Raw genomic sequence first — 54,375 nt, 5'->3', positions numbered from 1 at the left:
GGTTGAACTGTAACCGCCACGCGTGCAGGAACATGCGCTTGAGCCCGCGTTTTTGCAAGGCCTTGTTGAGCTCGAAGTCGCCGTACTTGTCGTCGCCGGCGATCGGGTGTCCCTGGGAAGCGAGGTGGACGCGGATCTGGTGGGTGCGGCCGGTCTTGATGGTGACCTCCAGCAGCGTGAAAGCAGGGACCTGGATGCCAGCCTGCGCCGGTATGACATGCCTGACCTTGACCAGGGTGATCGAGCGCATCCCGTCCGGGTCGTCCTTGGCGACCACCTTCACCCGCCGCTCGCCGTCGGCCTGCAGGTATTTGTGCAGCGGGACGTCGACAACCTTCTTGTTGGCGGGCCAAGCGCCCACCACCAGCGCCAGGTAGGTCTTGCCGGTTTCGCGCTCGCGGAACTGGTCCTGCAGCTTTAGCAAGGCCGAGCGCTTCTTCGCCACCAGCAAGATCCCGGAGGTCTCACGGTCGAGCCGGTGCACCAGCTCGAGCAGCTTGGCGGCGGGCCGGGCCTGGCGCAGCTGTTCGATCACACCGAAGCTCACGCCGCTGCCGCCGTGCACCGCCACCCCGGCTGGTTTGTCGATGGCGAGCAGGTGCTCGTCCTCCAGGAGGACAGGAAATTCCCGCGCCGGGGCCGGCTTTTCCAGTTTCTCCGCGACTTTCTCCGAAATCCGCACCGGGGGCAGGCGCACCATGTCGCCGGCCGCGACCCGGGTGTCGGCCGCCGCCCGGCCCTTGTTCACCCTCACCTCGCCGCTGCGGATGATGCGGTACACGTGGGTCTTGGGCACGCCTTTGAGCTGGCGGATCAGGAAGTTGTCGAGCCGCTGGCCGGCGGATTCTTCGTCCACCTCGACTAATTTGACCTGCGCGCTTGCAGGGGGCTCTGGGCCCCCTATAATGTGTTTCACTAGCGTAACGCTGTAAGTGGTTGATTTGCCTTGGAGTTTAGTCCACGCACTGCCACCGGCCACGCTGGAAGGTCGATGCCACCATCGTCCCCCGCGCGCAGATCGCCAGCCAGATGCTGGCGGTGGCCCGCCAAGGCGATGGTCAAGCCGGCACTTTGAAACACTTACGGAATACCAGTCCGCCAGCCAACGCTTGGCGGACGGACTAAAGCGAGAAACCCCGTGTTGATGGCGATCCTCATGGCCTGCTGGCGGTGGCTCACAGCCCCCGCCGAAGGCTTGGCGTCGCCGCCAGTCCGCGCCCCGCGGGCTCTACACGCCACAGTTCTTGTGGCACTACGGGGCAGCCGTTACGGCACCCCGTTCCTCGCCCCCCTCCACGCGCCCTTGCCCCGCCTGCCGAGTTAACACCCGGCAGCCGCGTCGCATACCCGGCAATTCCATCCGTTTCGAAGCGTCCGTCAGGCATCGTTGACCCGTCATGGGTCTGTGATGTTTTATTTGACAAAAAGAAGGTGACGCTATGAAGCGGATGCTGATCAATGCCACGCAGGCGGAAGAACGCCGGCTGGCAATCGTCGATGGACAAAAACTCCTCGACTATGAAATCGAAATCGAAGGGCGCGAACAGCGCAAAGGAAATATCTACAAGGCCGTGGTGACGCGGGTCGAGCCCTCGCTCGAAGCCTGCTTCGTGGACTACGGCGAAGACCGCCACGGCTTCCTGCCGTTCAAGGAAATCTCCAAGAGCTACTTCGCCCAGGGCGTTTCGGTTTCCCAGGCTCGCATCAGCGACGCCATCCGGGAAGGCCAGGAACTGCTGGTCCAGGTCGAGAAAGAGGAGCGCGGCAACAAGGGCGCCGCCCTCACCACCTTCGTCTCGCTGGCCGGCCGCTATGTCGTGCTGATGCCCAACAACCCGCGCGGCGGCGGCGTGAGCCGCCGGATCGAGGGCGACGACCGGGCCGAGCTGAAGGAGAACATGGACCAGTTGGAATATCCCAACGGCATGTCCATCATCGCCCGCACCGCCGGCATCGGCCGCAGCGCCCCCGAACTGCAGTGGGACCTGAACTACCTGCTCAAGCTCTGGAACGCCATCGACGGCGCTTCCAAGGGCGGCAAGGGCGCCTTCCTGATTTACCAGGAATCGTCGCTCGTCATTCGCGCCATCCGTGATTACTTCAATCACGACATCGGCGACATCCTGATCGACACCGACGACATCTACGAGCAGGCCCAGCAGTTCATGGCCCACGTGATGCCCGAGCATGCGGCCCGCGTGAAACGCTACCGTGACGACGCTCCGCTGTTCAGCCGCTTCCAGATCGAGCACCAGATCGAATCGGCCTACGCCCGCGAAGTGAAGCTGCCCTCGGGCGGTGTGGTCGTGATCGACCACACCGAAGCGCTGGTCTCGATCGACGTCAACTCGGCCCGCGCCATCAAGGGCGGCGACATCGAGGAAACCGCGACCCGCACCAACCTGGAAGCCGCGGACGAAGTGGCGCGCCAGATGCGCCTGCGCGACCTGGGCGGCCTGATCGTCATCGACTTCATCGACATGGAAGAGTCGAAGAATCGCCGCGAGGTCGAAAACCGCCTGCGCGACGCCCTGCGGCAAGACCGCGCCCGCGTGCAGTTCGGCACCATCAGCAAGTTCGGCCTGATGGAAATGAGCCGCCAGCGCCTGCGCCCGGCCCTGTCCGAAGGCGCTTCGATCCCCTGCCCGCGCTGCGGTGGCCACGGCCACATCCGCGACACGGAAAGCTCGGCGCTGCAGATCCTGCGGATCATCCAGGAGGAGTCGATGAAGGACGGCACGGCCGCCGTGCACGTGCAAGTGCCGGTGGAAGTGGCTTCGTTCCTGTTGAACGAGAAGCGCACCGAGATCGCCAAGATCGAACTCAAGCAGCGCCTGAACGTGATCATGGTGCCCAACAAGACGCTGGAAACGCCGAATTACCGGCTCGAGCGCCTGAAGCACGACGACCCGCGCCTGGACAACCTGCAGGCCAGCTACCACATGGCCGAGGAAATCGAAGACCCGACCACCGTCACCCGCCGCACGCACGAGCGCGCCAACAAGCAGGAGCCCGTGATCAAGGGCGTGCTGCCGGACGCGCCGGCACCGATCGTGGCGCCCAAGCCCGAACCCGTCAAGGCCGAGCCGGTTGCGAAAGCACCCGCAGCCAAGGCGCCGGCACCGGCGCCGACGCCCGCAGCCGCGGAGACTGGATTCACGGCGTGGATCAAGGGCCTGTTCGGCCTCGCACCGGCCGCCGTGCCGGCACCTGCGCCCGTCGTGGCCCAGCCCAAGAAAGAAGAGCGGCGTGAAGGCCGTGGTGAAGGCCGTGGCGAAGGACGCGAAGGTCGCGGTGATGGCCGCCGTGGCGGCCGTGGCGAAGGACGAGGCCGCGACGGCGAACGCCAGGGTGGACGCCGCGGCGATGGCCGTGGTGGCGAGCCGCGCCGCGAACGCGCACTGGCGGAAGGCATTGAAGGCCAGCCGCCGCGTACTCCCGAAGGCGGCCGCCAGGGTGAGGGTGACCAGCGTCGCGGCGAGCGCGGCGAAGGCCGAGGCGACCGCGGACCGCGCGAGGGCCGTGAGGGCCGCGGTGACGGCCGCGAACGCGGGCAACGCGAGCGCAGGGAACCGGACGGCCGCGCCGGCGTCGACGGCGCAATCCCCACGGTGCAAGCCGGTGCCGAAGGCGCCACGGCCGAGCAGCGCCAGGAACGCCCGCCTCGCGGCGAGCGCAGTGAACGCGGCGAAGGCCAGCGCGAGCGTGGTGAACGCGGTGGTCGCGGACGCGGCGAGCGTCGCGGCGAACGCGGCCCGCGCGAGCAGGCTCCGGCCAACCAGGCGGACGAAGTTGCCGCACTGGCAGGCGCTGCCACTTCGGTGGGCACTGTCGCCGACATGCGCGACCATCAAGCGCCGGCGGCGGATGCGGTGCTCGAGTCCCATACCCACCAGGACGCAGGCCGCAGCGAGCCGGAAGGCGAAGAGCGCCGTGAACGCCGTTCGCGCGATCGTTATGGCCGCGACCGGCGCGAGCGCCAGCCGCGCGACGAAACCGCTCCAGCCGCCAACGAGGCTACCGACGCCGTCGGCGGCGAGGTGAAGGAGGTTGCGGCCGAAGAGCGGACCGAACGGCTGCGCTATCCCACCGGCTTCGTGACGGAGGAAGTGCAAGCCGCGCCGCAAGCGTACGCGCCGCAGCCTCAGCCGCAGACGCCGCCGCAAGCGGCGCCCCAGGCCCCGCGCGCGACCGTTGCGCAGGCTCCCAGCCCCGCCCCGGCCGCCAAGGGCCTGCCGAAGGTCCAGGCCTTCGAACTGCCCGTGTCGGAGCTGGCGCAGGTCGCCGAAGGCTCGGGCCTGCAGTGGGTGAATTCCGATGCACAAAAGATTGCTGCCGTGCAGGCGCAGATCGCTGCGGAACCCCGGCCGCCGCGCGTGCCGCGCGAACGCCCGGCTCCTATCGTGATCGACGAAGGCCCGCTGGTGCTGGTGGAAACCAAGCGCGACTTGCAGGGCATGAAGCTGCCGTTCGAGCAGGGCACTTTGCCGCTGCAATAACCCGGCGATAAGCCTTAAGCGCGCGGTCCGGTGCTAGTCGCTGGCCGCGCGTTTCCACGCCTGGGCCGCAGTTACGTGGTCGCCACGTTCTTCGGCCAGCAGCGCCAGCGAGCGCCAGGCATTGCGATGCAGTCGCACGTCCCGCAGGCCCATGGCCGCCTGGCTCATGTGCTGCTGCGCCTTGCCCCACAGCTGGCGCTTCATGCAGGCCATGCCGGCGAGGTATTGCAACGTGGCATCGCGCGGATTCGCCTTTTGCGCTGACTCGATGCGGGCCAGCCAGGCGCCATCGAGGCTGTCCAGCCCGGCTTCCAGGGCGCGCACCAGCTTGACCTTCAACGCATCGCCCAGCTCGCCCTGCTGCTCCCATACCGGCAGCAACCAGTCGCGCGCCAGGTGCGCGTCGCCGCCCAGCGTGGTGAGGCGCTGCGCCGCGTGGATGGCCAGCTCCGGCATCCGGCGCTCGGCCGGCTCCAGCGAATCCCAGGCGCGCTGCAACTGGGCCACGTCGTGTGCCCCGTTGAGCAGGTCGACCGCCAGGCCGCGCACGATGCTTTCTGCGGCGCTGCTTGAGAACGCCCGGTGCTTGGACAGCAAGCGCGCGGTCTCCAGCGCTTCGGCAGTCTGGTGTGTCAGCCGGGCCGCCTTGAGTTTCATGCGCAAAGCCAGCGTGCGGCGGGCCGCGCCTTGCGGCAAGCCCTTGAGCCAGGCCATCGCGGCGTCGGGCTCACGGTCGTCCAGCGACCAGCGGGCCGCCCGCATCAAGGCCCCTTCATGTGTTTCCTGGGCGTCGCGCGACGAAGTCTGCTCGAGCGCCTGCTTGAGATGCTCTTCCCGCGCGGCTTTGTCCTGAAGGGCCTGCGCACTTTCGGCGGCCAGCAGGTGCGCCAGGGTGCGCACTTGCGCCGCGTTGGCCGGGCGCTGGCCGCCGTTGCTCAGCGACCTTTCCTGGCCCAGCGCCATCTCGGCGGACTTGCGGGCGCGGATGAAGCGCCCGGCCAGCAGATGCGATAGGCCATCGAGCAGGGAGCCGTGCATGGCGCGCTCTTTTTGCTGGGAGCGCCAGCGCAAGGCCTGGCGCGGCATGTCGAACAGCGCTGCCAGCGCGCCCAGTGCGGCATGCAGGAACGCGAAAGCCGCGAACAGCAGCAACAAGACCAGGTTGAGTGACAGGTCGACACGGTACGGCGGCCAGAACAGCGTCACCGTTCCCTGGTTGTTGCCTGCGAACAGGGCGATGGCGACGGCGACGCCGAAGAGGGCCAGGAGCCAGAGAGCGACGCGCAACGGCTTACCTTCCAGCGGCCGCGGTGGCCAGCACCGCAAGCGTTTCGTCGATACGCGGCAGTTCGACCGCGCGCAACTGGTCGTGCACCTGCTGCAACTGGGCGGCCACGGCCTGGGTCTTGCGCGCCGACGGGTCGAAATACTTGCGCAAAGCCGTCGTTGCCGTGGTCACGTCGGCCCGCGCCGAATCCGTCTGCCGCGACAGCAGCGCGAGGCGCGCATTGAGCAGCGTGAGCTTGAGGTTCTCGCGAATGAAGAAGGCCTGGTCCGGCGCCAGCAGCACCGCCTCGGGCTGGTCGATGCGGCTGACGCGCACCAGCCCTCGAGCCTCCTCGCGGACCTCCGCCAGGGCGCGCTCCCACCAGCGAAGCGGCGCTGCCGGCTCCTGCTTGCGCGCGCCGGCCGCGACACGGGCGTTGGGTACCGCATTGGCCAGCGGGAGCTCGTCGACCTGGCGTGCCAACTCGTCCAGCCTGAGCAGCAGGCTGGGCACGTCGGTGGTGCCGGAGGACTTGATGCGGTCGATGTCGCGGGCGACCGCGGCACGTACGCGCGAAAGCCGGGGCTGGCCCGAGCGCTCCAGGCGCTGGTCGGCGCTGCGCAGCGCAGCCAGCAGCGGCTCGACGCTGCCGGTAGCCTGGGCCTGCTGCTGCGCCAGGCGCAAGGCTGCTTCGATATCGACCAGCATGTTCTCGTCACGGGAGCGCGACATGCTTTGCACCAGCTCTTCGATCTGCGAGCGCTGCAGCGCCACCTCGCTGAGCCGGGTATCGGCCAGCGCCTGGCGCGCGGCGGTTTCCCTCGCCAGCTCCTGAGCCTGCCGGGCCATGGACCGGGCTTCGATCGCATTGGTGCCGGCGTCGGCGCTTTGCCGCGCCAGCTGCTCCTGGATGTTCGAGAGCTTTTGCCAGAGCATGGCGCTGGCCGCCAACGACAGTGCGGTGACGGCCAGGAAAACATACATGAGGCCACGCGGCACCGCCGGGCCCTCAGGGGCTAGCACGGGCGCTTGCACCGCCGGCTGCGCAAGCCCCAGCACGGGGACTTGGCTTGGGGCGTCGGTTGGACTCGAGGGCTCGGAACTCATCGAAACGATTCTAGGGCCGTCGCCACGGCGTCCAGGGAAGGTCGTGACTCGCAAACAACACCGAACCCCGCCAGACGCGCCGCCTGCGCGATACGCGGGTGCGTCGCCAACGCCCGGGCCTGGACCCAATCTTGCGCCGGCAGCAGGCTCCGCAGGTTGGCTATCCCCTGCGAACTGCTGAACAGCCACACACCCTGGGTTGCGCCAAGCAAGGCAAAGGCGCGCTGCGCCTGGCTGAACACAGGTGGCGCGCGAAGATAGGCGGCGATGGCCTGCACCTCGACGCCTGCCGCGCCCAACTGCTCAGCCAGCCAGTCGCGCCCCCCACCCTTTCCGTCCGCCTCCTCGCCGCGAACGATCAGTATGCGATCGCCCGCGCCCAGTTGGCCCGCCACCCGTTGCCACAAGCTTTCGGAATCGAATTGCGCGGCTTGCGGCGAAGGCGTATCGACCAGGGCAACATCGACACCGGCCTCCACCAGCGCGTGAGCGGTCCCGGTTCCGGGTGCCCAGGCACGCGTATGGCTGGGCCAGGACATGCCCGCGGGCCGATGCGCAAAAAAATGGCGCACCGCGTTGCCGCTGACGAACATGACGGCGCGATAGCGATCGAGTTGGCCCCAGGCCTGTTGCAGCGCCCGCGATGCAGGCGCTGCAACGATGGCGATCAAGGGAAGCGCAATGGCATCGAAGCCGCGCTGGCGCAGCTGCTCGACCCATAGTGAGGCCTCGGCTTGCGGGCGGGTCACCAGCACCTGCATGGCGCCGGCGTCTCAGTGGGCGCCGGCGGCGCGCAGCCGCGCCGCGACTTCCGTGCCCAAGTCGCCGGCCTGCGCCAGGTTGGCCGCGACGGCAGCGGCTTCCGCCCGCACCAAAGCGGCCGGGCGATCCGGATCGCCCCATGCGGCGCGCAGCTGAAGGTGCTCACCCGAGAGCGTCGCAAACGCCGCCAGCGGCATGGAACAACTGCCGCCCATGGCGCGGCTCACTGCGCGTTCGGCAGCGACCGCCAACCAGGTCGCCTGGTGCGCCAGCGGTGCCAGCAACTCCAGCAGGTCGGCGCGGCCCGTCCGGACCTCGATGCCCAACGCCCCCTGGCCCGCAGCCGGCAGCATCTGCTCCGGCTCGAAGACCTGGCGAATGCGCTGGCCCAAGCCCAGCCGTTTGAGGCCCGCCGCCGCCAGCACGATGGCGTCGTATTGACCGTCGTCCAGCTTGCGCAGGCGCGTGTCCAGGTTGCCGCGAAGCGGCTCGATCTTCAGGTCGGGACGCAGCGAGCGCAACAGCACCACACGGCGCAGGCTGGAGGTGCCCACGACGGCGCCCTGCGGCAATTCGTCCACGCTTGCGAATCTGCTGGAAACCAGGGCGTCGCGGGGATCTTCGCGCTCCATCACGCAGGCCAGCGCAAAGCCCTCCGGCAGTTCCATGGGCACATCCTTGAGCGAATGCACAGCAAGGTCGGCACGGCCTTCTTCCAGCGCGACTTCCAGTTCCTTCACGAACAGGCCCTTGCCGCCGACCTTGCTCAAGGACCGGTCCAGGATCTGGTCGCCGCGCGTGGTCATGCCCAGCAGCGACACCTCATGGCCGCGCTGCTCGAGCAGCGCCTTCACATGTTCGGCTTGCCACAGCGCGAGACGGCTTTCGCGGGTTGCGATGACTAGCTTGCTCAATCTCGTAACCTGTTTGTAATGCTTGGGGAGTAGTCGATGCTAGCATGCATGCTGCCGAAAAATTAAGCAGCCCCCGAGGAGAAACCATGTCGACCGCCCCGGAATCGCCCTCACGGCGAGCCAAGGACAACGAACGCCCCCTGGTGGAGGACATCCGCCTGCTGGGACGCATCCTGGGCGACGTGATCCGCGAGCAGGAGGGCGACGATGCCTTCGAGCTGGTCGAGCGCATTCGCAAGCTCTCGGTGTCTTTCCGCCGCGATGCCGACCACGAGGCAGACAAGGCGCTGAAAAGCCTGCTGAAATCGCTTTCCGGCGAGCAGACGGTGAGCGTGATCCGCGCCTTCACCTACTTCAGCCACCTGGCCAATCTGGCCGAGGACCGGCACCACATCCGCCGCCGCGCCATCCATGAGCGGGCCGGCGACACGCAGGAAGGCAGCATCGAAGTGGCGCTGGCCCGGCTGCGCTGGGCCGGCATCGCCGCCAAGACGGTGTCGCAGACCTTGGCGCAAAGCTATTTGTCCCCGGTACTGACCGCCCACCCGACCGAGGTGCAGCGCAAGAGCATCCTCGACGCCGAGCGCGACATCGCCAACCTGCTGGCGGGCCGCGACGAGGTCAAGGCCCGCGCCCTGCCCAAGGACGCGTTGGCGCCGCGCGAGCTGGCGGCGAACGAGGCCCAGATCCGTGCCCGCGTATTGCAGCTGTGGCAGACACGCCTGCTGCGCTTCACCAAGCTCACCGTCGCCGACGAGATCGAGAACGCCCTCTCCTACTACGAGGCCACCTTCCTGCGCGAGATTCCCAAGATCTACGCCGACCTGGAGCGCGAGCTGGGCCAGCACCCCGTAGCAAGCTTCCTGCGCATGGGCCAGTGGATAGGCGGCGATCGCGACGGCAATCCCAACGTCAGCGCGCAAACGCTGGAGTACGCGTTGCGCCGGCAGTGCGAGGTGGCGCTGCGGCATTACCTGACCGAAGTGCACTACCTGGGCGGTGAGCTCTCACTGTCGGCGATGCTGGTAGGTGTCACGCCGCAAATGCGGGCGCTCGCGGACAGCTCGCCGGATGCCAACGAGCATCGGCTGGACGAGCCCTATCGCCGCGCGCTGGCGGGCATGTATTCGCGCCTGGCCGCCACGCTGAAGGAATTCACCGGCGGCGACGCCGCGCGCCACGCCATCCCGCCGCAAAACCCCTACCTGCTGGCCGAGGAGTTCCTCGCCGACCTGCACACGATCGAAGACTCGCTGCTGGCCCACCACGGCTCGGCGCTGGTGCAGCAGCGGCTGCATCCGCTGATTCGCGCGGTTCAAGTATTCGGCTTTCATCTTGCGACGGTGGACCTGCGGCAAAGCTCGGACCAGCACGAGGCGGTGATCGCCGAGCTGCTGGCTGTGGCGCGGATCGAACCCCACTACGGCAAGTTGCAGGAAGCCGCACGGCGCGCATTGCTGGTGAAGCTGCTGGCGGACGCGCGGCCGCTGCGCGTGATCGGCGGGCACTACTCGGAGCACACGCGCGCGGAGATCGCGATCTTCGAAACGGCCAAGCGGATGCGCGAGCGATTCGGCGCGCAGGCGATCCGCCACTACATCATCAGCCACACGGAAACCGCCAGCGACCTGCTGGAGGTGCTGCTGCTGCAAAAGGAAGTGGGCTTGCTGCAAGGCACGCTCGACGACAAGGCGACGGCCGACCTGATCGTCGTGCCCCTTTTCGAAACCATCGACGACCTGCGCAACGCGGCGCCGATCATGCGCGAGTTCTATGCGCTACCCGGCATCGCGAAACTGGTGCAGCGCTCGGGCGCCGAGCAGGACATCATGCTGGGCTACAGCGACAGCAACAAGGACGGCGGCATCTTCACCAGCAACTGGGAGCTGTACCGCGCCGAGATCGCGCTGGTGGAGCTGTTCGACGAACTGGCCAACTCTCATAACATCCAGTTGCGCATGTTCCATGGCCGCGGCGGCACCGTGGGCCGCGGCGGCGGCCCCAGCTACCAGGCCATCCTGGCCCAGCCGCCCGGCACCGTGCGCGGGCAGATTCGGCTCACCGAGCAGGGCGAAGTGATCGGCTCGAAATACGCCAACCCCGAGATCGGCCGGCGCAACCTGGAAACACTGGTTGCCGCCACGCTGGAGGCGACGTTGCTGCAACCGACCAAGACGGCGCCCAAGGCGTTCTCGGTGGCCGCCGAAGCGCTCTCGCAGGCGAGCATGGCCGCCTACCGCGCCCTGGTCTACGAGACCCCGGGATTCACCGAGTACTTCTTCGGCTCGACGCCGATCCGCGAAATCGCCGAGCTGAACATCGGCTCTCGGCCCGCATCGCGCAAGGCTTCGCAGCGCATCGAGGACTTGCGCGCCATCCCCTGGAGCTTCAGCTGGGGCCAGTGCCGCCTGACCTTGCCGGGCTGGTACGGCTTCGGCACGGCAGTGCACGAATTCCTGACCGCCAATCCCCATCAGGACCGGCGCGAAGCCCTGGCCCTGCTGCAGAAGATGTACAAGCAATGGCCGTTCTTCCGGGCCCTGCTGTCGAACATGGACATGGTGCTGGCCAAGAGCGATCTGGCGCTGGCGTCACGCTATGCCGAACTGGTGACCGATGTGCGGCTGCGCAAGCGCATCTTCGCCACGATCGAAGCGGAGTGGCATCGGACGGTGGAGGCGCTGCAACTCGTCACGGGCGAGAAGCAACGCCTGGCGACCAACCCGGCCCTGCAACGCTCCATCCGCCATCGCTTTCCGTACATCGATCCGCTGCACCACCTGCAGGTCGAGTTGGTGCGCCGCTACCGCGAGGGCAAGCTCGACGACCGGGCCCGGCGCGGCATCCACATCTCGATCAACGGGATCGCGGCGGGGTTGCGCAACACCGGTTAGGTGCCGAGCAGTTCCCCCACCGGCTTCAGGTCGTCGACGCGGTCGCAGATGGCCTTGACCACCATCAGGATGGGAATGCCCAGCAACAAGCCCCAGACGCCCCAGAGCCAGCCCCACCCGAGGACGCCGATGAAGACCGCCACGGGGTTCATGCGGCTGGCCCTGCTGGTCAGCAGGGGCACCAGCAGGTTTCCTTCCACGGTGTTGATCAAAAGCGACATCCCGGCCACCGCCAGCGCCATGTTGATCTCGCCGAACTGCAGGAATGCGACCAGCGCGGCCGCGCCCGTGACCACGATGGAACCGATGTAAGGCACGAGATTCAGGATGCCCGCCGCGATGCCCCAAACCACGGCGTGGTTCAGCCCCATGGCCCAGAACGCGAGGCCCGTGGTTATTCCCACGACGACGCTTGCCAGCAGCTGCACCAGCAGATAACGCTGGATCTGGGTGGTGATCTCATCCAGCGCCTGCACGGTGATCTTCTTGTTCGACAGGCTGGGGCCGGTGATCTTCACCAGCTTGCGCCTGAAGGTATCACCCGACAACAGCAGGAAATAGGTAAGGAAAGTCACCACCACGATCTGCCCGATCAGGCTGGCCAGGCCGATGGTTCCGTTCCAGAGGTGATCGCGGATGTCGAAGCGCGGCTTCTCGATCATCACCCGCTGAACGCCCCGGGTGGCCGGGGCGACGGCGCTGGCTTCGTTGGCCGCCTGCTCGAGCTGGTCGGCCGCTTTTTGGACCGTGCTCAGGGTGTCGGTGCGGTCGCCGCGTACCCGCACCGAGTCGCGAAGTTTCTTGGCTGCCGCAGGCAGGGACTCCAGCAACTGGTTGGCATCGTCGCTGAAGGCGTAAACCGAGCCGGCAGCGCCGCCGAGCATTCCGAGGATCAGCACCGCCGCGCTAATGGCGCGCGGGATACGCCAGCGCTCAAGCGTGTCGACAATGGGCGACAGGGCATAGCTGAACATCAAGCCGAGCATCAGCGGAATGAAGAAGGGGCTGGCCCACTTCAGGGCGGCCAGCACGGCCAGCACGGCGAGCAACACAAGCGTCGCGCTGCGCACGTTCACCGGCACGTGCAGCAGCGCGTGCGAAGGATCCTCGGGGTCGGCGGCCATTGGGGCGGCGACGGGAGGACCGTAGTTGTCTGGTTCGTCCATGGATGCCTCTTTGTGATACTGCCTAGGCTGCCACTGCCTCGCGCACCGCACTGAGCTGGCGCCGCGATACCGCGAGCACTTCGTCGATGCCGTTCAAGCGCACGGCCCATCCCTCGCCCTCTTCGGGATCGAAGTGTTTTTCGAGCGCGCGAATGGCGCGCCGCGCCACCAGGGCGTTACGGTGAACCCGCAGGAACTGCGCGGCGTAGCGCTCTTCGAGCTCGCTCAGCGACGCGTCCAGAATATAGCTCCTGGAGGCCGTGCGCACAGTGATGTACTTGAGTTCGGCCTTGAAATACAACACTTCCGCCAGCGGCACACGCTCGGTACGGCCGCGGTCCTGGATCAATAGAACTTCCGGCGTCGCGTCCAGCACGCCGCCCTGGGCCTGCACGAGCCGCTCCACCTTCTGCAGGGCGACCTGCAAACGCTCCAGGCGCACCGGCTTGGTCAGGTAGTCCGCTGCCTCCAGCTCGAACGCCGCCACCGCGTGTTCCGTGTGGGCGGTGACGAATACCACGGCCGGCGGCCGCGCCAGCGAGCGCAGGGCCTGGGCCAGGGCCAGGCCGTCCGCGCCCGGCATGTGGATGTCCAGCAGCACGGCGTCGAATTGCAGGCGCCGCAGGAGATCCATGGCCTGCACCGCGTTGGCGGCCTCGCCACCGACCGTGGCCGATGGCGCATCGCACTCCCCCAGCAGCGTGCGAAGGCGCGAGCGCGCCAGGGTTTCGTCGTCCACCACCAGCACTTGCAAACTCATGGGATCGATTGCCTCCTCAAACCGGCACCTCCAACCGTACCTGGTAGATGCCGTCCTTGAGCACCGTCTGGAACTGGCCTTGCACGTCGTGCAGCAGCCGCAGCCGGTCACGCACGTTGTCCTGCGCGACGCCATGGCCAGGCCGGCCCTGGCCGCCAGGCACGGTATTGGTCACCTTGATCACGACCGTGCTGCTGCGACGCTGGGTGCTGATTTTCACCTGCGCCCCCGCGGCGCTGGGTTCCACCCCGTGCTTGACCGCATTTTCCACCAGCGGCTGCAGGACCAGCGGCGGCACTTTGGCGCCGCCCGCCGCGGGGTCCAGCGCCCACTCCACGCGCAAGCGCTCGCCGAAGCGGACCTGCTCTATGTCCAGGTAGCGCCGTGCCAGCGCCACTTCCTCGGCGAGCGTCACCGATTCGCCGGGCTCGACCAAGGCGTGGCGGAACAGGTCGCTCAGGTCTTCCAGGATCGCCTCGGCCCGGGCCGGATCTTCGCGCACCAGGGCGATCGCGCTGTTGAGGGTGTTGAAAAGGAAATGCGGCCGGATGCGGGCCTGCAACTCCGACAACCGGGCCGCGGTGTCCGCCGGCATGCGGCCCTTGGCACGCAGCACGAGCGCGGCCACCTGGGCTGCCGACAGCAGCGCGCCCGCGAAGGCCGAGGCAACCCAGGGCACCGGACCGGCGAATTGAATCAGCGCAAGCAAGGCGCAGCCGTAGACGCCCGCCACGGCGCCCAGCAACACGCCGAACACCTGCTGCACCGCTGGGGCCAGCCGCGCCAGCAGCTTCTTCAGGCTGCAAGCCACGATCAGCCAGGCCAGCGTAGCCGGCAAGGCGGCGGCGCTCAGGACCGAGACGCGCAGCAGCCAGCCCTGGATGCTCGTCGCGCCGAACATAGCCCCGACCGACATCACGGTTTCCACGAACAGGACGGCCCGCAGGATCACCCCCACATGGCAGGCGTCGAACAGCAGCGCCCGCCGCGGCGGCGGCGGTTGGGCCGGGGCGTCCGGGAACGCCGATAATATTTGGGAATCTTTCATCAGAAACTGGCTTTCCGCCCGATTATTGGTGATCCTTGCCGTAACCACCCCGGGGCGAACCAGTATGCAAGCCCTCCTTCACCTGCCATGAACCAACTCGATAAGAAATCCCAGGCCTGGTCGGCCCTGTTCTCGGAGCCGATGAGCGAGTTGGTCAAACGCTATACCGCGAGCGTGTTTTTCGACAAGCGCCTGTGGCAGGCCGACATCGAGGGCTCACTGGCCCACGCCGGCATGCTGGCCCGCCAGGGCATCATCAGCGCCGCCGACCTGTCCGCCATCGAAAAAGGCATGGCCCAGATCGCGCAGGAAATCACCGCGGGCCAGTTCGAGTGGAAGCTCGATCTGGAGGACGTGCACCTGAATATCGAGGCCCGCCTGACGCAACTGGCCGGCGATGCGGGCAAGCGCCTGCACACCGGCCGCAGCCGCAACGACCAGGTCGCGACCGACATCCGCCTGTGGCTGCGAGCCGAGATCGACCTGATCTCCGCGCTGCTGGTCGACCTGCAAAAGGCGCTGCTGGATATCGCCGAAAAGAATGTCGAGGTCATCCTGCCCGGTTTCACGCACCTGCAAGTGGCGCAGCCCGTGAGTTTCGGCCACCACATGCTGGCCTACGTGGAGATGTTCAGCCGCGACACCGAGCGCATGGCCGACGTGCGCAAACGCGTCAACCGGCTGCCGCTGGGCGCCGCCGCCCTGGCCGGCACCAGCTATCCGCTGGATCGCGAACTGGTGGCGCGCACCCTCGGAATGGATGGGGTTTGCGAGAACTCGCTGGACGCGGTGAGCGACCGCGATTTCGCCATCGAGTTCACGGCTGCGGCATCGCTTGCCATGGTGCACATCAGCCGCTTCTCCGAGGAGCTGATCCTCTGGATGAGCCAGAATTTCAGTTTCATCGAGATCGCCGACCGCTTCACCACCGGCTCATCCATCATGCCGCAGAAGAAGAACCCGGATGTGCCCGAGCTCGCCCGTGGCAAGACCGGCCGGGTGGTGGGTCACCTGATGGGCCTGATCACCCTGATGAAGGGCCAGCCCCTGGCCTACAACAAGGACAACCAGGAAGACAAGGAACCGCTGTTCGACACCGTCGATACCCTGAAGGACACGCTGCGCATCTTCGCCGAGATGGTGGGCGGCATCACCGTGAAGCCCGAGGCCATGGAGAAGGCGGCGCTCAAGGGCTATGCCACCGCGACCGACCTGGCCGACTACCTTGTGAAGAAGGGCCTGCCCTTCCGCGACGCCCATGAAACCGTGGCCCATGCGGTCAAGGCCGCCATCTCGCACCAGGTGGACTTGTCGGAACTGCCGCTCACGGTGCTCAAGCAGTTCAACCCGGCCATCGAGAAAGACGTGTACGACGTGCTGTCGCTACGCGGCTCCTTGAACGCCCGCAACACCCTGGGCGGCACGGCGCCGGCGCAAGTGCGCGCGCAGATCGCGCGGCACCGCGCGCGGTTGGGCTGAGCCTCTGCAATTCCCCGTCGGGGGCATGGGATAGCGCACGGCCATTGGAAGGCGCAAGGGACAGGCGCATAGTCCGTGCATGGGCTTTGCAAGCACTGCAATCCATTGGTGGCGTCATGCCGGCCTATGGCTGGCGCGCACGCTTGCCGCGGCACTGGCACTGGCAACGCTGACCGCGGCGGCTGCCGCTGCGCCCGTCGCGGTGCTCAAACTGCAAGGCCCGATCGGTCCCGCCAGCGCCGACTACCTGGAGCGTGGCATACACAAGGCGGGTGAAGCCGGCGCGCCGCTGGTGGTGATCAACCTGGACACGCCCGGCGGGCTGGACACTTCGATGCGGCAGGTCATCCAGGCCATCCTTGCGTCACCCATCCCGGTGGCCGTGTACGTCAGCCCCGAGGGCGCGCGAGCCGCCAGTGCCGGCACCTACATCCTGTACGCCGCGCATATCGCGGCGATGGCTCCCGCCACGACCTTGGGCGCTGCCACGCCGGTGGCGATCGGTTTCCCCGGCATCGAGCGCAAGCCGCCCGCCAAGGAAGACGAGACGCCCAAGGGGGGCGCCAAGCCGGCCCCAGCGTCCAGCGCCCCAGCCGAGGGCCCCCAAGATGCGATGACCGCCAAGCAGGTCCACGATGCAGCTGCCTTCATCCGCGGCCTGGCGCAGCTGCGCGGCCGCAACGCCGAGTGGGCCGAGCGGGCGGTTCGCGAGGCGGTCAGCCTGACGGCCGACGAGGCGCTGAAGGCCAAGGTGATCGACGTGGTCGCGAAGGACCTGCCCGACCTCCTGGCGCAGATCGACGGCCGCAAGGTGCGCGTGCAGGCCACCGACCGCGCGCTCGCCACCCGCGGCGCAGCCTTCGAGGTCCGGCTGCCCGATTGGCGGCAACGGGCGCTCGGGGCGATCACCCATCCGAGTGTCGCGCTGATCCTGATGATGATCGGCGTCTATGGCCTGTTCTTCGAATTCGCCTCGCCCGGCCATGGCGTCCCGGGGGTGGTCGGCACGATCTGCCTGCTGCTGGCGCTGTTTGCGTTGCAGCTGCTGCCGGTGAACTACGCAGCCCTGGCGCTGATCCTTCTCGGCATGGGGCTGCTGATAGCCGAGTTGTTCACACCGACCTTCGGCGTGCTGGGTGCCGGCGGGGTCGCGGCGCTGATCGCCGGGAGTCTATTGCTGTTCGACACCGAGACGCCCGGATTCGGTGTACCACTGGCTTTGGTCCTGGGTCTCGCTGCCGCGTCGGCGGCGATCGTCCTGCTCGGCGGCGGCATGGCAATCAAAGCGCGCCGCAGGCCCATCGTCAGCGGCCGGGAAACCCTGATCGGCCAGTCGGGCGAGGTACTGCAGGTGGGCGATGGCGAAGCCTGGGCCGAGGTCCTGGGCGAGCGCTGGAAGGTGGCCAGCAGCCGGCCCCTGGTGCCGGGCCAGCGCATCCGCGTGCTCGGCCTGCGCGGGCTCACACTCGAAGTGCAGGCCGACAACGAATCCGAAGCCATTGAAAGGCCCACACCATGACCGCCTTCACATTTGCCCCACTCCTGCTGCTGCTGCTGATCCTGTTCGCCATGTCGATCAGGATCCTGCGTGAATACGAACGCGCCGTGGTGTTCCAGCTGGGCAGATTCTGGCGGGTCAAGGGGCCGGGGCTGGTGATCCTGATCCCGGGCATCCAGAAGATGGTGCGGGTCGACTTGCGCATAGTGACCATGGACGTGCCTCCGCAGGACGTCATCTCCCGCGACAACGTGTCGGTGAAGGTCAACGCCGTGGTGTTCTTCCGTGTCATCGATCCACAGAAAGCCATCATCCAGGTGGAGAACTACCTGATGGCGACCAGCCAGTTGGCGCAGACCACCTTGCGCGTGGTGCTGGGCAAGCATGAACTGGACGAGATGCTGGCGGAGCGGGAACGCCTGAACATCGACGTGCAACGCATCCTCGACGCCCAGACCGACGGCTGGGGCATCAAGGTCACGAACGTGGAGATCAAGCACATCGACCTGAACGAATCGATGGTTCGGGCGATTGCCCGCCAGGCCGAGGCCGAACGCGAACGCCGCGCCAAGGTGATCCACGCCGAGGGCGAGAAACAGGCCGCCGCGGCGCTGCTGGAAGCGGCCCAGATGCTCGCCCAGCAACCGGAAGCGATGCAGCTGCGGTATCTCCAGACCATGACACAGGTGGCCGGCGATCGCGGGTCGACCATCGTCTTTCCGCTGCCCTTGAACCTGCTGGGGGCGCTGCTGGGCAAGGACCGCGCCGGAGGGCGCGAGTGAAGGCCGCGTGAGCAAATTTGGGGCCCAGCCCAAAATTCTTCAAACCAGGCGGTGCGTGAACCGCTAGCATTCGGGCACGAGAAGGAGGCAAGCCGTGCCCGTGATCACCAACATCGAAGACCTGCGCGTGCTGGCGCAAAAACGCGTGCCGCGCATGTTCTACGACTATGCCGACTCGGGGTCGTGGACGGAGAGCACGTATCGCGCCAACGAGGCGGATTTCGATCGCATCCTGCTGCGCCAGCGGGTGGCGGTGAACATGGAAAACCGCAGCACCCGCACCAAGATGATCGGCCAGGACGTCGCGATGCCGGTGGCAATCGCCCCCACCGGCCTGACCGGCATGCAGCACGCCGATGGCGAAATCCTGGCGGCGCGGGCGGCGAAGAAGTTCGGCATCCCCTTCACCCTTTCCACGATGAGCATCTGCTCGATCGAGGACGTGGCCAAGGAAACGGGCAACCACCCCTTCTGGTTCCAGCTGTACGTGATGAAGGACCGGCCCTTCATCGAAAACCTGATCGATCGTGCCAAGGCGGCGAACTGCTCCGCCCTGGTACTGACGCTGGACCTGCAGATCCTGGGCCAGCGCCACAAGGATCTGAAGAACGGCCTGTCCGCGCCGCCCAGGCTCACCGTCCCCAACATCCTCAACATGATGAGCAAGCCGCGCTGGTGCCTGGGCATGCTGGGCACCCAGCGCCGCCAGTTCGGCAACATCGTGGGCCACGTCAAGGGTGTGGACAACATGGGCTCGCTGTCCGAGTGGACCGCCAAGCAGTTCGACCCGGCGCTATCGTGGGACGACGTGGCCTGGATCAAGAAGCGCTGGGGCGGCAAGCTCATCCTCAAGGGCATCCAGGACATCGAGGATGCGCGGCTGGCCGTGGACAGCGGTGCCGACGCGTTGATCGTCTCCAACCACGGCGGCAGGCAACTCGATGGCGCACCTTCCTCCATCTCCGCGCTGCCGGAGATCGTCGAAGCGGTGGGACGCCGGATCGAAGTGCACATGGACGGCGGCATCCGCTCGGGCCAGCATGTGCTCAAGGCTGTCGCCCTGGGCGCCAAGGGCACCTACATCGGCCGGGCCATGCTCTACGGCTTGGGCGCGATGGGCGAGGAAGGCGTGGAATACGCGCTGAAGATCATCCACAACGAACTGGACCTGTCGATGGCCTTCTGCGGCCGCACCGACATCAACACGGTGGACAAGAGCATCCTGCTGCCGGGCGCGCACTGAAAGCCGCCGGCTACCGTCCACCCTCTTTCCTGGGCGGCACGGTCTTCAGGTACTCGTAAAGCGCCTGCGTGTCCACGTCGCTCATCTTCGAGAGCGACTCGAACGGCATCACCTTGATCGGGGTTCCATCCGGGCGCTTGCCGGAACGCAGCATCGCAACGAACTGTCCGGCGTCCGGATATCGCTTCATCGCGCTGTTGTCGCCGGGCGTGATGTTGGCCGCCGGCGGCCAGTCGGGCGGGCCGCCCGGGATCTTGCCGCCGGACAGGTGCTCGCCATGGCAGCCGATGCACATGTTGGCCACGTAGGCGCCGTGCTGCGCATTGACGGCCTCCGGGACCGGTTGCGCCGGCGGTAGCGAGTGATCGATCTTGGCCGCCGCGTCCTGGATGGCCCCGAAGCCGTAAAGGATGCGCACCGGCGGCGGGAACTCGACCACCGCGGCGCTGCCGCGCTGCGGGGGCAGGCTGCGCACATAGGAGACCAGCGCGGCCAGGTCCTGGTCGGTAAAACGGTTGTAGTCCTCGCTGGGCATCACCATCAGCGGCCGGCCGCCGGGCCGCACGCCATGGCGGATGGCGCGGACCCAGTCCTCGGGTTGATAGCGGGCGGTCGCGCCGCCGGGCGAGATGTCGGGACCGGCGATGCGCAGGCCCTTGCCGTCGTTGACGAACTCGCGCCCGCCGCCGTTGGCGCCGTGGCAATCCACGCAGCCGCGCGACTCGAACAGGTACTTGCCCCGTTCCAATGCCCGCTGCTCGGTGGCATAGGCCACTGGCTTGACCGGCACCTCGACCGTACGCGTCATCTTGCGTTCGGCCAGCTGATAGCCCAGCACGGCCGCGCCGGCGGCCAGTACCACGATCCCGCCGACGACGCCGACGGTCCACTTGATCCATTTCTTCATTCTTATGCTCCTGGAGGTGCCTCCGGATTTCACACAAAGCGCCGGTTTTGGTCAAGGCCGCAAAATATCGCCATGACTGTCCAGCGCCGCATCGCCCACCTCGACATGGACGCGTTTTTCGCGTCCGTAGAGCTGCTGCGCTACCCGCAGCTCAAGGGCTTGCCGGTGGTCATCGGCGGGGGACGGCGCAGGGTCGACGAGATCGTGCGGCAGCGCCACGCGGATCTTCCGTTGAGCGAAATCCCGGCGTCGGCCTTTCCTCTGCTCAAGGACTATGCGGGCCGCGGCGTGATCACCACCGCCACCTATCCCGCGCGCCAGTTCGGCGTAGGGTCGGCCATGGGCATGATGAAGGCGGCCAAACTATGCCCGCATGCCATCGTGCTGCCGGTGGATTTCGAGGAGGTGCGCAAGTACTCGCGCCTGTTCAAGAACACCATCACCGAGATCGCACCCGTGGTCGAAGACCGCGGCGTGGACGAGGTGTACATCGATTTCACGGACGTCCCCGGCGGCCAGCGCGAAGGCGGCCGCGCGTTGGCGCGCTTGATCCAGCGCGCCATCTTCGACAGGACCGGACTCACCTGCTCCATCGGTGTCGCGCCCAACAAGCTCATCGCCAAGATGGCCAGCGAATTCAACAAGCCCAATGGCATCTCGGTGGTGTGGCAGGAAGATGTGCAAACGAAGATCTGGCCGCTGCCCGTGCGCAAGATCAACGGCATAGGCCCCAAAGCGGAGATGAAGCTCGCCAGGCTGCATCTGCACACGATCGGCGACATCGCGGCGCAAGAGCGCGAGTGGCTGATCGACAACTTCGGCAAATCCTATGGCGCCTGGATGCACGACGCGGCCTGGGGCCGTGACGACCGTCCCGTGGTGACCGAGAGCGAGCCGGTGTCGATGAGCCGCGAAACCACTTTCGATCGCGACCTGCACGCCGTACGCGACAAGGCGGAGTTGGGCGCCATCTTCACCGACCTGTGCGTGAAGCTGGCCGGTGACCTGCAGCGCAAGGGCTACGTGGGCAAGACGATCGGCATCAAGCTGCGCTACGACGACTTCCAGATTGCCACGCGCGACCAGACCATCGAGGAATTCACCGCCGATGGCAAGACCATCCGGCAGGTCGCGGGCCAATGCCTCAAGCGGGTCGACCTGGGGCGGCGCCTGCGGCTGCTGGGTGTGCGAGTGGGCAAGCTGGCAAAAGCCGACGCGCCGCGCCAGGCGCACCGCATTGCGGAACCCGCGCCCCAGCCCGGTACGCTGGACCTGTTCTGAAGCCGCGGGTCACGCCACCAGGATCTCGTCTTGGTGATTGGCGATGTGCAGGTGATGCGCCAGCGCGAATTCGGCTTTGCTGAGCGGTCCGTAGGCGAAGTGCGGCTGGAGCGCGCCGTTGTAGGCATTGAAACGGGAGATGGCCTGACGCAGCCGCAGCGCCGCGGGCTTCCAGTCGGCGCCGGCGGCAAGGGCCGGCGCACCGGGGATCGGTTCAGATAAGTCGTGGTACATGCGGCCCCGCCACTTGAAATAGGCGAAGGCGGCGCTGCCCACGGTGCCCTGGAACAACGCGCTCCTATGTTGCGGGTAGCCGTCCATGCTCATCTCGATGCTCTGCGAAAGATGTTCCAGCACGGCGGCCATGGGCCAGGCACCAATGGCCCTGACGTCGCCCGCTTTTTCCAGGCGGTCGAGCCAGCGCAGCGAGTCATCGAGCGATTGCACTTTGGGCAGGTCAGCCATGGCGACACCTCCGGCAAATGCCAAGGGAACGATCAGGAACTCGCGGCGTTTCATGGGCGGCATCGTAACAAGGTGCACGACCCGTCCTACCTCTGCATCCCGTCTTTGCCTACATGAGCAGAGCCGGCGGGTCTCTACGGTTTTGATTGAGTTCTTATTTTCAGGGGTACCGACATGAAAACACAGCTACGCAACCACGTGACCGCCCTCTTCCTTCTCGCTCCAATCGCCGCGACGTTTACAGCGCTTCCGGTGACGGCGCTGGCACAACCCGCGACGCCGGAAGTGCGTTCACTCGAGGTCACCAGCGACAACGGCGTGAATCCGGGATCGCGCCTGCGGTTCAAGATGGAAGGCACGCCGCGCGCGCAAGCCAGTGTTCGCATCCGGGGCATCCAGGCCAGCATCCCTTTGCGCGAAGTGGAACGCGGCGTCTATGTGGGACGCTACACGGTGACGCGCAGCGACCGCATCGAGGAAGGCGCACCGATCCGGGCCAGCCTGCGGCATGGCAACCGTACCGGCATGGCCAGCTACACCGTACCCCCGGGCCTGACCAGTGTTGCAGTTGCTCCGCCGCCGCCCGCCCAGCTGCGCATCGAGCGGTTCCAGGCCACAGGGCTGGAACGCGTCGAGCCGGGCACCGAGCTCAGATTCATGATTGACGGCATGCCCGGGGCAGTCGCCGTCGTTGATCTGCCGGGCATTGACAACAACGTGCGGATGCGTGAGGTGAGCCCCGGCCACTACGAGGGCAGCTACACCATCAGGCGCGCCGACAACCTGAACCTCTCTGCTCCGGTGGTGGCAAGCTTGCGCGCGGGTGACCGCGTGGTGACCGCGAACCTCGCACCGCCACCACCGGCCGGCGACAATCGCCCGCCTGTTATCGGCAACCTGTCGCCGCGCGAGGGAGATACGGTGAACGCCGCCGGGCCCACGGTCGTGTCCGGCAACTTCGAGGATCGCGGTGGGTCGGGGGTGGATCCGGCCAGCGTGCGCATCCTGCTCTCCGGGCGCAACGTCACGCCGGAGGCGCAGGTTACGCCGCAGTCCTTCACCTTCCGCGCCGCGCTGCCGCCAGGCCGCCACACGGTCGACGTCACGGCCAAGGACCGCGCCGGCAACGCCGTTCGCAGGAGCTGGAGCTTCGATGTTGCCGCGGGCCCGGCCACGGTGCCTCTGCAAATCCTGAGCCATTCGAACAACGCCCAGGTTGACGGCGGCGTGACGCATGTGCGCGGCCGCACCGCGCCGCTCGCATCGGTCAACGTCAAGGTGCATGCGGTGCCGCCGGTCGTCGGCCAGTTCGGCGTGGCGCAGCAGGTGTTCTCGCAGACGATCCAGGCCGACCCCAACGGCCACTTCGAGTTCAGCTTCACGTCGCCCTTCCCGGTACCGGGCACACGCTACGAAGTGTCGCTGGTGGCGAGCAAAGCTGACGTAACCAGCGAAACCCGGCTGGTGCTGTACCAGCGCCAGGGCTAAGCAAGGGTTAGGGGTCGAGCCGGCGCTCACCGGCGTCGGTGGCCCAGCTCGGGGACCGCGGCGGGGGCGCCGGCGGGCCTTCTATCAGTTCGAGCTGTTGCAGCGAGAACAAGGCGATCTGCAGAGACTCGGGCGGCAGGAACTGGCGCGCCTGATCGACGTGCAACTGAGGGTCGCACAAGGCAAGAAGATCGCGCAGGTGGCGCGACAGCCCCCACATGGTGGCGCTGCGCAACACGGCCCTGCCTTTGCGGGTGATCATGTAGACCATGCTGCTCCTGTTGCCGGCGAATCGAAAAGAATGTCTCCAAGGCGACTATCGGAGAACACACTGACAAATCACTGACGCATTACGGCAGAGTTCTATACTGCGCCGCATGAAACCGGACAGCCCGACTCTGCAGGAGCTGCTTGCCCAGACCGCGCGCGGCGACCACGCCGCATTTGCCGCGGTGTACGAACGCACGCATGCGCATCTGTTCGGCGTTGCGCTTCGTATGTTGGGGCGTGAGCAAGCGGCCGAAGATGTATTGCAGGACGCGTTTGTCAGTGTCTGGAAAAGCGCTTCCCAGTACCGCCCGAACGTGGGGGGACATGAAGTGCAGCCTATGACCTGGCTGATCGCGATAGTGCGCAACAAGGCGCTGGATGCCTTGCGCTTGCGCGCGCGCCGCAAGGAAACGGACCTGCCGGACGCCGCTTCGCGGGAGGACGGCGATACGCCGCCGCAAGGCGGAGGCTCGAGCGCGCTCGAATTGCTTTCGCAGGCCAGCCGGGCCTTGCAGATCGAGGGGTGCCTCGGTGGCCTGGACGGCAGCTATCGCCAGAGCCTGGCATTGGCCTATTACCAGGGCCTGTCGCACAGCGAAGTGGCCGCGCAGATGGGTGCACCGCTCGGCTCCGTGAAAGCCTGGATTCGCCGGGGCCTGGAAAAACTCAAGGCCTGCCTGCAGGCCCAAGGCTTGGCGCTGTGAAATACGGTGATCCCCGGCTCGTCGAGCATTTGGCGTCGGCCTATGTGTTGGGCACGCTCACGCGCGGCGCGCGCAACCGCTTCGAACGTCTCAGGCGCGACCGCGCCGACGTGAACCTGGCCGTTTCGCAGTGGGAGGCGCGACTGGGCCAGCTGGCTCAATCGGTTCCCGCCATCCGGCCATCGGCCCGAGTGTGGCGCGCCATCGAAGCTCGCACCCGGCCGGTGGCGCAGGCGCGCTCGCGTAGTGCCTGGCCGGGGTGGCTCAAGCCGGCAGGTGTTGGCCTGGGGGGCCTGGCTGCGGGCCTGGTCGCGGCCCTGGCCCTGATGACGCTGGCTCCCGCAATTTTCCTTTCCGCCGACCAGGCCGCCATGCGCTCGGGCGAGAAGCTGCCCCAGAGTTACGTGGGCCTGCTGACCGACGCCCAAGGCGACGGCAAACTCCTGGTCAGCTCGCTGCGCCATGGCCGCACGATGACCGTGAAGGTCATAGGGCCCATCGCCCCGCCTGCCGCGGGCAGGCTGGTGCTTTGGGCCGTTCCCACCGACGCGCCGCCCTTCATGCTGGGTCCGGTCCCCACGAGCGGATCGGCCGTTTCGATGTTGCCCGACACCTCGGAGAAACTGCTCTCCAAGGTCCGCAAGCTGATCGTGACGCTGGAGTCCAGCGAACGCCCGGCAGCACCCGGGCCCGTGGTGGTTTTCAGCGGGAACTGCGCCAAGCTCTGGTAGCTGCATCCAAATCGTTCGCGTCTTCGTTTGTGGGATGTGCCGCTACTACCTTGCGGCGCGTTCCTTCAACCAACCCAGGAGCATTGCATGACTTCTTCCGCCATCCACCGCCTGTTGGGCCTCCCCGTGCTGGGCCTGGTCCTGGCCTGCGGCGCCTATGCCGCCGACACCGAGACCACACCCGTGCAGAACGTTCGCATCGACGACTTCGCCGCCGGCAAGAAGGCGATCGAAGCCAAGAACTGGAAGGCTGCCTCGGATAGCTTCGCCAATGCGGTGGCCAAGGACCCGCGCAACGCCGACGCCCACAACCTGCTGGGGTACTCGCTGCGCTGGCAGAACCGCTACGACGAGGCGTTTGCCGCCTACGGCAAGGCCCTGGCGCTGGATCCCAACCACAAGGGGGCCCTGCACTACTCCGGCATCGCGTACCTCAAGTCAGGCAAGAAGGCGGAGGCCGAGGCGCAACTGGCGCGACTGAAGGCCGTGTGCGCGGCGTGCGACGAGACCGTCCAATTGGGCAAGGCCATCGCCGACGCGCAGGTCGCGGGGAAGTAAGGCGGTCGGGGCCGGCTGCGCGCGCCTCAGGCGTACGCCAGCTGGCCAAAAACAGAGGCTTCATCCGTGGGGGCCAGCTGCTCGATCAGGCCCAGCGCCATCAGCGCCCGCAAGGACTCATCCAACGATCGAGGCGGCATGACCTGCCGCAACTGCTCGAACCACAGGCCCGAGCCGCACATCATCAACACGTCGTGCAGGTAGCGCGACAGTGAGCCTATGGTTTGTTCCTTGGTTTCGACCAGGTCCACACAGGCACGGCCCTTTGCCGTCAGGCGGAAGCAGCAGGAGGTGGAATTCGCAGGAATGGCAGACACAGCGGTACGGCTCATTTCATGTCTCCTTCAGCGAACGTCCTTGGTGCTTTTACTTTGGTCGACGTCACTGACGAGCGGCTGACGCGGGAGATCGGTATTTACGAGCACCGAAACTGAATGGAATCTGACAAATGGCTGCCATGCCCCGCCACGTCTCGGCAAGCTGCTATCACTTTTGAGGCTCTTGACGACAACTTACACCTAACTTACAGTAATCCTTACGTCGAACTTACAGCCCGGATTCCAGCACGGAGATCGTCATGACGCTCAACGAACTGCAACGCATCAAGAAGTGGCACGTGGCCCATCGCGCCGACCACCCGGTCGAGTACCACTTGTGGGACGCGATACTCACGCTGTGGGTGATGGGCTGGGTCGGGTTCCTGCCCGCTTATGCGTTCGAGCAGTTCTGGACCTTGCCTCTGTGCGCCCTCGCCGTCGCGGCGCCCAGCATGTACGTGGGCTGGCGACTCAAGGCCCATCGCAAGCAGAAGCTGCGCTGCGACTGGCTGCGCTCCTGATACGCCTTTCGCGTGTTGTCCCGCATTTGCCATGCGGAGGAATGGGCGCGCGCTACATTGGCGGCAACATTCCAGCCCAAGGCCCGCCATGCAATGCTTCACCCTGACCCAGCAAGACCACGTCGCGCGCCTGGTTCTCAGTCGCCCGGACGCGCTCAACACCATGCATCCGACGTTCTGGCGCGAGCTGGACGAGGTGCTCACCACCCTGCACCGTGAAGGACAGGCCCGGGCGCTGGTGATCTCATCGACCGGCAAACACTTCAGCGCCGGCATGGCGCTGGAGGCATTCGGCGGCGCCATCACCATGGACGACGCAACGCCGGAAGGCCGCTCCGCGATGTTCGATCTGCTGACGGACATGCAGTCCACCTTCACCAAGCTGGAGACGCTGCGCATCCCGGTCATTGCGGCCATTCAAGGTGGCTGCATCGGCGGCGCGGTGGACATGGTCACGGCCTGCTGCATACGCTACGCCACGGCGGATGCCTTCTTCAGCATCCAGGAGATCAACATCGGCATGGTTGCCGACGTCGGCACGCTGCAGCGCCTTCCCAAGCTGGTGCCGCTGGGGGTGGTCAAGGAACTCGCTTACACCGGCCGCAGGCTGCCGGCGCAAAAAGCGCTGGGCTATGGCCTCGTGAACGAAGTCTTCGATACGCAAGAAGCCATGGTCGCCGCGGCCCTGCAATGCGCCGCCGAGATCGCCGCCAAGCCGCCGGTGGCGATCTGGGGGACCAAGCAGGTAATCCACTACACGCGCGATCATTCGGTGGACGATTCGCTCAAGCAGATGGGATGGATCCAGGGCGCAATCTGGAGCAATGCGCATGTGCGCGAATCCGTCGCCGCCATGAAGAAAAAACGCACGGCAACGTTTCCCGACCTGCCCAAAATTGGATCGTTCCGCGAACTGACCTGAGGCTACTGCCGCGCCGTCCTGACGTTCGGCGGCGGCGACATGGGATGGCTGGTGCGGAACGGGTTGATGTCCAGCCCGCCGCGCCGCGTGTACCGCGCATACACGGCCAGCTTGACCGGTTTGCAGCGCTTCCAGATGTCCATGAAGATGCGCTCGACGCACTGCTCGTGGAATTCGTTGTGGTTGCGAAAACTCACGAGGTAGCGCAGCAGCCCGCCCTGCTCGATCTGAGGGCCGCTGTAGCGGATCTGCACGCTGCCCCAGTCCGGCTGGCCGGTCACCAGGCAGTTGCTTTTCAGCAGGTTGCTGGTCAGCACTTCCTCCACCGGCTTCTCGTCGAACGCCGCTGTCAGCAATTCCGGAGCGGGCGTGTACTGCGTGCATTCGATGTCGAGCCGGTCCAGGCTCAGGCCGTCGAGTTCCTGTACCGGCTCGCGGTCAAACTGGTCGGGCATCAGGATGCGCACGCCCACCGACGACTGGCTGGAAGCGCCACGCCAGGCAGCCTCGCTCACGTCGGCGCGAATGCGATCTCGCACCTCATCCGCCGACGCGAAAGCAGTATTGGTGAAACTGTTGAGGTAGAGCTTGAACGATTTGCTCTCCACGATATTCGGCGTTTCGCACGGCACCGTGATGTGCGCAATTGCCACCTGCGGCTTGCCGCGTGGCGTCAGCCAGCTCAGCTCGAAGGCGCTCCACAGATCGGCGCCGAAAAACGGCACGGCTCCGTGCAAGCCGAGTTCGGCCCGCTTGGGCAGGCGCGAGATCGGAAACAGCAGTGACGCGTCGTAGTGGTCCACATACGGCGCGGGCTTGCCGAGCAGGGATTGTTCGGGTGTGTTCGTCGCCATCAGCTTGCCATCAGATGCGGCACCAGGGGCGGGAGCAGACGCTCGATCACACCCGGCGGCAGGTCGTGTCCCATACCGTCGATGCACACCAACTGCGCGCCTGGGATGCGCCGCGCTGTGTCCTGCCCGCAGGCGAACGGCACGAGCGGATCGTCCTTGCCGTGCACGACGAGGGTCCGCGGTTTGACCCGGGCCAGCTCGTCGGCCCGCCCGGAATCAGCCGCGATAGCCGTCATCTGCCGCACAGTGCCGGCGGGATGGAAGCTGCGCCGCGTGGAGATCAGGATGCGCTCGCGCAGCGCCTCCTCGTCCAGCGGGAAGGCCGGGCTGCCTATGACCTTGAACAGCTTGATGTAGTGGTTGACTATCGCCTGCTCGTCCTGCCCGCTGGGCCGGCTCAGCAATGCCCTAAGCACATGCGACTTGGGGCCGGGAAGATAGCGCGCGCCGCTGGAGCTCATGATGCTGGTCAGGCTCAGCACCCGTTCGGGCGCTGCCAGCGCCGCCCGCTGGGCGATCATGCCGCCCATGCTGACGCCAACCACGTGAGCCCGCGCTATGCCCAGGGCATCCAGCACGCCCAACGCATCTGCCGCCATCTCATGCACGGTGTACGGCGCCTTCACCCGCATCCCCATCCGCTGCTTGAGGCTTTCCCAGACCAGGTTGGGCACACCCAGATGGTCCAGGTGCTCGGACAGGCCGATGTCGCGGTTGTCGAAGCGCACCACGCGAAAACCCTGGTCAACCAGGCCTTTGACGAACGCCGGCGGCCAGGCGATGAGTTGCATGCCCAGCCCCATGATCAGCAGCACCGCCGGACGGCCGGCCTGCGAGCCGTCGGCGCCGGTGTCCTCGACTTCGATGCTGATGCCGTTGGCCTTGACCTTCACGCCACTGGTCACTCGAACCGCCGTTCACGCAGCCACTTGGTGGCGATCCACTTCTCGCCCGCGATCACCGGTGTGCCGCCGTGCAGGGTCTTGGTGGAGGGGTGCGCGCGGTCATAGCTGAAAAACACGGCGTTGCCGCGCTTGGGCGCGACCTCCAGGTGCACATCTGGGAAGCTCGTGGCGCCGCCTTTTTCGGGTTCGCCCAGGTACATGATCAAAGTGCCCACACGCTGGCCCCCGCGCTTGAGGATGGTGGGCGTGCCCGGCTCGTTGGGATCGAAGTAGTCGTAGTGGGGCTTGTATTCGGTCCCGGGGCGGTAATGCAGCACCTGCAGCCCTTCGCCATTTTCCTCGGGCCAGTTGAGCAGCCGCGCGATGCGTGCCTCGATGCGCTTCACCAGATCGTTCTCGGCGCGCTGGAAGAACATGCCGTTGCTGGTGCGATCTGCGTTGACCTCTTCCCCGCCGGTCTTGGTGGCGACGGTGAGCGAGCGAGCCAGGCGCGGCTTGGCCAGTTCAATCAGGCCCTCGCATTCCTCGTCGGACAACAGCCCCCCGAACACGACCACGCGCGGGTGGTACATCGCCTGCAGCACGCAGACCCTGCGGTCACCGGCATCCAGGTAGAGCGGCGCTTCCTCCAGGCCGGGGTCCGGCACCGGCACGGCGGCCGGCAGCCCTTGCTCCTGTGCCTTTTGCTCCAGGTGGACTTTGAGCGTGGATTCCATTGCCTCTATCGCCACATCCTCCGCCCAGCCGGACGCGAGCATGGACTTGAGGACGGCTTCGGCCCCATGGCCCGCCTGCGCCTGCTCGACAATCCACTGCCGCAGCTGCGGCGTGATCTGCTGTGTCTGTGTCGTGCTCATTTTTCGATCCTACGCCTGAACACCATCCGGTCGGGAAGCGACGCGCCCGCGTCGAATGCATAGCCATCGACGCTGAAGGCTTCCAGTTTACGGGGAGTGTCGATGCGGTGGGTGGTCGCGTAACGCGCCATCAAACCTCTCGCCTTCTTGGCCGGAAAGCTGATGATCTTGTAGACCCCGCCCTTCCACTCCTCGAATACGCAGTCGATCACCCGGGCCTTGAGAACGCTCCGGTCCACCGCCTTCGAGTATTCCTGCGATGCCAGGTTCACCACCACCGGCGTCTTCTGGGCGACCAGCCGCTGATTCAGGTAGTCCGCGATTTGCGTACCCCAGTATTGGTAGAGATTTTTGGTTGCGCCGACCGCCAGCTGCGTGCCCATTTCCAGCCGGTAAGGCTGCATCCGGTCCAGCGGCCGGAGCACACCGTACAGGCCGCTCAGGATGCAGATGTGCTCCTGCGCCCAGTCCAGGTCCGCCGGCTTGAGCGTTTTGGCAGCCAGCCCGTCATACACGTCGCCGTTGAAGGCCAGCACGGCCTGCTTGGAGTTCTTGGCGGTGAAACGCGGCGACCAGGCTTGGTAGCGCGCGGCATTGAGCCCGGCCAGCGCGTCGCTCAGGTCCATCAGCTGGGCCACCTGCGCCGGCGACTTTTTCTTCAATACACCGATCAGCTGGGCCGATTGCTTGGCAAATAACGGCTGGGTGTGCGGCAAATCGCCCGCGGAAGTGTCGTAATCAAGCGACTTGGCGGGGGAAAGCAGGAACAACATGCCGGCGATTATGCTTTCCAGGCACGGCCGCTCAACCATTGGCAGCCCGCAATGGCGACCACCAGCGCGGCATAGGTCGCCATCTTGCCGTCCACGCCGAAATACCACAGGCCAGCCACCAGCACCGCCACGCCCGCTACGAAATTGATAGCGATATGCGACCACCAAGCAAGGCCCTCGGGCCGGTGGGGCAGGATGATGCGGGCGGCGAGCGCGACCAGAACGGCCACCGCCAAGGCGGGGGCAGCGAAGCTCAGCAGGTGAATGATTGTGTCCAGCGGGCCCATCTTGGGGTATTTGAGCAAGCGCAAGTGCTTGATATTGCGTAAATTTTATAATCCCGGCATGGCAGTCTGGGCTTTGGGCATCAATCACACGACCGCGCCGCTGGATTTGCGCGGCCGTTTCGCCTATGCCATCGACCAGGTCGAGCCTACCCTGCGGTCCTTGCGCGAGTCATTGTCACGCCGCCACGAGGCCACGATCCTATCCACCTGCAACCGCACGGAAATCTATTGCGCGGGCGAGCACAGCGACGCGGAACGCACGCTGGAGTGGCTCGCGCGATCGGGCGGCGTGTCGCCCACGCTGTTGCGATCGCATGCCTACACCCTGCACGACGGCCTGGCTGCTCGCCATGCCTTCCGCGTCGCCAGCGGGCTGGACTCGATGGTGCTGGGCGAGCCCCAGATCCTGGGCCAGATGAAGGATGCGGTCCGCGTCGCCAACCAGGCCGGTGCGCTGGGCACCACGCTCAACCAGCTATTCCAGAGATCTTTCGCCGTTGCCAAAGAAGTGCGCAGCTCCACCGAGATCGGCGCCCATTCCATCAGCATGGCCGCGGCCGCGGTTCGCCTCGCCAGCCAATTGTTCGAAGACCTGGGCAAGACCCGTATTCTGTTCGTCGGCGCGGGTGACATGATCGAGCTCGCGGCGACCCACTTCGCCGCGCGCAACCCCAAGGGCATCGCCATCGCCAACCGCACGCTGGAGCGCGGAGAACGGCTGGCCACGCGTTTCGGCGGCGAGGTGATGAAACTCGCCGACCTGCCGGCCCGCCTGCACGAATTCGACGCGGTGATCAGCTGCACCGCCAGCACCCTGCCCATCATCGGGCTGGGCGCGGTGGAGCGCGCACTCAAGGCCCGCAAGCACCGTCCCATGTTCATGGTCGATCTGGCCGTGCCGCGCGACATCGAACCCGAGGTGAAGGCGCTCGAGGACGTGTACCTCTATACCGTGGACGACCTCGCCAGCGTCGTCCAGACCGGCCATGCCAACCGCCAGGCGGCCGTGGCGCAAGCCGAGGCCATCATCGACGCCGGCGTGCAGAGCTTCCTGCACTGGATCGACCAGCGCGGCAGCGTGCCCCTGATCCAGCAGCTCAATGCGCAGGCCGACGAATGGCGCACGCTGGAACTGGCGCGGGCCCGCAAGATGCTCGCCAAGGGCGAGAACATCGATGCGGTGCTGGAGGCCCTGTCCAAGGGGCTCACCCAGAAGATGCTGCACGGCGCCATGGCCGAGCTGCATGGCGGCGACGCGTCCGCGCGCGAGCGCGCCAGCTCCGCCATCCAGCATTTCTTCCTGCGCAAAGAGCGTTAGCGGCGCCCGCCGCTCTTGCCCCGCTTCTTCCAAAAAGCGCCGGGCCGCCCCAAGCTTTTTGGCTGATTAACCGCTGAAAAATGACGCGAAGGGGCGCAGACCCGCAGCGTTATTTTCCAGCGAACTTCCATGAAACCCTTTCTCCGACAGCAACTAGAACGCTACCCGGTCCGCCTGCAGGAACTCGACTTCTTTCTGCAGCAACCCGACGTGGCGCAGGACATGGAGCGCTACCGCGCCCTCACCCGCGAGCACGCGGAGGTGAGCGAAGTAGCCGGCCTTTTCGAAAGGTTCAGGCAGCTCGAGAGCGGCCTGGCCCAGGCCCGCGAGATGCTGGAAGACCCCGAGATGGCAGACATGGCGCGCGACGAGATCGCCGCGATCGAGGCCGAAATGCCCGCGCTGGAAGACGAGTTGCAGCGGATGCTGCTGCCCAAGGATCCCGACGACGTGCGCAACGCCTTTCTCGAAATCCGCGCCGGCACCGGCGGGGACGAGTCGGCCCTGTTCGCCGGCGACCTGCTGCGCATGTATGTGCGCTACGCCGAGCGCCAGGGCTGGCGAACCGAGATCGTCAGCGAGAGTCCGGGCGAAGTGGGGGGCTACAAGGAAGTGGTGATCCGCGCCGTGGGCGACGGCGTCTATGGCAAGCTCAAGTTCGAGTCGGGCGGCCACCGGGTGCAACGCGTGCCGGCAACCGAAACGCAGGGGCGCATCCATACCAGCGCCTGCACGGTCGCCGCCCTGCCCGAGCCCGACGAGGCGCAGGCGGTGCAGATCAATCCCGCCGACCTGCGCATCGACACCTACCGCGCCAGCGGGGCGGGCGGCCAGCACGTGAACAAGACGGACTCGGCCGTCCGCATCACCCACATTCCGACGGGCATCGTGGCCGAATGCCAGGACGACCGTTCCCAGCACCGCAACAAGGCCAAGGCCATGCAGGTGCTGGCGGCGCGCATCAAGGAAAAGGAACGCAGCGAGCGAGCGGCGAAAGAGGCCGCCACCCGCAAGGGCCTGATCGGCAGCGGCGATCGCAGCGACCGCATCCGCACCTACAACTTCCCGCAAGGGCGGCTCACCGACCACCGCATCAACCTCACCCTGTACAAGCTGCAATTTGCCATGGAAGGCGACTTGGACGAGGTCATCGAGGCGCTGCTGCTGGCCCGCAAGGCCGAGCAGCTGGAAGAACTCGAGTTCAGCCAGGGAGCGGGCCGGTGACGGTGACCCAGGCACTGGCGGCGGCAACGGCCCTGGGGCTGGAGCGCATCGACGCGCAATTGCTTCTGCTGCAGGCGTTTGGCCGCGCGCAAGCGGATAGAGCCTGGCTGCTGGCGCATGACACGGACGAATTGCCCGAGCTCCAGCAAGCGCAGTTCCTGCAGCTGTGCCAGCGGCGCGCCAGCGGCGAACCGCTGGCCTATATCGTGGGCTGCAAGGAGTTTTTCGGCCTGGACCTGCTCGTCGACCGGCGCGTCCTCGTGCCCCGTCCGGACACGGAAACGCTGGTGGAGTGGGCGCTGGAACTTTCCGCGGTCCGCAATGACAGCCTTGCTCCCCGGGTGATCGACCTCGGGACCGGCAGCGGCGCCATCGCCCTCGCGATCAAGAAGGCGCTGCCACGCGCCACGGTGCACGCCACCGATGCAAGCCCCGAGGCCCTGGAGGTTGCCCGCGAAAACGCGCGTCGGCTGTCGCTGGGGGTCGAATTTCGCCGGGCTTCGTGGCTGGCAGGCGTCGAGGGCCGCTACGACCTCATCGTCAGCAACCCGCCCTATGTGGCGGCCAATGACCCGCACCTGGCCGCACTGGCCCATGAACCCTTGAGCGCGCTGGCTGCTGGCCCCGACGGCCTGGCGGATATCCACACCATCGTTACCCAGGCTCCCGCCTACCTGCGCTCCGGCGGCTGGCTGCTCCTGGAGCACGGCCACGACCAGGCCCCGGCCGTGCGCGAGCTGCTGGCCGCTGCCGGCTTCCAGGGTGTAGCCAGCCGACGCGACTTGGCGGGCATAGAACGCTGCTCCGGCGGCAAATGGCTTGAACTGGGATAATTGAGCCCAATGTTTGACAGGCAACCGGCCCCGTATGGAGATTTCCCCATGAGTAACGCTCAACAACGCATCGACCAGCTGGTCAAGGGCAGCGACGTGCTGCTGTTCATGAAAGGCAATGCCAGCTTTCCCATGTGCGGCTTCTCGGGACGCGCCATCCAGATCCTCAAAGCCTGCGGTGTCGATCCCAAGGCAGTGACCACCGTGAACGTGCTGGAAGACGACGAGATCCGCCAGGGCATCAAGGAATACAGCAACTGGCCGACCATCCCCCAGCTTTACGTCAAGGGTGAATTCGTCGGCGGCTCGGACATCATGATGGAGATGTACCAGAGCGGCGAATTGCAGCAGGTGCTGGGCAGCACCCCAAGCTGACGGCGGCTGAACTGTCGGCAATTGCTGACATTCGCTTGCGGTCGTAAGCACACTCCATTGAACTCTGGCACGGCTTATGCTGGAATGAGCATGCAAGCCCTGCATTAGGAGTGCTCGATGGAAACACGCAGTCTCGTTCCTCATCAGTCTTCTTCGTTCAAGCTGCCGATTGCCAATCTGCGCAGCGTGTTCCGCACACACGACGTGGAGCGCAAGCTGGCCAAGCTCCCCGGCAGGGACCACGAGAACCTGCGCACCACTTACGAGCGGATGCTGGAGCGCGGCCCCGAACGCTTCCAGGTCAAGCCCAGTGGCATCCCCGACATGGCGTCGCTGTACGACCAGTTGCCCAACTTCACGGCGGCGCTGGACGACGTCAAGCGCCATGTCGCCCTGTCGCAGGACTGCCGCGATGGCCTGGACGTCACCCCCATGCTGCTGCTAGGCCCGCCAGGCATAGGCAAGACCCATTTCGCGCGCAAGCTGGCCGACCTGCTGGGCACCGGCATGAGCCTGGTTCCCATGAGCTCCATGACGGCGGGCTGGCTGCTTTCCGGCGCGTCGTCGCAGTGGAAAGGCGCCAAGCCCGGCAAGGTGTTCGAAGCGCTGGTGGACGGCCAGTACGCCAATCCGGTCATCGTGGTGGACGAGATCGACAAGGCGAGTGCCGACGCGCAGTACGACCCGCTGGGTGCGATGTACAGCCTGCTGGAACACGACACCGCCGGCGCCTTCATGGACGAATTCGCGGAAGTCGCGATCGACGCCAGCCAGGTGATCTGGATCATGACGGCCAACGACGAGCGCTGCATTCCGGAGCCCATCCTCAACCGCATGAACGTGTTCGAGATCGAACCGCCCTCGCCCGAGGCGGCGCGTCGCATCGCCCGCAACCTGTACGTTTCGATTCGCGCGGAACACGGATGGGGCGAGCGTTTCGAGGCCGAACCCCTGGACGACGTGCTGGACCAATTGGCCGAACTTGCGCCGCGCGACATGCGGCGCGCGCTGATGACGGGCTTTGGCAATGCCCGGCTCAATGCGCGCGGCGAAATTTCCGTGGACGACCTGCCCAAGGCCGCTTCCGCCAAGGGCAAGCTGGGCTTCCTGCAATAGGCAGGTCAGCCGGGGCCGCTGGGGGCCTTGTCCGGCGGCTTGCCCGGGTCAGGGCTGCTTTCGACGGGAGGCGGGTCGTTGAAGTCCCAGTTCTTGCTCGCGGCGAACACCGCGTTCGGGTACGGCGGCTTGCCACGGCTGCCGTTATAGCGGCCCAGCGCCATGAACAGGTCGCCGCGCTCGCGATCTATGTAGTGGCGCAGGATCACGCAGCCGAAGCGCAAGTTGGTCTGCATGTGAAACAGCTTGCCGGCATCGCCGTCACCGATCACGCGCGTCCAGAACGGCATGACCTGCATGTAGCCGCGCGCGCCGACCGAACTCACGGCGAACTTGCGGAAATTGCTTTCGACCTGGATCAGCCCGAGCACCAGGCCGGTATCCAAGCCGGCACGCCTGCTCTCGTACCAGACCGTCTGCAGGAACTCCTTGCGCTCCAGCCATTCGGTCTTTCTTTTCGCGAGCCGGCGGCTCATCGCGCCAAGCCAGCGCAGGTAAGCCAGCCTGCCCTGCACGTCGGTGAATTCAGGAACCGGAGGCGCCGAGTTGGCGATCGCCGAGCTCAACACGTTGCGCACGGAATCGGCCAGCGGCTCTTCGATCTGCCCGCCCGCTTGCGCCGGCCCCCAGGCCAACGCGAGGCCCAGTCCCGCAGGCAGAGTCTTGAGGCAATCGCGGCGGCTGATCACTCGGCGAGCCGGCCCTTGACGAAGCCGAGGATTTCGCCCGCCGCGACCTTGGTCGCTTGCGCATCGCGCCGATGCTGGTATTCCAGCTGGCCTTCCTTGAGGCCGCGGTCCGAGATCACCACGCGATGCGGCACGCCGATCAGTTCCCAGTCGGCGAACATGGCGCCCGGGCGCTCGCCGCGGTCGTCGAGCATCACGTCCACGCCCGCCGCCTGCAGTTCGTCGTGCAGCTTTTGCGCGGCGGCCTTCACTTCGTCGCTGCGGTCCATGCCGATCGGGCAGACCACGACAGTGAAGGGCGCGATGGCATCCGGCCAGATGATGCCGCGCTCGTCGTGGTTCTGTTCGATGGCCGCGGCCGGCAGCCGGGTGATGCCGATGCCGTAGCAGCCCATCTCCATCAGTTTCGGCTTCCCCGTCTCGTCCAGGAACGTCGCGCTCATCGCCGCGCTGTACTTGGTCCCCAGGTAGAACACATGCCCGACCTCGATGCCGCGCTCTATGGCCAGCGTTCCCTTGCCGTCGGGCGAGAGATCGCCTTCGACCACGTTGCGCAAGTCGGCGATGGCATCGGGTTCAGGCAGGTCGCGTCCCCAGTTGACACCGGTGAAGTGGAAGCCTTCTTCGTTGGCGCCGCAGATCCAGTCGGCCATCACGGCCACTTCCCGGTCGGCGACGACCTTGACGGGTTTCTTCACGGCGATCGGGCCCAGGTAGCCGGGCTTGGTGCCGAAGTGCTCCACGACTTCCGCCACGGTGGCGAAGCGGAACCCGCCGTCGAGGCCCGGCACCTTGGCGACCTTGATCTCGTTCATGTCGTGGTCGCCGCGCACGAGCAGCAGCCAGACCTGGGTCTTGATGATTTCGCCGCGCTCGTTCAACTGGTCCGTGGCCAGCACCAGCGACTTCACGGTCGTCGCCAGCGGCACGTTCAGCAGAGCCGCAACATCCGGGCAGGTGGCCTTGCCCGGCGTCGGCGTCTTGGACAGCGTTTGCAGGGGCTCCCTGCGCGACCCTTGCGGCGGCAGTGCTTCGGCCTTCTCCATGTTGGCGGCGTAGTCGCTGGCAGCGCAATAGACAATGGCGTCCTCCCCGGTTGCCGCGATCACCTGGAATTCCTCGCTCAGGTCGCCGCCGATCGCGCCGCTGTCGGCCGCCACGGCGCGATAACGCAAGCCAAAGCGGTCGAAGATGGCACGGTAGGCTTGCGCCATCACCTGATAGCTGGCCTTGGCCGCCGCCACATCGCGGTCGAAGCTGTAGGCGTCCTTCATGGTGAACTCGCGCGCGCGCATCACGCCGAAGCGCGGCCGGCGCTCATCGCGGAATTTGGTCTGGATGTGGTACAGGTTCTTCGGCAACTGCTTGTAGCTGCGCAGTTCCTGCCGCGCGATGTCGGTCACCACCTCCTCGCTGGTCGGCTGGATGATGAAGTCGCGGTCGTGCCGGTCCTTCACGCGCATCAGCTCGGGGCCCATCTTCTCCCAGCGCCCCGTTTCCTGCCAGAACTCGGCCGGCTGCACGACGGGCATCAGCAGTTCGACGGCGCCCGCGCGGTTCATCTCCTCGCGCACGATGGCCTCCACCTTGCGGATGACGCGCAGGCCCATGGGCATGTAGCTGTAGATGCCGGCGCCGAGCTTCTTGATCATGCCGGCTCGGGTCATGAGCTGGTGGCTTACAACTTCCGCGTCGGCGGGCGCTTCCTTTTGGGTGGAAATGAGGAACTGGGAGGCTTTCATCGGGTGCGTGTGGCGGTAGCCACTGAGCCTTTGCCTGCGCGCGTGTCGCCGTGCATAATGAACTCAGTTTAAAAATTTGGGGTTTGATTATGCTTGACCGGGACGGCTTTCGGCCCAACGTCGGCATCATCCTGCTCAACCAGAAGAACCAGGTGTTCTGGGGCAAGCGCATACGCACCCACAGCTGGCAGTTTCCGCAGGGGGGCATCGACCGGGGCGAAACTCCGGAGCAGGCGATGTACCGCGAACTGCATGAAGAAGTGGGCTTGCAGCCCGAGCATGTGCGCATCATCGCCCGTACCCGGGACTGGTTGCGCTATGAGGTGCCTGACCGGTACATCCGCCGGGATGCGCGCGGCCACTACAAGGGCCAGAAACAGATCTGGTACCTGCTGCAGCTCATGGGCCAGGACTGGAACCTGAACCTGCGCGCGACCAACCACCCTGAGTTCGATGCTTGGCGCTGGAATGATTACTGGGTGCCGCTGGACGTGGTGGTGGAGTTCAAGCGTGGCGTCTACGAAATGGCGTTGACCGAACTGGCTCGCTTTCTTCCGCGCCACGACCATCGCAACCGCTACCTGCGCAGCGGCATGCGCGGGCGCGACCACGACAACGATGGCACGGATCCGGCGCCGGGCGCCGGGTTCGAGTTGCCGCCGGGCGCTACCTTCGAGCCCGACCCACAGTCCGGCCTGAAACCGCCGCAAGAAGACAAACATGCGCCTTGAATCCATCGCTGCTGCACTGGCCTTCGTGGCTTGCGCCGCCCATGCCCAACTCGGGGCAGAGAACCCCGATTGGAGGGAAGCCGAAGCTCCGCCGCCGCCGGCGCTCAAACTCGATGGCCTGATCCCGCTGGAGGTCCCGGGCTCGACCCTGCGCTTTGGCGTAGCACCGGGCTCCGTCGCCGTGGGCAGCGATGGGATCGTGCGATATGTGGTGGTGGCATCCAGCACCACCGGCACCGTGAATGCGATCTACGAAGGCATTCGCTGCAGCAGCGGCGAATACAAGGTGTACGCCCGCCACAACCCCGACAGCGGATGGACGCCCACCAAGGACGCCGCCTGGCGCTCGCTGCACGAGCCGATGTCGCGCCACAGCCTGCTCATTGCCCGTACCGGGGCCTGCATGGGGCATGGAGCCAACGGTTCCGCTGCGAGGATAGTGCAGGACCTGCGATCTTCCATCGACAGCCGGTTCAGCAACGAAACCCGCCGCTAGCGGGTGACCACCAGGTTTGTGCGGTGGATCATCTCGGGTTCTGCCACATAACCCAGCAGCCGCTCGATCTCGCTTGAGGGCTTGCGGCACAAGAGCCGTGCCTCGGCGCTGGCATAGTTGGCCAGCCCGCGCGCAATCTCGGTGCCGGCAGGGTCACGCACGGCAATCACGTCTCCGCGCGAAAACTCGCCTTCGACGGTGATCATGCCGATCGGCAGCAGGCTCTTGCCTTCCGCCCGAACCTTCGCCACGGCGCCCTCGTCCACCGTCACCGCGCCGCGCAACTGCAGGTGATCCGCGATCCAGCGCTTTCGGGCCTGGCTCTTCTGGGTCTGCGCCACGAGCAAGGTTCCGATGGCTTCGCCGCGGGACAGCCGCAGCAGGCAATCGGGTTCGCGGCCCCAGGCGATCACGGTGGACGCGCCCGACCCCGCGGCGCGCTTGGCCGCCAGGATCTTGGTGATCATGCCGCCCCTGCCCAGGCTGGAGCCGGCGCCGCCGGCCATGGCCTCGAGCGCGGCATCGCCCGCGCGCGCCTCATTGATGAACGTGGCGGCCGGGTCCTTGCGCGGGTCCGCGCTGTACAGGCCCTTCTGGTCCGTCAGGATGACCAGCGCATCGGCCTCGACGAGGTTGGCCACGAGGGCGCCCAGCGTGTCGTTGTCGCCGAACTTGATTTCATCGTTGACCACCGTGTCGTTCTCGTTGATCACGGGGACGACCTTGAGCTGCAGCAGCGTGAGCAGCGTGGAGCGCGCGTTAAGGTAGCGCTCGCGGTCGGCCAGGTCGGCGTGCGTCAGCAATACCTGCGCCGAACCCATGCCGTTCTCGCGCAGCTTGGTTTCGTACATCTGGGCCAGGCCCATCTGTCCCACCGCCGCTGCCGCCTGGAGTTCATTGATTTCGTGCGGGCGCGTCACCCAGCCCAGGCGCTTCATGCCCTCGGCGATAGCGCCGCTGGACACCATGATCACTTCGCGCCCGTCCTTGGCCAATGCCGCCAGTTGCCGGCACCATTCGCCGATGGCGGTTTCGTCCAGGCCCCTGCCCTCGTTGGTCACCAGGCTGGAGCCCACCTTGACCACGATGCGGCGGGCATCGCGCAGCACGCTGGCGCCGGTTTTCATTCGGCGGGATCCCCGGCAAAGCGCGGATCGACATACACCGCGGGCTGCTCGGCCACCTGCTGCGATTTGATGTGGCGGTAGGCCGCCTTCACCAGCGCCTCGCAGCCCTCATGCGTGAGCGCGGATATCTCGAACACCGGCCCCTTGTGCTTGAAGCGCTTGACGAAGTCCTTGACCTTGGCCTCGCGCTCGTCCGCATCGACCATGTCCAGCTTGTTCAGCACCAGCCAGCGCGGCTTTTCGTAGAGCGCCGGGTCGTACTTCTTCAGCTCGCCGACGATGGCCTTGGCCTGCGCAACGGGGTCGGCGCCGTCGAAAGGCGCGAGATCCACGACATGCAGCAACAGCCGCGTGCGCTGCAGGTGCCGCAGGAACTGATGCCCCAGGCCCGCGCCTTCGGAGGCGCCCTCGATCAAGCCCGGCAGGTCGGCCACGACGAAGCTCTGTTCGGGGCCGACGCGGACCACGCCCAGGTTGGGGTGCAGCGTGGTGAACGGATAGTCGGCAATCCGCGGGCGCGCGTTGGAAATTGCGGAAATCAGCGTCGACTTGCCGGCGTTGGGCATGCCCAGCAGGCCGACGTCCGCCAGTACCTTGAGTTCCAGCTTGAGGTTCTTTTTCTCGCCGGGCCAGCCCGGCGTCTTCTGCCGCGGCGCCCGGTTGATCGCGCTCTTGAAGCGCATGTTGCCGAAGCCGCCGTCGCCGCCCTTGGCGATGGTGATCACCTCTCCGGGCTTGAGCAGTTCGTAGAGAACTTCGCCGGTTTCCGCGTCGCTGATGATGGTGCCGACAGGCATCTTGAGCACGATGTCGTCGCCGGCCGCGCCGAACATGTCGGAACCCATCCCATGCTCGCCCTTCCTGGCTTCGTGGCGGCGCGAGAAGCGGTAATCCACCAGCGTGTTGAGGTTGGAATCGGCCACCGCGAAGACGTGGCCCCCTCGGCCGCCGTCGCCGCCGTTCGGGCCGCCGAATTCCTTGTACTTCTCGTGGCGGAACGAGACGCAGCCGTTCCCACCGTCGCCCGCGGCGATGTCGATAAAGGCTTCGTCAACGAATTTCATGGCTTGCTCAGTATAAAAAACAAAGCCCCGACGAGTCGGGGCTTCGATGGGAAATCGAAGTGATCGATTACGCCGGGAGCACGCTCACGGTTTGCTTGTTCATCGAGCCCTTGATCGCGAACGACACGTGGCCGTCCACCAGGGCAAACAGGGTGTGGTCCTTGCCCAAGCCGACGTTGGTGCCGGGATGGAACTTGGTGCCGCGCTGGCGCACGATGATGGAACCGGCGCTGATGAGTTCACCGCCGAAAGCCTTCACGCCGAGCATCTTGGGCTGGGAATCCCGCCCGTTTCGCGTAGAGCCGCCGCCTTTTTTCTGTGCCATTTCAACTGCTCCTGCTTAGCCTGCAATCGCGCCGATTTGCAGTTCGGTGAACTGCTGGCGATGGCCCTGGCGCTTTTGATAGTGCTTGCGACGGCGCATCTTGAAGATGCGAACCTTGTCGTGCTTGCCGTGAGCCACCACAGTGGCAACCACAGTTGCGCCGGACACCAGGGGAGTGCCGATCTTGATCTCGCTGCCGTTTCCGACTGCCAAAACCTGATCGATCACGATTTCCTGGCCTACGTCCGCAGCAATCTGTTCTACTTTAATTTTTTCGCCGGAAGCAACGCGATACTGCTTGCCGCCGGTTTTTATGACCGCGTACATGTTGACCTCTTGAAATTGAGAGCTCTCCGGACGGATTTCCGCAGAGCCCAACACTATAGCATAGTTTGTGTTTACTCCCCGGGCCCGCGGGGGCTGCGCCAGGCGGGTAATGCCTGGTTTCTATAATCGGCCAACTCTTCCACTTCCGCCTTGACTGCTTCCTCCACCAGCACCGCCTCCGTGCTTTCTCTCGTCGCCGACGACATGCGCGAGGTCGACGCCGTGATCGCGCGCCGGCTCGACTCGGGCGTGCCCCTGGTCGGCCAGGTCTCGCGTTACATCATTTCCGCCGGCGGCAAGCGCCTGCGGCCAGCCCTCTTGTTACTGGTTTGCGGTGCGCTCGACTACCGCGGCCCCCAGCGCTTCAACCTGGCCGCGGTGGTGGAATTCATACACACTGCGACTTTGTTACACGACGACGTGGTGGACGAATCGACCTTGCGGCGCGGCCGGGCGACCGCCAACGAGAGCTTCGGCAATCCCGCCAGCGTGCTGGTCGGCGACTTCCTGTATTCCCGCGCGTTCCAGATGATGCTGGACGCCGGCCAGATGCGCGTCATGGAAATCCTGGCCGACGCGACCAACGTGATCGCCGAAGGCGAAGTGCTGCAGCTGATGAACATGCACGACGCGTCGCTGGACGAGGCGGGCTACCTGCGCGTGATCCGCTCCAAGACCGCGAAGCTGTTCGAAGCCAGCGCGCGCCTGGGTGCGGTGCTGGCGGGCGCCGGCACCGAAATGGAGCAGGCCTGCGCCAGCTACGGCCAGGCCCTGGGCACGGCCTTCCAGGTCATCGACGACGTGCTGGACTACGACGGCAACGCGGGCGAGATGGGAAAGAATCTGGGCGACGATCTGCGCGAGGGGAAAGCCACCTTGCCGCTGATCGCCGCCATGCAACGGGGCAACACCGAGCAGCGCGACATCATCCGCAGCGCCGTGGAAACCGGCGCGGTGAGCGAGCTGGATCGCATCGTGGCGATCGTGAAGGAAACCGGGGCGCTACAGGTCACTCGCGATGCCGCGGCGGCGGAGGCCCAGCGCGCCGTCGATGCGGCGAGCCGCCTCCCCGTCAATGCCTACAGCCAGGGTTTGCTACAATTGGCGGCTCAACTGCTTGCGCGCCGCAACTGATTACTCAGGTGAGCGGCGCGTGTCAGACGGGGTGTAGCTTAGCCTGGTAGAGCGCTACGTTCGGGACGTAGAGGCCGGAGGTTCGAATCCTCTCACCCCGACCAGTATTTGTCGTTGATTCCATTGGCAGGCATCCTCGGCGAACTGAAGCCCTTCCTTGAAGTCCGGCGTGCGTCGACTATTCTTCGCTGCTAATGGAAAGGAGCGAACAATGAACAACAACCACGCTCTCTGGACTGCTGCGACCGCGCTGGTCCTGGCGCTGGTGGCCGGCTGCGCCTCGGCGCCTCGCGTCGATCGCTACGTGGCGCCACCTGTCGGCGCCACCTGGATTACCCAGCAGCAGGACAGCGGCAGTTACGGCAATGGCCGCTTCGATGTGCCCGGCCGCCGTGCGCAGCGCATCTGGGAGGGCCGGGAGATGATCGCGTTCGAAGGGCCGCAAACGACGCTGCTGGCAATGCCCAATGGCAACTGGGTCACCGTGCTCGGCAGGGATGGCAAGCCGGCGTTAAGCTGGGACCCGCCGCTCTCCTGGGACTGGCCGCTGGAAGTCGGCAAGTCCTGGACGCGTCAGTACAAGGTTAAGGTCCACCCGCAGAATCAGGAAACGGCCTTTGAGGCGCGGCAGACCGTCGAGGCGCACGAAGAGGTCACGGTGCCGGCCGGCACGTTCAAGGTCTTTCGCGTGCGCACAAGTGACACCCTTGGCAACGAGAACCTGCAGTGGTTCAGTCCCGAGCACGGCATATTCGTGAAACAGGCGCTGCAGCGCACTGACAAGCATGTGCAGGGCCCGGGACGGCGCGACAGCGAGCTCAAGACCTTCAGCGCGCCGGCGCGCTAGCTCGCGTAGCGTCCTGGGCCTGCTTCATCGAACCGATCGTCCTCAGCGCCGCCGGCCGGATGCAGCGATAGTGTGGCTGCTAGTTCAACCTCAAATTGAGAACGAACCGGCTGCCAACCGTGGATGTCGTTGACCTTCGGTGCGCGTCCCTTTGTCGTCCCGCGTAGAGTGATCGGCGGCACAGGTAAACCCTCAAGTCCCGCAGGGGGTACCGCTTGTTACAATGGCAGCCTCTGCTACACAGACCAGCCGCTCAGGCTGCATGGCAAGGTTGAGTTCCCAGGGGAGGCGCTACGTTCGGGACGTAGAGGCCGGAGGTTCGAATCCTCTCACCCCGACCAGTATTTTCCCGCGTGACTTCGTACCAACTGCCTCCCTCACGTTACCACTGGAAATATTTACACCAGCTGGGCAATGAGCGATGATCGGTGAACCCCTCTTTACAAAAGGAAGGGCTTAGTTTCCACCGAGTACAAATTCGCCCATGGCTGCTGTCGATCCCTCTGTTCTAGAAGCCCCGTCCATGGCCCTCCCGGGCCTGGCCAAGGCGCTGATTTCAGCCGGCAAGCTCGGGCAGAAGTCGGCAGAGGAACTCTCCCGGAAGGCCCAGGCCAACCGAACCAGCTTCATCGCCGAACTCACGGGGTCGGGCGCGGTGTCCGCGTCGGATCTGGCCCACACCATGTCGGCCGCGTTCGGCGCGCCCCTCCTGGACCTGGAAGCCATCGACCTGCAGCGGCTGCCCAAGAGCCTGCTCGACCCCAAGATCTGCCAGGCCTTCCGCGTGGTGGTGCTGAGCAAGCGCAACAACCGCCTGATCGTTGCCACCGCCGACCCGTCGGACCAGCAGGCGGCCGAAAAGATCAAGTTCGCGACCCAGATGGGCGTGGACTGGATCATTGCCGAATACGACAAGCTCACCAAGATGGTGGAAGCCGGGACTGCCAGCGCCACCGAGGCGATGGACAGCATCATCGGCGACGATTTCGAGTTCGACGAATCCACCATGGAGGCGTCGACGACCGAGGACGCCGACGCTGCCACATCGGAAGTCGAGGACGCGCCTGTCGTCAAGTTCCTGCACAAAATGCTGCTGGATGCTTTCAGCATGCGGGCCTCCGACCTGCACTTCGAGCCCTACGAGACTACCTATCGCGTGCGTTTTCGCGTCGACGGCGAACTGCGGGAGATCGCCTCGCCGCCCATAGCCATCAAGGACAAGCTGGCTTCGCGCATCAAGGTCATCTCGCGCATGGACATCTCGGAGAAGCGCGTCCCCCAGGACGGCAAGATGAAGCTCAAGATCGGTCCCGATCGCGTCATCGATTTCCGGGTCTCCACCCTGCCCACGCTGTTCGGCGAAAAGATCGTGATCCGTATCCTGGATCCCAGCAGCGCGCGCCTGGGCGTGGACGCGCTGGGCTATGAGCCCGAGGAAAAACAGCGCCTGCTGGACGCCGTGAGCAGGCCTTATGGCATGGTGCTGGTGACCGGGCCCACCGGCTCGGGCAAGACGGTTTCGCTCTACACCTGCCTGAACATACTGAACAAGCCGGGCGTCAACATTTCCACCGCCGAAGACCCGTCCGAAATCAATATGCCTGGCGTCAACCAGGTCAACGTCAACGACAAGGCCGGCCTGACGTTCGCCGCCGCGCTCAAGTCCTTCCTGCGCCAGGACCCGGACGTGATCATGGTCGGCGAAATCCGCGACCTGGAAACCGCCGACATCGCGATCAAGGCCGCACAGACCGGCCACCTGGTGCTGTCCACCTTGCACACCAATGACGCGCCTACCACCCTCACCCGGATGCGAAACATGGGCATTGCGCCCTTCAACATCGCTTCCAGCGTCATCCTGATCACGGCGCAGCGGCTGGCGCGGCGCCTCTGCCCCACCTGCAAGGCCCCGGCCGACATCCCTCACGAAACCTTGCTCGACGCGGGCTTCAAGGAAGAGGACGTCGACGGGACCTGGACGCCCTATCGCCCGGTCGGGTGCTCAGCCTGCAACAACGGCTACAAGGGCCGGGTCGGCATCTACCAGGTGATGCCCATCACCGAAGACATCCAACGCATCATCCTGGCCGACGGCAGCTCGCTGGAGATCGCCAAGCAGGCCGAGAGCGAAGGGGTTAAGAGCCTGCGCCAATCGGGCCTGAACAAGGTCAGGTTGGGGGTCACCTCGCTCGAAGAGGTGCTGGGCTGCACCAACTTATAAGATTTAGAGGAGTACGCGCATGGCCACGGCTGCAACCAAAGTTACCGAGTTTGTTTTCGAATGGGAGGGGCGCGACCGCAACGGAAAGCAGGTTCGCGGTGAGACCCGTGCCGCCGGCGAAAACCAGGTCCAGGCCGCGCTGCGCCGCCAGGGCGTTTCGCCCACCAAGGTCAAGAAGCGCCGCATGCGTTCAGGCGCCGCGATCAAGCCCAAGGACATCGCGATCTTCACGCGCCAGCTCGCCACCATGATGAAAGCCGGCGTGCCCCTGCTGCAGTCTTTCGACATCGTGGGCCGCGGCAACGCCAACGCCAGCGTCACCAAGCTGCTCAACGACGTGCGCAGCGACGTGGAAACCGGCACCTCGCTGTCGGCCGCGTTCCGCAAGTACCCGCTGTACTTCGACAACCTCTACTGCAACCTGGTGGAAGCCGGCGAGGCGGCGGGTATCCTGGAGGCGTTGCTGGATCGCCTGGCGATCTACATGGAAAAAACCGAGGCGATCAAGTCCAAGATCAAGTCGGCGCTGATGTACCCGATTTCGGTGGTGGTCGTTGCCTTCGTCGTGGTTGCCGTGATCATGATCTTCGTGATCCCTGCCTTCAAGGAAGTGTTCAGCTCCTTCGGCGCCGATTTGCCGGCCCCTACCCTGTTCGTGATCGCGATCAGTGAGGTGTTCGTCAAATACTGGTGGCTGATCTTCGGCACGATCGGCGGCGGGTTCTACTTCTTCATGCAGGCGTGGAAGCGCAGCGAAAAGGTCCAGATGTTCATGGACCGGATCATGCTCAAGGTGCCGGTGTTCGGTGCGCTGGTCTACAAGTCGGTGATCGCCCGCTGGACCCGCACGCTGTCGACCATGTTCGCGGCAGGCGTGCCGCTGGTCGAGGCCCTCGACTCCGTGGGTGGCGCATCCGGCAACTCCGTGTACGCCATGGCGACCGAGAAGATCCAGATGGAAGTATCCACCGGCACGAGCCTGACGGCGGCCATGACCAATGCCAACGTATTTCCCACGATGGTGCTGCAGATGTGCGCGATCGGCGAGGAGTCCGGCGCGCTCGACCACATGCTGGGCAAGGCAGCCGACTTCTACGAAGCCGAGGTCGACGACATGGTGGCGGGCTTGTCCAGCCTGATGGAGCCGATCATCATCGTGTTCCTGGGGGGCCTGATCGGCGGCATCGTCGTGTCCATGTATCTCCCCATCTTCAAGCTCGGCCAGGTCGTCTGATGTTGGTTTCGCCCGCGATCGATGCCGGCCTCGCCGGAGTTCTCGGGCTGCTCGTGGGCAGCTTCCTCAATGTGGTCATCTATCGCCTGCCGCAGATGCTGGAGCGCGAGTGGGCGGCCGAGTGCGCGGAACTGAATGGCACGCCGGCTGCGGAAACGGAAGAATTCAACCTGGTGCGGCCGCGTTCGCGTTGCCGGCAGTGCGGCCACGTCATCCGCTGGTATGAAAACGTGCCGATCCTGAGCTACCTGGTGCTGCGCGGCAAATGCTCGGCCTGCGGCACCTCCATCGGCCTGCGCTACCCGCTGGTGGAACTGGTCACGGGCGTCCTCTTCTTTCTTTGCGTGCAGCACTGGGGCGCCACGCCCGCAGGCGCGGCCTGGTGCGCCTTCTCGGCAGCCATCGTCGCGCTCGCCATGATCGACTGGGATACCACGCTGCTGCCGGACGACATCACCCTGCCCTTGTTGTGGGCCGGGCTGATCGCTGCAGCCCTCCGGTGGACCGCGGTTCCGCTGGCCGACGCCCTTTGGGGCGCGGTAGCGGGCTACGCGTCGCTCTGGGTGATCTACAAGGTTTTCAAGCTGCTGACCGGCAAGGAAGGCATGGGCTACGGCGACTTCAAGCTGTTCGCCGCGCTCGGCGCCTGGTTCGGCTGGCAGGCCCTGGTGCCCATCATCCTGATGGCCTCGGTCATCGGCGCCGTGGTCGGCATTGCGATGAAGTTTTCCAGCGGCTTGCGTGAAGGCGGCTACGTGCCCTTCGGCCCGTTCCTGGCCGGCGCCGGCCTGACGGCCATGATCTTCGGGCCTTCATCGATCCTGAGCGCCATAGGACTCTAGCGATGGCAATACGGGTCGGCCTCACGGGCGGCATCGGCAGCGGCAAGAGCACCGTGCTGCAGATGCTGGCGGAGCTCGGCGCGGCCGTGATCGACGCCGATGCCATCTCCCGCAGCACTACGGCGGCGGGCGGGGCGGCCATCGCGGCCATCTCGGAGCGGTTCGGAGCCGACTTCATCACCCTCGAAGGGGCGCTGGACCGCGCCCGCATGCGCGAGCATGCCTATGGCGACCCGCAGTCGCGCAAGCATCTCGAAGACATCATTCATCCGCTGGTGGGCCAGGAAAGTGCCCGCCAGGTGCAAGCGGCGCTGGATGCGGGCGTGCATTGCATCGTTTTCGACATCCCGCTACTGGTCGAGTCCGGCCGCTGGCGGGCCCAGGTCGACCGTGTGCTCGTGGTCGACTGCTCGCCCCAGACCCAGGTGGACCGCGTGGTGTCCCGCAGCGGCTTGAAGCCCGAAGAGGTCCGCGCGATCATGGCCGCGCAGGCGAGCCGTAGCCAGCGGCTGGCCGCCGCCGACATCGTGATCTGCAACGAGGGCCTCACGCTGGAGCAGCTGCGTGACAAGGTGGTACAGGTGGGTCGCCGCTTGGGGCTATGATTGGTCGCTTTGCGCAAGAGTCCATCTAGCAAGAGCCCACCCAGCGTGATCCTGTACGAATATCCTTTCAACGAACGCATCCGCACCTACCTGCGACTGGAGCACCTGTTCCGCCGCCTCGGCGAGCTGGTTCCGCGCTCCCATCCCATCGACCATCACTACGCCTTGGCCACGATCTTCGAGGTCATGGACGTCGGGGCGCGCGCCGACCTGAAGTCCGACGTGATGAAGGACCTGGAAAAGCAGAAGCAGGCCCTCAACAGCTATCGCGGCAATCCCGCCATTGCCGAAGGCGTGCTGGACGATATCGTCGGCAAGCTGGATCGCTACTTCGCCACGCTCAACAACCTGCCGGGCAAGGTCGGGCAATCGCTGACGGAGAACGACTGGCTCATGAGCATTCGCAGTCGCATCAGCATTCCTGGCGGCACCTGCGAGTTCGACCTGCCGGGCTACTACGCCTGGCAGCACCGCGATGCCCGGGCGCGCCAAGCCGACCTGGAACGCTGGGCCTCGACGCTGGCGCCCCTGGCCGAGTCCGTCCACATGCTGCTCAAACTCTTGCGCGACTCGGGTACGCCGCAGAAGGTCATGGCGAGCCATGGGCAGTTGCAGCAAAATCTGCCTCAGGGCCGCACTTTTCAGTTGCTGCGCCTGCGCCTGGATCCCGCGCTGGGGCTGGTCCCCGAAATCAGCGGAAACCGCCTCATGGTTTCCGTGCGGCTGATGCGGCAGGAGGCCCCTGATCGCCTTCAGGCCAGCAACGACAGCGCGCAGTTCGAACTGACTCTTTGTTCCTGAGGTTGCGATGGCAAAGCCGCAAGAGCCCGCCGTGAAGCCGCGCCTGGTGCGCTGCCCCGCCTGCGGCGGGGACAGCGTCTACGCGCCTTCCAATCCATACCGCCCCTTCTGTTCGGAGCGGTGCAAGAACATGGACCTGGGCGCTTGGGCCAGCGAGGATTTTCGCGTCCCAGCCGAAACGCCGACCAAGGAGGAGTAGCCCTTCAGGGTATTTCGGCGAGGTGGGTCGCGCCCGCGAACCCGCGCTCCTGGGCGAACCAGTCCAGCACGGGCACCGTGCCGGGCAGCACGGGCTGCACCTGCACCGGCAGCGTCTGCCACGCAAAGGCCTGGCCTTCGTGCATGTGCAGCTCCCCCCGCCAATCGAACACCTTGCAGAAGTTCAGGCGCACCAGCGCGTGCGGATAGTCCACGCGCTCCACTCGCCAAGGATGGACTTCGCCGATGGCCACGCCAATTTCCTCGGCCAGTTCGCGGCGCAGCGCCTGCTCGACCGTTTCACCCGGTTCGACCTTGCCGCCGGGGAACTCCCAATAGCCTTCGTAGACCTTGCCGGGCGGACGGGAGGTCAGCAGGAACGCGCCGTCCGGGCGGACGAGCACGCCCACTGCCACTTCGACCTCCTTGCGATCCGGTCCGCCTTCGCGCGGCCGATCGCCGTGCGCAACCAGCGGGGTCTTGGTCATGCCGCGTGCTGGCCGGCGTAGTCGCGGGCGAACTGGTAGGCGACGCGGCCGCTGCGGGATCCGCGCTCCAGGGCCCAGACCAGGGCCTCAGGCCGGGCCGCCTCGATGGCCTGCGCACTCACGCCGAACCAGGACAGCCATTGGGCGGCAATGGCGAGGTATTCATCCTGGCTGAACGGATAGAAGCTCACCCACAAGCCGAAACGCTCGGACAGGGAGATCTTCTCTTCGACGACCTCGCCGGGATGCACTTCGCCGTCCTCCGTGTGCTTGTAGCTCAGGTTTTCCGTCATGTACTCGGGTAGCAGGTGCCGGCGGTTGCTGGTGGCGTAAATCAGCACATTGGCCGTCCCGGCCGAGACCGAACCGTCGAGGATGGACTTCAGCGCCTTGTAGCCCGGCTCGCCCTCCTCGAAACTCAGGTCGTCGCAATACACGATGAATTTTTCGGGCCGTGCCGCCACCACATCGATCAGGTCGGGCAGGTCCACCAAGTCGACCTTGTCCACCTCGATCAGGCGAAGGCCCTGGCCGGAGTATTCGTTGAGGCAGGCTTTGATCAACGAGGATTTGCCGGTGCCGCGCGCGCCTGTCAACAGAACGTTATTGGCCGGCTGGCCCTGGACGAACTGCAGGGTGTTGCGCCGGATCTTTTCCTTTTGCGGCTCGATTTCCTTGAGGTCGTCCAACCGGATCTCGGCCACATGGCGAACCGGCTCCAGGACGCCGTGGCCTGAAGAGCGTTTGCGATAGCGCCATGCAATGGATGCGCTCCAGTCCGGCGCAGATAGCGGCTGGGGCAATATGGATTCGATGCGCGTGAGCAGTTGCCCGGCACGCTCGATCAGCTGCTCGAATTTTTCGTTCATGAACGGTAGTCGGCGTTGATGGTGACGTAGTCGTGGCTGAAATCGCAGGTCCACACGGTGTCGGCCTGCGTGCCGCGGCCCAATCCGACCCGCACGGTGATTTCGCTTTGTTTCATCACGCGCTGGCCGTCTTCCTCTCGGTAGGCCGGATTGCGGCCGCCGTTGACGGCGACATGCACGTCATCCAGGTAGAGATCGATCTTGGTCTGATCGAGGTCGTCGATGCCGGCATAGCCCACCGCCGCCAGAATGCGGCCCAGGTTGGGATCGCTGGCGAAGAACGCGGTCTTGACCAGGGGCGAATGCGCAATCGCATAGGCCACCTTGCGGCATTCCTCGCTGGTCTTTCCGCCCTCGACCCGCACGGTGATGAACTTGGTCGCGCCTTCGCCGTCGCGCACGATGGCCTGGGCCAGCTGCCGCGCGACGTCGAGCATCCCTGCCTTCAGCGCCTTCCCGGCGGGGCTGTCCAGCGAGGTGACGACTGGATGCGCGGCCTGGTTGGTCGCGATGACCACGAACGAGTCGTTGGTCGAAGTGTCGCCGTCCACCGTCACGCGGTTGAACGAGCCTTCGGCGAGGTCCAGCGCCAGCTGCTGCATCAGCGACTGGTCGATCCGTGCGTCGGTCGCCATGAACCCCAGCATGGTTGCCATGTTGGGACGGATCATCCCCGCGCCTTTGCTGATTCCCGTGATCGTCACCTCGACGCCGTCGATTTTCAGGCGCCGGCTGAAGGCCTTGGGCACCGTATCGGTGGTCATGATGCCCTCGGCGGCGCGCAACCAGTTGTCCGGCCCGGCGTCCGCCAGCGCAGCGGGCAAACCGGCCTCGATGCGATCCACAGGCAGCGGCTCCATGATCACTCCCGTGGAAAACGGCAGTATCTGCTCGGGCGCCAATTCCAGCTTGCGGGCCAGGGCGATGCAGGTCGAGCGGGCGCGCACGAGGCCATCCTGGCCAGTGCCGGCGTTGGCGTTGCCCGTGTTGATCACCATGGCGCGGATGTCGCCACGCGCCAGGTGATCGCGGCACACCTGCACAGGGGCCGCGCAGAAGCGGTTCTGGGTGAATACGCCCGCGACGGACGCGCCCGGGTCGATCAGGACGACCGTCAGGTCGCGCCGGTTGGCTTTGCGGATGCCGGCCTCGGCGACTCCGATGCGCAGGCCCGGGACGGGATGCAGGTCGCCCGGCCGGGGCGCGGTCAGATTGACAGCCATGTTGCTCTTGTTGTGTTTGTGGTTGAAAGAAAACGAAAGAGGACGGCTTCAGCCCTGGCGCCAGGGCAAGCCGCGCAAGCGCCAGCCGCCGCGCTTTCCGCGCTGGCCGTTCTCGTCGGGGTCGCCCTCGAAGCCTTCGAGAACGTTGTAGGCCTCGATACCCAGCTCGGTGGCCCGCTTGGCGGCCGCAATCGAGCGCACGCCGCTGCGGCACATGAAGACGGCCTTTTTGCCTGGTGGGACCGCGGCCTTGAGGCTTTCGTCGAACTCTTCGTTCAGGGCCATGCCGGGCCACTTCTTCCAGGGCAGGGGCACGGCCCCGGGCACGAAGCCGACCCACTCACGCTCGGCGTCGGTGCGCACGTCCACCAGGATCGCGTCGCCCTTTTGCCACCATTCGCAGGCCAGCTGCGGCTCGACGTCGCCGGCATAGCCCGCTGTGTTCCGGGGCGCGGCTGGTCCCCCGCCCGCGTCGTGGCGCAGGCCGGAGTGCCGGTTGGCGGGGACGGCCTCGTCCAGGCGCTTGGGTTTGGGCAGGTGCAGCTCGTTCATGATGGACGTGAATTCTGCCAGCGTCTTGCCGGCCACCCGGGCGTTGCCGGCTTTCTCGGCGCCTATCGTGGAATGGCTGCGCCCGTTGTAATCGTGTGCGGGCCAGACCACGGTCTCGTCATCCAGGCGAAAAAGGATCTCCGTCAGGCTGCGGTACAAGGCCGCCGCGCTCCCCGATTGGAAGTCCGTGCGCCCGCAGCCATTGATGAGCAGGGTGTCGCCGGTGAAGACATTCCCGCGCCACAGGTAGCACATGCTGCCGGCGGTGTGGCCAGGCGTATGCAGCGCCTTGAGCTCCTCGCCGCCGAAACGCAGGACATCACCGTTCTTGAGCTGTACCGCCGCCGTACCGATGCCGCAGCCCTCGGGCGCGGCCGTCCGGGCTCCGGCATGTTCGGCCAGGAGCGCGGCGCTGGTGATGTGGTCGGCATGGGTATGAGTCTCCACGGACCACACCAGGCGCAACCCGTGCTCGCCCAGTGCCGCCATGTCGCGTTCCAGCTGCTCGTCGACCGGGTCGATGATCACTGCTTCGCGGGTATCGGGATCGAATATCAGATAGGTGTAGGTGCTGGATGCCGGGTCGAATAGCTGGATCGGTTGCATGACAGCGCTCCTTCCTCGAGGACATAGACATAAGTACCAAAGCACCGCAGCCCGCCTGACGGCACCCTGACCGCTCGGTGAAAACCCTGTTTCACATCTTGATGTCGGAAGCCAAAGATAGCTTGCTAA

Annotated in this window: 55 protein-coding genes and 1 tRNA gene (1 of these 56 cut by a window edge); 29 read left to right on the top strand and 27 right to left on the bottom strand. The window is 65.8% G+C overall.

Going from position 1 to position 54,375, the window contains the following annotated elements:
• On the bottom strand, window positions 1-916 hold the 5' portion of the coding sequence (locus HNE04_RS11120) for an RluA family pseudouridine synthase (RefSeq protein ID WP_172218800.1). Its footprint begins 98 nt before the window's first position; only the first 916 of its 1,014 coding nucleotides appear in the window; it begins with the start codon at window positions 914-916; its stop codon lies beyond the left edge, outside the window.
• 523 nt (window positions 917-1,439) lie between these two features.
• On the opposite strand from HNE04_RS11120, the gene HNE04_RS11115 reads away from it, so the two are divergent.
• A complete protein-coding gene (locus HNE04_RS11115; protein ID WP_172218798.1) occupies window positions 1,440-4,499 on the top strand; it encodes an Rne/Rng family ribonuclease in 3,060 nt (1,019 codons plus the stop codon).
• A 33-nt stretch (window positions 4,500-4,532) separates the two neighbouring features.
• Here HNE04_RS11115 and HNE04_RS11110 read toward each other — a convergent pair whose 3' ends face one another.
• The 4 genes from HNE04_RS11110 to hemC are packed head-to-tail and all read right to left on the bottom strand — an operon-like array spanning window position 4,533 to window position 8,549.
• Window positions 4,533-5,786 (bottom strand): heme biosynthesis protein HemY, encoded by a 1,254-nt coding sequence (locus HNE04_RS11110; RefSeq protein ID WP_172218796.1) that lies wholly within the window; start codon window positions 5,784-5,786, stop codon window positions 4,533-4,535.
• A gap of 4 nt (window positions 5,787-5,790) precedes the next feature.
• The gene (locus HNE04_RS11105) at window positions 5,791-6,873 is read right to left on the bottom strand and encodes a uroporphyrinogen-III C-methyltransferase (RefSeq protein ID WP_172218794.1); all 1,083 of its coding nucleotides are present in this window, start codon (window positions 6,871-6,873) and stop codon (window positions 5,791-5,793) included.
• Window positions 6,870-7,634 (bottom strand): uroporphyrinogen-III synthase, encoded by a 765-nt coding sequence (locus tag HNE04_RS11100; RefSeq protein WP_172218792.1) that lies wholly within the window; start codon window positions 7,632-7,634, stop codon window positions 6,870-6,872. The genes HNE04_RS11105 and HNE04_RS11100 overlap by 4 nt, the downstream gene beginning before the upstream one ends.
• Before the next feature lie 12 nt (window positions 7,635-7,646).
• A complete protein-coding gene (hemC, locus tag HNE04_RS11095; RefSeq protein WP_172218790.1) occupies window positions 7,647-8,549 on the bottom strand; it encodes a hydroxymethylbilane synthase in 903 nt (300 codons plus the stop codon).
• An 86-nt stretch (window positions 8,550-8,635) separates the two neighbouring features.
• Between hemC and ppc the strand changes: the two genes are divergently transcribed.
• Window positions 8,636-11,443 (top strand): phosphoenolpyruvate carboxylase, encoded by a 2,808-nt coding sequence (ppc, locus tag HNE04_RS11090; protein WP_172218788.1) that lies wholly within the window; start codon window positions 8,636-8,638, stop codon window positions 11,441-11,443.
• Here the strand turns inward: ppc and HNE04_RS11085 are convergent.
• The 3 genes from HNE04_RS11085 to HNE04_RS11075 are packed head-to-tail and all read right to left on the bottom strand — an operon-like array spanning window position 11,440 to window position 14,417.
• Window positions 11,440-12,609: an AI-2E family transporter gene (locus HNE04_RS11085; protein ID WP_172218786.1), complete on the bottom strand. Its 1,170-nt coding sequence runs from the start codon at window positions 12,607-12,609 to the stop codon at window positions 11,440-11,442. The genes ppc and HNE04_RS11085 overlap by 4 nt on opposite strands.
• Window positions 12,610-12,631: 22 nt before the next feature.
• A complete protein-coding gene (locus HNE04_RS11080; protein ID WP_172218784.1) occupies window positions 12,632-13,369 on the bottom strand; it encodes a LytR/AlgR family response regulator transcription factor in 738 nt (245 codons plus the stop codon).
• Window positions 13,370-13,385: 16 nt separating this feature from the next.
• Entirely contained in the window at window positions 13,386-14,417 is a 1,032-nt protein-coding gene (locus tag HNE04_RS11075) for a sensor histidine kinase (protein ID WP_172218782.1), read from the bottom strand.
• A gap of 87 nt (window positions 14,418-14,504) precedes the next feature.
• Between HNE04_RS11075 and argH the strand changes: the two genes are divergently transcribed.
• The 4 genes from argH to HNE04_RS11055 all read left to right on the top strand — a co-directional run bounded on the left by argH (window position 14,505) and on the right by HNE04_RS11055 (window position 19,419).
• Window positions 14,505-15,896 carry an argininosuccinate lyase gene (argH, locus tag HNE04_RS11070; RefSeq protein ID WP_172218780.1) on the top strand — a complete coding sequence of 464 codons (1,392 nt, stop codon included), beginning with the start codon at window positions 14,505-14,507 and terminating at the stop codon, window positions 15,894-15,896.
• 79 nt (window positions 15,897-15,975) lie between these two features.
• A complete protein-coding gene (locus HNE04_RS11065; protein ID WP_172218778.1) occupies window positions 15,976-17,415 on the top strand; it encodes an NfeD family protein in 1,440 nt (479 codons plus the stop codon).
• Entirely contained in the window at window positions 17,412-18,176 is a 765-nt protein-coding gene (locus tag HNE04_RS11060) for a slipin family protein (RefSeq protein ID WP_172218776.1), read from the top strand. Before HNE04_RS11065 ends, HNE04_RS11060 begins: the two co-directional genes overlap by 4 nt.
• A gap of 94 nt (window positions 18,177-18,270) precedes the next feature.
• Window positions 18,271-19,419 carry an alpha-hydroxy acid oxidase gene (locus tag HNE04_RS11055; RefSeq protein WP_172218774.1) on the top strand — a complete coding sequence of 383 codons (1,149 nt, stop codon included), beginning with the start codon at window positions 18,271-18,273 and terminating at the stop codon, window positions 19,417-19,419.
• A 10-nt stretch (window positions 19,420-19,429) separates the two neighbouring features.
• Here the strand turns inward: HNE04_RS11055 and HNE04_RS11050 are convergent, their stop codons facing one another.
• Complete coding sequence (locus tag HNE04_RS11050) at window positions 19,430-20,326, bottom strand: c-type cytochrome (protein WP_172218772.1); 897 nt, start codon at window positions 20,324-20,326, stop codon at window positions 19,430-19,432.
• A 72-nt stretch (window positions 20,327-20,398) separates the two neighbouring features.
• Between HNE04_RS11050 and HNE04_RS11045 the strand changes: the two genes are divergently transcribed.
• Window positions 20,399-21,607 (top strand): Y-family DNA polymerase, encoded by a 1,209-nt coding sequence (locus HNE04_RS11045; RefSeq protein WP_172218770.1) that lies wholly within the window; start codon window positions 20,399-20,401, stop codon window positions 21,605-21,607.
• Between the two features lie 9 nt (window positions 21,608-21,616).
• Here HNE04_RS11045 and HNE04_RS11040 read toward each other — a convergent pair whose 3' ends face one another.
• Window positions 21,617-22,126, bottom strand: a complete 510-nt coding sequence (locus HNE04_RS11040; protein ID WP_172218769.1) for a DUF1569 domain-containing protein — start codon at window positions 22,124-22,126, stop codon at window positions 21,617-21,619.
• Between the two features lie 120 nt (window positions 22,127-22,246).
• On the opposite strand from HNE04_RS11040, the gene HNE04_RS11035 reads away from it, so the two are divergent.
• The gene (locus HNE04_RS11035) at window positions 22,247-23,560 is read left to right on the top strand and encodes an Ig-like domain-containing protein (RefSeq protein WP_172218768.1); all 1,314 of its coding nucleotides are present in this window, start codon (window positions 22,247-22,249) and stop codon (window positions 23,558-23,560) included.
• A gap of 7 nt (window positions 23,561-23,567) precedes the next feature.
• On the opposite strand, the gene HNE04_RS11030 is transcribed toward HNE04_RS11035, so the two are convergent.
• A complete protein-coding gene (locus HNE04_RS11030) occupies window positions 23,568-23,822 on the bottom strand; it encodes a hypothetical protein (protein ID WP_172218767.1) in 255 nt (84 codons plus the stop codon).
• A gap of 115 nt (window positions 23,823-23,937) precedes the next feature.
• On the opposite strand from HNE04_RS11030, the gene HNE04_RS11025 reads away from it, so the two are divergent.
• From HNE04_RS11025 to HNE04_RS11015, 3 genes are all read left to right on the top strand, one after another.
• Window positions 23,938-24,534, top strand: a complete 597-nt coding sequence (locus HNE04_RS11025; protein ID WP_172218766.1) for an RNA polymerase sigma factor — start codon at window positions 23,938-23,940, stop codon at window positions 24,532-24,534.
• Window positions 24,531-25,265, top strand: a complete 735-nt coding sequence (locus HNE04_RS11020) for an anti-sigma factor (protein WP_172218765.1) — start codon at window positions 24,531-24,533, stop codon at window positions 25,263-25,265. The genes HNE04_RS11025 and HNE04_RS11020 overlap by 4 nt, the downstream gene beginning before the upstream one ends.
• A gap of 87 nt (window positions 25,266-25,352) precedes the next feature.
• Window positions 25,353-25,823 carry a tetratricopeptide repeat protein gene (locus HNE04_RS11015; protein WP_172218764.1) on the top strand — a complete coding sequence of 157 codons (471 nt, stop codon included), beginning with the start codon at window positions 25,353-25,355 and terminating at the stop codon, window positions 25,821-25,823.
• Window positions 25,824-25,849: 26 nt separating this feature from the next.
• Here HNE04_RS11015 and HNE04_RS11010 read toward each other — a convergent pair whose 3' ends face one another.
• Window positions 25,850-26,155 (bottom strand): hypothetical protein, encoded by a 306-nt coding sequence (locus HNE04_RS11010; protein WP_172218763.1) that lies wholly within the window; start codon window positions 26,153-26,155, stop codon window positions 25,850-25,852.
• 245 nt (window positions 26,156-26,400) lie between these two features.
• Between HNE04_RS11010 and HNE04_RS11005 the strand changes: the two genes are divergently transcribed.
• Window positions 26,401-26,661, top strand: coding sequence for a hypothetical protein (locus tag HNE04_RS11005; protein ID WP_172218762.1), 261 nt, complete (start codon window positions 26,401-26,403; stop codon window positions 26,659-26,661).
• A gap of 88 nt (window positions 26,662-26,749) precedes the next feature.
• On the top strand, window positions 26,750-27,583 hold the full coding sequence (locus HNE04_RS11000) for an enoyl-CoA hydratase-related protein (protein ID WP_172218761.1): 834 nt from the start codon (window positions 26,750-26,752) through the stop codon (window positions 27,581-27,583).
• 2 nt (window positions 27,584-27,585) lie between these two features.
• Here the strand turns inward: HNE04_RS11000 and queF are convergent, their stop codons facing one another.
• The 5 genes from queF to HNE04_RS10975 are packed head-to-tail and all read right to left on the bottom strand — an operon-like array spanning window position 27,586 to window position 31,283.
• Window positions 27,586-28,437, bottom strand: a complete 852-nt coding sequence (queF, locus tag HNE04_RS10995) for an NADPH-dependent 7-cyano-7-deazaguanine reductase QueF (RefSeq protein ID WP_172218759.1) — start codon at window positions 28,435-28,437, stop codon at window positions 27,586-27,588.
• Window positions 28,437-29,330: an alpha/beta hydrolase gene (locus tag HNE04_RS10990; RefSeq protein WP_172219119.1), complete on the bottom strand. Its 894-nt coding sequence runs from the start codon at window positions 29,328-29,330 to the stop codon at window positions 28,437-28,439. The genes queF and HNE04_RS10990 overlap by 1 nt, the downstream gene beginning before the upstream one ends.
• 8 nt (window positions 29,331-29,338) lie before the next feature.
• On the bottom strand, window positions 29,339-30,199 hold the full coding sequence (locus HNE04_RS10985; RefSeq protein ID WP_172218757.1) for a 2OG-Fe(II) oxygenase: 861 nt from the start codon (window positions 30,197-30,199) through the stop codon (window positions 29,339-29,341).
• Window positions 30,196-30,972, bottom strand: a complete 777-nt coding sequence (gene yaaA, locus HNE04_RS10980; RefSeq protein ID WP_172218755.1) for a peroxide stress protein YaaA — start codon at window positions 30,970-30,972, stop codon at window positions 30,196-30,198. The genes HNE04_RS10985 and yaaA overlap by 4 nt, the downstream gene beginning before the upstream one ends.
• A gap of 8 nt (window positions 30,973-30,980) precedes the next feature.
• Window positions 30,981-31,283: a hypothetical protein gene (locus HNE04_RS10975; protein ID WP_328700309.1), complete on the bottom strand. Its 303-nt coding sequence runs from the start codon at window positions 31,281-31,283 to the stop codon at window positions 30,981-30,983.
• A gap of 34 nt (window positions 31,284-31,317) precedes the next feature.
• Between HNE04_RS10975 and hemA the strand changes: the two genes are divergently transcribed.
• The 5 genes from hemA to HNE04_RS10955 all read left to right on the top strand — a co-directional run bounded on the left by hemA (window position 31,318) and on the right by HNE04_RS10955 (window position 36,125).
• The gene (gene hemA, locus HNE04_RS10970) at window positions 31,318-32,577 is read left to right on the top strand and encodes a glutamyl-tRNA reductase (RefSeq protein WP_172218753.1); all 1,260 of its coding nucleotides are present in this window, start codon (window positions 31,318-31,320) and stop codon (window positions 32,575-32,577) included.
• Between the two features lie 129 nt (window positions 32,578-32,706).
• Window positions 32,707-33,801 carry a peptide chain release factor 1 gene (prfA, locus tag HNE04_RS28035; RefSeq protein ID WP_235964929.1) on the top strand — a complete coding sequence of 365 codons (1,095 nt, stop codon included), beginning with the start codon at window positions 32,707-32,709 and terminating at the stop codon, window positions 33,799-33,801.
• Window positions 33,798-34,634, top strand: coding sequence for a peptide chain release factor N(5)-glutamine methyltransferase (gene prmC, locus HNE04_RS10965; protein ID WP_328700308.1), 837 nt, complete (start codon window positions 33,798-33,800; stop codon window positions 34,632-34,634). Before prfA ends, prmC begins: the two co-directional genes overlap by 4 nt.
• Before the next feature lie 48 nt (window positions 34,635-34,682).
• The gene (gene grxD, locus HNE04_RS10960; RefSeq protein WP_172218749.1) at window positions 34,683-35,009 is read left to right on the top strand and encodes a Grx4 family monothiol glutaredoxin; all 327 of its coding nucleotides are present in this window, start codon (window positions 34,683-34,685) and stop codon (window positions 35,007-35,009) included.
• Window positions 35,010-35,126: 117 nt separating this feature from the next.
• On the top strand, window positions 35,127-36,125 hold the full coding sequence (locus tag HNE04_RS10955) for an AAA family ATPase (protein WP_172218747.1): 999 nt from the start codon (window positions 35,127-35,129) through the stop codon (window positions 36,123-36,125).
• A 5-nt stretch (window positions 36,126-36,130) separates the two neighbouring features.
• Here HNE04_RS10955 and HNE04_RS10950 read toward each other — a convergent pair whose 3' ends face one another.
• Both HNE04_RS10950 and HNE04_RS10945 read right to left on the bottom strand, forming a co-directional pair.
• Window positions 36,131-36,814 (bottom strand): lytic transglycosylase domain-containing protein, encoded by a 684-nt coding sequence (locus HNE04_RS10950; protein ID WP_172218733.1) that lies wholly within the window; start codon window positions 36,812-36,814, stop codon window positions 36,131-36,133.
• A complete protein-coding gene (locus HNE04_RS10945) occupies window positions 36,811-38,556 on the bottom strand; it encodes a proline--tRNA ligase (protein ID WP_172218732.1) in 1,746 nt (581 codons plus the stop codon). The genes HNE04_RS10950 and HNE04_RS10945 overlap by 4 nt, the downstream gene beginning before the upstream one ends.
• Window positions 38,557-38,645: 89 nt before the next feature.
• Between HNE04_RS10945 and HNE04_RS10940 the strand changes: the two genes are divergently transcribed.
• A complete protein-coding gene (locus tag HNE04_RS10940) occupies window positions 38,646-39,287 on the top strand; it encodes an RNA pyrophosphohydrolase (protein WP_172219115.1) in 642 nt (213 codons plus the stop codon).
• The gene (locus HNE04_RS10935) at window positions 39,277-39,783 is read left to right on the top strand and encodes a CNP1-like family protein (RefSeq protein WP_172218731.1); all 507 of its coding nucleotides are present in this window, start codon (window positions 39,277-39,279) and stop codon (window positions 39,781-39,783) included. The genes HNE04_RS10940 and HNE04_RS10935 overlap by 11 nt, the downstream gene beginning before the upstream one ends.
• Here HNE04_RS10935 and proB read toward each other — a convergent pair.
• From proB to rplU, 4 genes are all read right to left on the bottom strand, one after another.
• Window positions 39,780-40,910 (bottom strand): glutamate 5-kinase, encoded by a 1,131-nt coding sequence (gene proB / locus HNE04_RS10930; protein ID WP_172218729.1) that lies wholly within the window; start codon window positions 40,908-40,910, stop codon window positions 39,780-39,782. The two genes, HNE04_RS10935 and proB, sit on opposite strands and share 4 nt — an antisense overlap.
• The gene (gene cgtA / locus HNE04_RS10925; RefSeq protein ID WP_172218727.1) at window positions 40,907-41,974 is read right to left on the bottom strand and encodes an Obg family GTPase CgtA; all 1,068 of its coding nucleotides are present in this window, start codon (window positions 41,972-41,974) and stop codon (window positions 40,907-40,909) included. The genes proB and cgtA overlap by 4 nt, the downstream gene beginning before the upstream one ends.
• A gap of 67 nt (window positions 41,975-42,041) precedes the next feature.
• On the bottom strand, window positions 42,042-42,299 hold the full coding sequence (gene rpmA, locus HNE04_RS10920) for a 50S ribosomal protein L27 (RefSeq protein ID WP_172218725.1): 258 nt from the start codon (window positions 42,297-42,299) through the stop codon (window positions 42,042-42,044).
• A 15-nt stretch (window positions 42,300-42,314) separates the two neighbouring features.
• The gene (gene rplU / locus HNE04_RS10915; protein WP_172218723.1) at window positions 42,315-42,626 is read right to left on the bottom strand and encodes a 50S ribosomal protein L21; all 312 of its coding nucleotides are present in this window, start codon (window positions 42,624-42,626) and stop codon (window positions 42,315-42,317) included.
• Window positions 42,627-42,776: 150 nt separating this feature from the next.
• Between rplU and HNE04_RS10910 the strand changes: the two genes are divergently transcribed.
• From HNE04_RS10910 to HNE04_RS10870, 9 genes are all read left to right on the top strand, one after another.
• Entirely contained in the window at window positions 42,777-43,760 is a 984-nt protein-coding gene (locus HNE04_RS10910; protein ID WP_235964928.1) for a polyprenyl synthetase family protein, read from the top strand.
• Window positions 43,761-43,787: 27 nt separating this feature from the next.
• Window positions 43,788-43,864 (top strand) — tRNA-Pro (locus tag HNE04_RS10905).
• 107 nt (window positions 43,865-43,971) lie between these two features.
• A complete protein-coding gene (locus HNE04_RS10900) occupies window positions 43,972-44,607 on the top strand; it encodes a hypothetical protein (protein ID WP_172218721.1) in 636 nt (211 codons plus the stop codon).
• A gap of 484 nt (window positions 44,608-45,091) precedes the next feature.
• On the top strand, window positions 45,092-46,828 hold the full coding sequence (gene pilB / locus HNE04_RS10895; RefSeq protein ID WP_172218719.1) for a type IV-A pilus assembly ATPase PilB: 1,737 nt from the start codon (window positions 45,092-45,094) through the stop codon (window positions 46,826-46,828).
• Between the two features lie 19 nt (window positions 46,829-46,847).
• The gene (locus tag HNE04_RS10890) at window positions 46,848-48,062 is read left to right on the top strand and encodes a type II secretion system F family protein (protein WP_172218717.1); all 1,215 of its coding nucleotides are present in this window, start codon (window positions 46,848-46,850) and stop codon (window positions 48,060-48,062) included.
• Entirely contained in the window at window positions 48,062-48,904 is an 843-nt protein-coding gene (locus HNE04_RS10885) for a prepilin peptidase (protein WP_172218715.1), read from the top strand. Before HNE04_RS10890 ends, HNE04_RS10885 begins: the two co-directional genes overlap by 1 nt.
• Before the next feature lie 2 nt (window positions 48,905-48,906).
• Complete coding sequence (coaE, locus tag HNE04_RS10880) at window positions 48,907-49,509, top strand: dephospho-CoA kinase (protein WP_172218714.1); 603 nt, start codon at window positions 48,907-48,909, stop codon at window positions 49,507-49,509.
• A gap of 45 nt (window positions 49,510-49,554) precedes the next feature.
• Window positions 49,555-50,310: a cell division protein ZapD gene (gene zapD, locus HNE04_RS10875; RefSeq protein ID WP_172218713.1), complete on the top strand. Its 756-nt coding sequence runs from the start codon at window positions 49,555-49,557 to the stop codon at window positions 50,308-50,310.
• Window positions 50,311-50,317: 7 nt separating this feature from the next.
• The gene (locus HNE04_RS10870; protein ID WP_172218712.1) at window positions 50,318-50,509 is read left to right on the top strand and encodes a DNA gyrase inhibitor YacG; all 192 of its coding nucleotides are present in this window, start codon (window positions 50,318-50,320) and stop codon (window positions 50,507-50,509) included.
• Window positions 50,510-50,513: 4 nt separating this feature from the next.
• On the opposite strand, the gene HNE04_RS10865 is transcribed toward HNE04_RS10870, so the two are convergent.
• Genes HNE04_RS10865 through HNE04_RS28395 form a run of 4 tightly spaced genes read right to left on the bottom strand, consistent with a single transcriptional unit; the run spans window position 50,514 to window position 54,246 of the window.
• A complete protein-coding gene (locus HNE04_RS10865; RefSeq protein ID WP_172218711.1) occupies window positions 50,514-50,996 on the bottom strand; it encodes an NUDIX domain-containing protein in 483 nt (160 codons plus the stop codon).
• Window positions 50,993-51,865, bottom strand: a complete 873-nt coding sequence (locus tag HNE04_RS10860) for an ATP-binding protein (RefSeq protein ID WP_172218710.1) — start codon at window positions 51,863-51,865, stop codon at window positions 50,993-50,995. Before HNE04_RS10860 ends, HNE04_RS10865 begins: the two co-directional genes overlap by 4 nt.
• Complete coding sequence (argJ, locus tag HNE04_RS10855; RefSeq protein ID WP_172218709.1) at window positions 51,862-53,088, bottom strand: bifunctional glutamate N-acetyltransferase/amino-acid acetyltransferase ArgJ; 1,227 nt, start codon at window positions 53,086-53,088, stop codon at window positions 51,862-51,864. Before argJ ends, HNE04_RS10860 begins: the two co-directional genes overlap by 4 nt.
• Window positions 53,089-53,136: 48 nt before the next feature.
• Window positions 53,137-54,246, bottom strand: coding sequence for an MBL fold metallo-hydrolase (locus HNE04_RS28395; RefSeq protein ID WP_172218708.1), 1,110 nt, complete (start codon window positions 54,244-54,246; stop codon window positions 53,137-53,139).
• Window positions 54,247-54,375 lie beyond the last annotated feature (129 nt).

It is taken from the genome of Caenimonas soli, assembly GCF_013155545.1.
GTDB lineage: Bacteria > Pseudomonadota > Gammaproteobacteria > Burkholderiales > Burkholderiaceae_C > Ramlibacter > Ramlibacter soli.
This window is presented reverse-complemented; position numbering and strand designations above follow the sequence as displayed.

What these genes read in the sequence shown, in the direction of transcription:
- HNE04_RS11045 (WP_172218770.1), top strand. Translation starts at nt 20,399, where the DNA reads ATGACTGTCCAGCGCCGCATCGCCCACCTCGACATGGACGCGTTTTTC.
- HNE04_RS10955 (WP_172218747.1), top strand. Translation starts at nt 35,127, where the DNA reads ATGGAAACACGCAGTCTCGTTCCTCATCAGTCTTCTTCGTTCAAGCTG.
- prfA (WP_235964929.1), top strand. Translation starts at nt 32,707, where the DNA reads ATGAAACCCTTTCTCCGACAGCAACTAGAACGCTACCCGGTCCGCCTG.
- rpmA (WP_172218725.1), bottom strand. Translation starts at nt 42,299, where the DNA reads ATGGCACAGAAAAAAGGCGGCGGCTCTACGCGAAACGGGCGGGATTCC.
- queF (WP_172218759.1), bottom strand. Translation starts at nt 28,437, where the DNA reads ATGGCGACGAACACACCCGAACAATCCCTGCTCGGCAAGCCCGCGCCG.
- cgtA (WP_172218727.1), bottom strand. Translation starts at nt 41,974, where the DNA reads ATGAAATTCGTTGACGAAGCCTTTATCGACATCGCCGCGGGCGACGGT.
- HNE04_RS10885 (WP_172218715.1), top strand. Translation starts at nt 48,062, where the DNA reads ATGTTGGTTTCGCCCGCGATCGATGCCGGCCTCGCCGGAGTTCTCGGG.
- HNE04_RS11035 (WP_172218768.1), top strand. Translation starts at nt 22,247, where the DNA reads ATGAAAACACAGCTACGCAACCACGTGACCGCCCTCTTCCTTCTCGCT.
- HNE04_RS11105 (WP_172218794.1), bottom strand. Translation starts at nt 6,873, where the DNA reads ATGAGTTCCGAGCCCTCGAGTCCAACCGACGCCCCAAGCCAAGTCCCC.
- coaE (WP_172218714.1), top strand. Translation starts at nt 48,907, where the DNA reads ATGGCAATACGGGTCGGCCTCACGGGCGGCATCGGCAGCGGCAAGAGC.
- pilB (WP_172218719.1), top strand. Translation starts at nt 45,092, where the DNA reads ATGGCTGCTGTCGATCCCTCTGTTCTAGAAGCCCCGTCCATGGCCCTC.
- HNE04_RS10870 (WP_172218712.1), top strand. Translation starts at nt 50,318, where the DNA reads ATGGCAAAGCCGCAAGAGCCCGCCGTGAAGCCGCGCCTGGTGCGCTGC.
- HNE04_RS11030 (WP_172218767.1), bottom strand. Translation starts at nt 23,822, where the DNA reads ATGATCACCCGCAAAGGCAGGGCCGTGTTGCGCAGCGCCACCATGTGG.
- HNE04_RS11025 (WP_172218766.1), top strand. Translation starts at nt 23,938, where the DNA reads ATGAAACCGGACAGCCCGACTCTGCAGGAGCTGCTTGCCCAGACCGCG.
- rplU (WP_172218723.1), bottom strand. Translation starts at nt 42,626, where the DNA reads ATGTACGCGGTCATAAAAACCGGCGGCAAGCAGTATCGCGTTGCTTCC.
- HNE04_RS11010 (WP_172218763.1), bottom strand. Translation starts at nt 26,155, where the DNA reads ATGAGCCGTACCGCTGTGTCTGCCATTCCTGCGAATTCCACCTCCTGC.
- HNE04_RS10865 (WP_172218711.1), bottom strand. Translation starts at nt 50,996, where the DNA reads ATGACCAAGACCCCGCTGGTTGCGCACGGCGATCGGCCGCGCGAAGGC.
- HNE04_RS10945 (WP_172218732.1), bottom strand. Translation starts at nt 38,556, where the DNA reads ATGAAAGCCTCCCAGTTCCTCATTTCCACCCAAAAGGAAGCGCCCGCC.
- ppc (WP_172218788.1), top strand. Translation starts at nt 8,636, where the DNA reads ATGTCGACCGCCCCGGAATCGCCCTCACGGCGAGCCAAGGACAACGAA.
- argJ (WP_172218709.1), bottom strand. Translation starts at nt 53,088, where the DNA reads ATGGCTGTCAATCTGACCGCGCCCCGGCCGGGCGACCTGCATCCCGTC.
- HNE04_RS11100 (WP_172218792.1), bottom strand. Translation starts at nt 7,634, where the DNA reads ATGCAGGTGCTGGTGACCCGCCCGCAAGCCGAGGCCTCACTATGGGTC.
- HNE04_RS11015 (WP_172218764.1), top strand. Translation starts at nt 25,353, where the DNA reads ATGACTTCTTCCGCCATCCACCGCCTGTTGGGCCTCCCCGTGCTGGGC.
- hemA (WP_172218753.1), top strand. Translation starts at nt 31,318, where the DNA reads ATGGCAGTCTGGGCTTTGGGCATCAATCACACGACCGCGCCGCTGGAT.
- HNE04_RS10940 (WP_172219115.1), top strand. Translation starts at nt 38,646, where the DNA reads ATGCTTGACCGGGACGGCTTTCGGCCCAACGTCGGCATCATCCTGCTC.
- yaaA (WP_172218755.1), bottom strand. Translation starts at nt 30,972, where the DNA reads ATGTTGTTCCTGCTTTCCCCCGCCAAGTCGCTTGATTACGACACTTCC.
- HNE04_RS28395 (WP_172218708.1), bottom strand. Translation starts at nt 54,246, where the DNA reads ATGCAACCGATCCAGCTATTCGACCCGGCATCCAGCACCTACACCTAT.
- HNE04_RS11085 (WP_172218786.1), bottom strand. Translation starts at nt 12,609, where the DNA reads ATGGACGAACCAGACAACTACGGTCCTCCCGTCGCCGCCCCAATGGCC.
- HNE04_RS11050 (WP_172218772.1), bottom strand. Translation starts at nt 20,326, where the DNA reads ATGAAGAAATGGATCAAGTGGACCGTCGGCGTCGTCGGCGGGATCGTG.
- HNE04_RS10985 (WP_172218757.1), bottom strand. Translation starts at nt 30,199, where the DNA reads ATGAGCACGACACAGACACAGCAGATCACGCCGCAGCTGCGGCAGTGG.
- HNE04_RS11005 (WP_172218762.1), top strand. Translation starts at nt 26,401, where the DNA reads ATGACGCTCAACGAACTGCAACGCATCAAGAAGTGGCACGTGGCCCAT.
- HNE04_RS11115 (WP_172218798.1), top strand. Translation starts at nt 1,440, where the DNA reads ATGAAGCGGATGCTGATCAATGCCACGCAGGCGGAAGAACGCCGGCTG.
- HNE04_RS11075 (WP_172218782.1), bottom strand. Translation starts at nt 14,417, where the DNA reads ATGAAAGATTCCCAAATATTATCGGCGTTCCCGGACGCCCCGGCCCAA.
- HNE04_RS10900 (WP_172218721.1), top strand. Translation starts at nt 43,972, where the DNA reads ATGAACAACAACCACGCTCTCTGGACTGCTGCGACCGCGCTGGTCCTG.
- HNE04_RS11040 (WP_172218769.1), bottom strand. Translation starts at nt 22,126, where the DNA reads ATGAAACGCCGCGAGTTCCTGATCGTTCCCTTGGCATTTGCCGGAGGT.
- HNE04_RS10860 (WP_172218710.1), bottom strand. Translation starts at nt 51,865, where the DNA reads ATGAACGAAAAATTCGAGCAGCTGATCGAGCGTGCCGGGCAACTGCTC.
- HNE04_RS11000 (WP_172218761.1), top strand. Translation starts at nt 26,750, where the DNA reads ATGCAATGCTTCACCCTGACCCAGCAAGACCACGTCGCGCGCCTGGTT.
- HNE04_RS11060 (WP_172218776.1), top strand. Translation starts at nt 17,412, where the DNA reads ATGACCGCCTTCACATTTGCCCCACTCCTGCTGCTGCTGCTGATCCTG.
- grxD (WP_172218749.1), top strand. Translation starts at nt 34,683, where the DNA reads ATGAGTAACGCTCAACAACGCATCGACCAGCTGGTCAAGGGCAGCGAC.
- proB (WP_172218729.1), bottom strand. Translation starts at nt 40,910, where the DNA reads ATGAAAACCGGCGCCAGCGTGCTGCGCGATGCCCGCCGCATCGTGGTC.
- HNE04_RS11065 (WP_172218778.1), top strand. Translation starts at nt 15,976, where the DNA reads ATGGGCTTTGCAAGCACTGCAATCCATTGGTGGCGTCATGCCGGCCTA.
- argH (WP_172218780.1), top strand. Translation starts at nt 14,505, where the DNA reads ATGAACCAACTCGATAAGAAATCCCAGGCCTGGTCGGCCCTGTTCTCG.
- HNE04_RS10935 (WP_172218731.1), top strand. Translation starts at nt 39,277, where the DNA reads ATGCGCCTTGAATCCATCGCTGCTGCACTGGCCTTCGTGGCTTGCGCC.
- HNE04_RS11080 (WP_172218784.1), bottom strand. Translation starts at nt 13,369, where the DNA reads ATGAGTTTGCAAGTGCTGGTGGTGGACGACGAAACCCTGGCGCGCTCG.
- HNE04_RS10890 (WP_172218717.1), top strand. Translation starts at nt 46,848, where the DNA reads ATGGCCACGGCTGCAACCAAAGTTACCGAGTTTGTTTTCGAATGGGAG.